General features: G+C 57.3%; 51 protein-coding genes (1 of these 51 running past the window's edge). 15 read left to right on the top strand and 36 right to left on the bottom strand.

Features of this window, described 5'->3' with window-relative positions; all coding sequences use genetic code 11:
- Positions 1-1,320, bottom strand: the 5' portion of a protein-coding gene (ggt, locus tag HCH49_RS19640) for a gamma-glutamyltransferase (protein WP_193743819.1). Its footprint begins 426 nt before the window's first position; 1,320 of the gene's 1,746 nt are visible here — the first part of the coding sequence; the start codon lies at positions 1,318-1,320; its stop codon lies beyond the left edge, outside the window.
- Positions 1,321-1,443: 123 nt separating this feature from the next.
- Between ggt and HCH49_RS19635 the strand changes: the two genes are divergently transcribed.
- A complete protein-coding gene (locus tag HCH49_RS19635) occupies positions 1,444-1,821 on the top strand; it encodes a DUF2756 family protein (protein WP_063440727.1) in 378 nt (125 codons plus the stop codon).
- Here HCH49_RS19635 and ugpQ read toward each other — a convergent pair.
- The 10 genes from ugpQ to livK form a co-directional block, all read right to left on the bottom strand.
- Positions 1,805-2,551, bottom strand: coding sequence for a glycerophosphodiester phosphodiesterase (gene ugpQ, locus HCH49_RS19630; RefSeq protein ID WP_143346395.1), 747 nt, complete (start codon positions 2,549-2,551; stop codon positions 1,805-1,807). The genes HCH49_RS19635 and ugpQ overlap by 17 nt on opposite strands.
- Positions 2,548-3,618, bottom strand: a complete 1,071-nt coding sequence (locus HCH49_RS19625; protein ID WP_221703265.1) for a sn-glycerol-3-phosphate import ATP-binding protein UgpC — start codon at positions 3,616-3,618, stop codon at positions 2,548-2,550. Before HCH49_RS19625 ends, ugpQ begins: the two co-directional genes overlap by 4 nt.
- A gap of 1 nt (position 3,619) precedes the next feature.
- Entirely contained in the window at positions 3,620-4,465 is an 846-nt protein-coding gene (gene ugpE / locus HCH49_RS19620) for a sn-glycerol-3-phosphate ABC transporter permease UgpE (RefSeq protein WP_028015153.1), read from the bottom strand.
- Entirely contained in the window at positions 4,462-5,349 is an 888-nt protein-coding gene (gene ugpA, locus HCH49_RS19615) for a sn-glycerol-3-phosphate ABC transporter permease UgpA (RefSeq protein ID WP_221703264.1), read from the bottom strand. The genes ugpE and ugpA overlap by 4 nt, the downstream gene beginning before the upstream one ends.
- A 125-nt stretch (positions 5,350-5,474) precedes the next feature.
- Positions 5,475-6,791, bottom strand: coding sequence for a sn-glycerol-3-phosphate ABC transporter substrate-binding protein UgpB (gene ugpB / locus HCH49_RS19610; protein ID WP_069303522.1), 1,317 nt, complete (start codon positions 6,789-6,791; stop codon positions 5,475-5,477).
- A 257-nt stretch (positions 6,792-7,048) separates the two neighbouring features.
- Positions 7,049-7,762, bottom strand: coding sequence for a high-affinity branched-chain amino acid ABC transporter ATP-binding protein LivF (gene livF / locus HCH49_RS19605; RefSeq protein ID WP_008500102.1), 714 nt, complete (start codon positions 7,760-7,762; stop codon positions 7,049-7,051).
- Position 7,763: 1 nt separating this feature from the next.
- Entirely contained in the window at positions 7,764-8,531 is a 768-nt protein-coding gene (gene livG, locus HCH49_RS19600) for a high-affinity branched-chain amino acid ABC transporter ATP-binding protein LivG (RefSeq protein ID WP_023310024.1), read from the bottom strand.
- Positions 8,528-9,805 carry a branched chain amino acid ABC transporter permease LivM gene (livM, locus tag HCH49_RS19595; protein WP_023310023.1) on the bottom strand — a complete coding sequence of 426 codons (1,278 nt, stop codon included), beginning with the start codon at positions 9,803-9,805 and terminating at the stop codon, positions 8,528-8,530. The genes livG and livM overlap by 4 nt, the downstream gene beginning before the upstream one ends.
- On the bottom strand, positions 9,802-10,728 hold the full coding sequence (livH, locus tag HCH49_RS19590) for a high-affinity branched-chain amino acid ABC transporter permease LivH (RefSeq protein ID WP_008500099.1): 927 nt from the start codon (positions 10,726-10,728) through the stop codon (positions 9,802-9,804). Before livH ends, livM begins: the two co-directional genes overlap by 4 nt.
- A gap of 46 nt (positions 10,729-10,774) precedes the next feature.
- Positions 10,775-11,884, bottom strand: a complete 1,110-nt coding sequence (gene livK / locus HCH49_RS19585) for a high-affinity branched-chain amino acid ABC transporter substrate-binding protein LivK (RefSeq protein ID WP_039264148.1) — start codon at positions 11,882-11,884, stop codon at positions 10,775-10,777.
- 424 nt (positions 11,885-12,308) lie between these two features.
- On the opposite strand from livK, the gene panM reads away from it, so the two are divergent.
- On the top strand, positions 12,309-12,698 hold the full coding sequence (panM, locus tag HCH49_RS19580; protein WP_221703263.1) for an aspartate 1-decarboxylase autocleavage activator PanM: 390 nt from the start codon (positions 12,309-12,311) through the stop codon (positions 12,696-12,698).
- Between the two features lie 116 nt (positions 12,699-12,814).
- Here the strand turns inward: panM and livJ are convergent, their stop codons facing one another.
- The 6 genes from livJ to ftsY all read right to left on the bottom strand — a co-directional run bounded on the left by livJ (position 12,815) and on the right by ftsY (position 19,800).
- Complete coding sequence (gene livJ / locus HCH49_RS19575) at positions 12,815-13,915, bottom strand: branched chain amino acid ABC transporter substrate-binding protein LivJ (RefSeq protein ID WP_072163886.1); 1,101 nt, start codon at positions 13,913-13,915, stop codon at positions 12,815-12,817.
- A gap of 197 nt (positions 13,916-14,112) precedes the next feature.
- Positions 14,113-15,378 carry a 4-aminobutyrate--2-oxoglutarate transaminase gene (locus HCH49_RS19570; protein WP_029741816.1) on the bottom strand — a complete coding sequence of 422 codons (1,266 nt, stop codon included), beginning with the start codon at positions 15,376-15,378 and terminating at the stop codon, positions 14,113-14,115.
- A 136-nt stretch (positions 15,379-15,514) separates the two neighbouring features.
- Positions 15,515-16,372 (bottom strand): RNA polymerase sigma factor RpoH, encoded by an 858-nt coding sequence (rpoH, locus tag HCH49_RS19565; RefSeq protein WP_033144392.1) that lies wholly within the window; start codon positions 16,370-16,372, stop codon positions 15,515-15,517.
- A gap of 251 nt (positions 16,373-16,623) precedes the next feature.
- A complete protein-coding gene (gene ftsX, locus HCH49_RS19560) occupies positions 16,624-17,679 on the bottom strand; it encodes a permease-like cell division protein FtsX (RefSeq protein ID WP_210867592.1) in 1,056 nt (351 codons plus the stop codon).
- Entirely contained in the window at positions 17,672-18,337 is a 666-nt protein-coding gene (gene ftsE / locus HCH49_RS19555) for a cell division ATP-binding protein FtsE (RefSeq protein ID WP_025758973.1), read from the bottom strand. Before ftsE ends, ftsX begins: the two co-directional genes overlap by 8 nt.
- Positions 18,338-18,339: 2 nt before the next feature.
- A complete protein-coding gene (ftsY, locus tag HCH49_RS19550; RefSeq protein ID WP_221703261.1) occupies positions 18,340-19,800 on the bottom strand; it encodes a signal recognition particle-docking protein FtsY in 1,461 nt (486 codons plus the stop codon).
- Between the two features lie 127 nt (positions 19,801-19,927).
- On the opposite strand from ftsY, the gene rsmD reads away from it, so the two are divergent.
- Positions 19,928-20,530, top strand: coding sequence for a 16S rRNA (guanine(966)-N(2))-methyltransferase (gene rsmD, locus HCH49_RS19545; RefSeq protein WP_221703259.1), 603 nt, complete (start codon positions 19,928-19,930; stop codon positions 20,528-20,530).
- Positions 20,514-20,795, top strand: a complete 282-nt coding sequence (locus tag HCH49_RS19540) for a DUF1145 family protein (protein ID WP_010436509.1) — start codon at positions 20,514-20,516, stop codon at positions 20,793-20,795. Before rsmD ends, HCH49_RS19540 begins: the two co-directional genes overlap by 17 nt.
- A gap of 95 nt (positions 20,796-20,890) precedes the next feature.
- On the opposite strand, the gene HCH49_RS19535 is transcribed toward HCH49_RS19540, so the two are convergent.
- The gene (locus HCH49_RS19535; RefSeq protein WP_087823768.1) at positions 20,891-21,250 is read right to left on the bottom strand and encodes a DUF2500 domain-containing protein; all 360 of its coding nucleotides are present in this window, start codon (positions 21,248-21,250) and stop codon (positions 20,891-20,893) included.
- Positions 21,251-21,379: 129 nt separating this feature from the next.
- On the opposite strand from HCH49_RS19535, the gene HCH49_RS19530 reads away from it, so the two are divergent.
- Together HCH49_RS19530 and zntA are read left to right on the top strand one after the other, a co-directional pair.
- Positions 21,380-22,006 carry a lysoplasmalogenase gene (locus tag HCH49_RS19530; RefSeq protein ID WP_029741976.1) on the top strand — a complete coding sequence of 209 codons (627 nt, stop codon included), beginning with the start codon at positions 21,380-21,382 and terminating at the stop codon, positions 22,004-22,006.
- Positions 22,007-22,082: 76 nt separating this feature from the next.
- Positions 22,083-24,254, top strand: coding sequence for a Zn(II)/Cd(II)/Pb(II) translocating P-type ATPase ZntA (zntA, locus tag HCH49_RS19525; protein ID WP_221703258.1), 2,172 nt, complete (start codon positions 22,083-22,085; stop codon positions 24,252-24,254).
- Positions 24,255-24,341: 87 nt separating this feature from the next.
- On the opposite strand, the gene ubiA is transcribed toward zntA, so the two are convergent.
- The 5 genes from ubiA to malK all read right to left on the bottom strand — a co-directional run bounded on the left by ubiA (position 24,342) and on the right by malK (position 29,487).
- Positions 24,342-25,211 (bottom strand): 4-hydroxybenzoate octaprenyltransferase, encoded by an 870-nt coding sequence (ubiA, locus tag HCH49_RS19520; RefSeq protein ID WP_029741974.1) that lies wholly within the window; start codon positions 25,209-25,211, stop codon positions 24,342-24,344.
- 12 nt (positions 25,212-25,223) lie between these two features.
- Positions 25,224-25,721 carry a chorismate lyase gene (gene ubiC, locus HCH49_RS19515; RefSeq protein ID WP_023334136.1) on the bottom strand — a complete coding sequence of 166 codons (498 nt, stop codon included), beginning with the start codon at positions 25,719-25,721 and terminating at the stop codon, positions 25,224-25,226.
- Positions 25,722-25,901: 180 nt separating this feature from the next.
- Positions 25,902-26,855, bottom strand: a complete 954-nt coding sequence (gene malM / locus HCH49_RS19510; RefSeq protein WP_058842060.1) for a maltose operon protein MalM — start codon at positions 26,853-26,855, stop codon at positions 25,902-25,904.
- A 113-nt stretch (positions 26,856-26,968) separates the two neighbouring features.
- Positions 26,969-28,306 (bottom strand): maltoporin, encoded by a 1,338-nt coding sequence (locus HCH49_RS19505; protein ID WP_072210885.1) that lies wholly within the window; start codon positions 28,304-28,306, stop codon positions 26,969-26,971.
- 71 nt (positions 28,307-28,377) lie between these two features.
- Entirely contained in the window at positions 28,378-29,487 is a 1,110-nt protein-coding gene (gene malK / locus HCH49_RS19500) for a maltose/maltodextrin ABC transporter ATP-binding protein MalK (RefSeq protein WP_023310005.1), read from the bottom strand.
- Positions 29,488-29,857: 370 nt separating this feature from the next.
- On the opposite strand from malK, the gene malE reads away from it, so the two are divergent.
- The 3 genes from malE (at position 29,858) to malG (ending at position 33,623) form a co-directional block, all read left to right on the top strand.
- On the top strand, positions 29,858-31,048 hold the full coding sequence (gene malE, locus HCH49_RS19495; RefSeq protein ID WP_039264157.1) for a maltose/maltodextrin ABC transporter substrate-binding protein MalE: 1,191 nt from the start codon (positions 29,858-29,860) through the stop codon (positions 31,046-31,048).
- 125 nt (positions 31,049-31,173) lie between these two features.
- Positions 31,174-32,718 carry a maltose ABC transporter permease MalF gene (malF, locus tag HCH49_RS19490; protein ID WP_029740622.1) on the top strand — a complete coding sequence of 515 codons (1,545 nt, stop codon included), beginning with the start codon at positions 31,174-31,176 and terminating at the stop codon, positions 32,716-32,718.
- A gap of 14 nt (positions 32,719-32,732) precedes the next feature.
- Positions 32,733-33,623 carry a maltose ABC transporter permease MalG gene (gene malG, locus HCH49_RS19485; RefSeq protein WP_221703256.1) on the top strand — a complete coding sequence of 297 codons (891 nt, stop codon included), beginning with the start codon at positions 32,733-32,735 and terminating at the stop codon, positions 33,621-33,623.
- Positions 33,624-33,845: 222 nt separating this feature from the next.
- Here malG and psiE read toward each other — a convergent pair whose 3' ends face one another.
- The 6 genes from psiE to pgi all read right to left on the bottom strand — a co-directional run bounded on the left by psiE (position 33,846) and on the right by pgi (position 40,226).
- Positions 33,846-34,256 carry a phosphate-starvation-inducible protein PsiE gene (psiE, locus tag HCH49_RS19480; protein ID WP_021242727.1) on the bottom strand — a complete coding sequence of 137 codons (411 nt, stop codon included), beginning with the start codon at positions 34,254-34,256 and terminating at the stop codon, positions 33,846-33,848.
- Positions 34,257-34,434: 178 nt separating this feature from the next.
- A complete protein-coding gene (locus tag HCH49_RS19475) occupies positions 34,435-36,531 on the bottom strand; it encodes a YjbH domain-containing protein (RefSeq protein ID WP_039264160.1) in 2,097 nt (698 codons plus the stop codon).
- A complete protein-coding gene (locus HCH49_RS19470; RefSeq protein ID WP_023334129.1) occupies positions 36,531-37,268 on the bottom strand; it encodes a capsule biosynthesis GfcC D2 domain-containing protein in 738 nt (245 codons plus the stop codon). Before HCH49_RS19470 ends, HCH49_RS19475 begins: the two co-directional genes overlap by 1 nt.
- Positions 37,265-37,903 carry a YjbF family lipoprotein gene (locus tag HCH49_RS19465; protein ID WP_221703255.1) on the bottom strand — a complete coding sequence of 213 codons (639 nt, stop codon included), beginning with the start codon at positions 37,901-37,903 and terminating at the stop codon, positions 37,265-37,267. Before HCH49_RS19465 ends, HCH49_RS19470 begins: the two co-directional genes overlap by 4 nt.
- A 63-nt stretch (positions 37,904-37,966) precedes the next feature.
- Complete coding sequence (yjbE, locus tag HCH49_RS19460) at positions 37,967-38,209, bottom strand: exopolysaccharide production protein YjbE (protein WP_008503423.1); 243 nt, start codon at positions 38,207-38,209, stop codon at positions 37,967-37,969.
- 367 nt (positions 38,210-38,576) lie between these two features.
- Positions 38,577-40,226 carry a glucose-6-phosphate isomerase gene (gene pgi / locus HCH49_RS19455; protein ID WP_221703253.1) on the bottom strand — a complete coding sequence of 550 codons (1,650 nt, stop codon included), beginning with the start codon at positions 40,224-40,226 and terminating at the stop codon, positions 38,577-38,579.
- Positions 40,227-40,600: 374 nt separating this feature from the next.
- Here pgi and lysC point away from each other — a divergent pair, with 374 nt between their 5' ends.
- The 3 genes from lysC (at position 40,601) to HCH49_RS19440 (ending at position 43,311) form a co-directional block, all read left to right on the top strand.
- Positions 40,601-41,950 carry a lysine-sensitive aspartokinase 3 gene (gene lysC, locus HCH49_RS19450; protein ID WP_023309996.1) on the top strand — a complete coding sequence of 450 codons (1,350 nt, stop codon included), beginning with the start codon at positions 40,601-40,603 and terminating at the stop codon, positions 41,948-41,950.
- Between the two features lie 93 nt (positions 41,951-42,043).
- A complete protein-coding gene (gene panS, locus HCH49_RS19445; protein WP_087823758.1) occupies positions 42,044-42,988 on the top strand; it encodes a ketopantoate/pantoate/pantothenate transporter PanS in 945 nt (314 codons plus the stop codon).
- A 50-nt stretch (positions 42,989-43,038) separates the two neighbouring features.
- Complete coding sequence (locus tag HCH49_RS19440; RefSeq protein WP_023309994.1) at positions 43,039-43,311, top strand: DUF3811 domain-containing protein; 273 nt, start codon at positions 43,039-43,041, stop codon at positions 43,309-43,311.
- Here HCH49_RS19440 and rluF read toward each other — a convergent pair whose 3' ends face one another.
- Positions 43,312-44,184 (bottom strand): 23S rRNA pseudouridine(2604) synthase RluF, encoded by an 873-nt coding sequence (rluF, locus tag HCH49_RS19435; RefSeq protein ID WP_023309993.1) that lies wholly within the window; start codon positions 44,182-44,184, stop codon positions 43,312-43,314. It lies immediately after the preceding gene.
- Between the two features lie 197 nt (positions 44,185-44,381).
- Between rluF and HCH49_RS19430 the strand changes: the two genes are divergently transcribed.
- Together HCH49_RS19430 and HCH49_RS19425 are read left to right on the top strand one after the other, a co-directional pair.
- Positions 44,382-44,684: a type II toxin-antitoxin system RelE/ParE family toxin gene (locus HCH49_RS19430; RefSeq protein WP_033144376.1), complete on the top strand. Its 303-nt coding sequence runs from the start codon at positions 44,382-44,384 to the stop codon at positions 44,682-44,684.
- Between the two features lie 2 nt (positions 44,685-44,686).
- Positions 44,687-44,974: an addiction module antidote protein gene (locus HCH49_RS19425; protein ID WP_033144375.1), complete on the top strand. Its 288-nt coding sequence runs from the start codon at positions 44,687-44,689 to the stop codon at positions 44,972-44,974.
- Here HCH49_RS19425 and HCH49_RS19420 read toward each other — a convergent pair.
- Positions 44,971-46,602 (bottom strand): Na/Pi cotransporter family protein, encoded by a 1,632-nt coding sequence (locus HCH49_RS19420; RefSeq protein WP_221703251.1) that lies wholly within the window; start codon positions 46,600-46,602, stop codon positions 44,971-44,973. The two genes, HCH49_RS19425 and HCH49_RS19420, sit on opposite strands and share 4 nt — an antisense overlap.
- A gap of 116 nt (positions 46,603-46,718) precedes the next feature.
- Positions 46,719-50,402: a methionine synthase gene (gene metH, locus HCH49_RS19415; protein ID WP_221703249.1), complete on the bottom strand. Its 3,684-nt coding sequence runs from the start codon at positions 50,400-50,402 to the stop codon at positions 46,719-46,721.
- Between the two features lie 193 nt (positions 50,403-50,595).
- Here metH and iclR point away from each other — a divergent pair, with 193 nt between their 5' ends.
- Positions 50,596-51,426: a glyoxylate bypass operon transcriptional repressor IclR gene (gene iclR / locus HCH49_RS19410; protein ID WP_045888359.1), complete on the top strand. Its 831-nt coding sequence runs from the start codon at positions 50,596-50,598 to the stop codon at positions 51,424-51,426.
- Between the two features lie 68 nt (positions 51,427-51,494).
- Here the strand turns inward: iclR and aceK are convergent, their stop codons facing one another.
- From aceK to metA, 4 genes are all read right to left on the bottom strand, one after another.
- Entirely contained in the window at positions 51,495-53,234 is a 1,740-nt protein-coding gene (aceK, locus tag HCH49_RS19405; RefSeq protein ID WP_221703248.1) for a bifunctional isocitrate dehydrogenase kinase/phosphatase, read from the bottom strand.
- A gap of 51 nt (positions 53,235-53,285) precedes the next feature.
- The gene (gene aceA / locus HCH49_RS19400) at positions 53,286-54,590 is read right to left on the bottom strand and encodes an isocitrate lyase (RefSeq protein ID WP_024906665.1); all 1,305 of its coding nucleotides are present in this window, start codon (positions 54,588-54,590) and stop codon (positions 53,286-53,288) included.
- 31 nt (positions 54,591-54,621) lie between these two features.
- Positions 54,622-56,223 (bottom strand): malate synthase A, encoded by a 1,602-nt coding sequence (gene aceB, locus HCH49_RS19395; RefSeq protein WP_039264171.1) that lies wholly within the window; start codon positions 56,221-56,223, stop codon positions 54,622-54,624.
- Positions 56,224-56,493: 270 nt separating this feature from the next.
- On the bottom strand, positions 56,494-57,423 hold the full coding sequence (gene metA / locus HCH49_RS19390; RefSeq protein WP_064673012.1) for a homoserine O-succinyltransferase: 930 nt from the start codon (positions 57,421-57,423) through the stop codon (positions 56,494-56,496).
- Positions 57,424-57,671: the final 248 nt, after the last annotated feature.

Raw genomic sequence — 57,671 nt, 5'->3', positions numbered from 1 at the left:
GCCCGGTTTGGCAGAGAAGTCATCCATCTCGTTGTTCAGCAGAATACCGCTGTTGCCCGCCACAATCCCGGTGCCGAAGGTGGTGTTGAGCGTGTACGTCACCGCCACCGCGTTACCGTCTTTATCCACCACCGAGAAGTGGGTGGTCTGGTTGCTTTCATACGGCGCCAGCTTGCCGGGGCGGATCTCGCTCGACGGTTTAGCCTTGTTGATGTCGATCTGATCGGCAATGGATTTGGCATACGCCTTGTTGGTCAGCGCCTGCCACGGCACCTTCACGAAGTCCGGATCGCCGAGATATTCCGACCGGTCGGCGTAGGCGCGTTTTTCCGCTTCCGCCATCACCTGCATGGCGTCCGCGCTGCCGAAGCCGAACTTGTGCATATCGAAGTTTTCGAGAATATTGAGGATCTGCACGATGTGGATCCCACCGGAGGACGGCGGCGGCATGGAGAAGACCTCGTATCCGCGATAGGTACCGCTAATCGGCTCGCGCTCCACCGCCTTGTATTCCGCCAGATCCGCTTTGGTGATGAGCCCGCCGTTCTTCTGCATCTCTTCGGCAATCTGGTCGGCAATCGCCCCTTTGTAGAAGGCGTCCGGGCCGTGCTCAGCAATCAGCTCCAGGCTTTTGGCGAGGTTCTTCTGCACCAGCTTATCGCCCTTCTTCAGCGGCTCACCGTCTTTCCAGAAGATGGCCTTGCTGTTTTCGTGATTCGGAATGACTTCGCTGCCGTAGGTCTTGAGATCGTCCGCCAGCGCATCGTTTACCACAAAGCCATCGCGCGCCAGCTTGATGGCAGGCTGCACCACCTTGTTCAGCGGCATCGTGCCGTATTTTTCCAGCGCCAGCGAGAAGCCCGCAACGGTGCCCGGCGTGCCGGTGGCGAGGTGCGAAGTCAGGGATTTTTTGCTGTCAGGGTTACCCTGATCGTCGAGGAACATATCGCGGGACGCCTGAGAAGGCGCCATTTCGCGGAAATCGATAGCGGTGGTTTTGCCGTCTTTGGTGCGCAGCATCATAAAACCGCCGCCGCCCAGGTTCCCCGCCTGCGGATGCGTCACCGCCAGCGCATAGCCGACGGCGACCGCTGCATCCACCGCGTTACCGCCCTGCCTGAGAATATCGACGCCCACTTTTGTTGCCAGCGCATCCACTGACGCCACCATGCCATGGGTTGCCCGCACGGGATGAAAAACATCTTCCTCCACGCCATAAGAGACCGGAGGCGCCGCTGGCGGGTTGGCCGCCACGCTAAATGTACCGCCAGCCATCAGCGCTGCGATGGCGACCCAGCGCAAAAACGTTGGTTTCATCATTATTGTTCTCCAGGTGTTAGGGTCCATATTCCCCGCTTAAGCCTGGTTCACAACTCCTAAAAAATCATCGTCATGGTGAAATCGGGGTAAACTTAAGAGAGACCTCAAAAGGAGGAAATGACAATGAAACGCTTATGGATCCTTACGGCGCTGATCCCGTTTGCCGCGCTCGCACAGCCACTCAACACCATGAATAACCCGAACCAGCAGGGTTATGTCATTCCGAGCCAGCAGCGTATGCAGACGGAGATGATGAGCCAGCAACAGCAGCAGAAAGGGATGCTTAATCAGCAGCTTAAAACGCAGACCCAGATGCAGCAGCAAAGCCTGCAAAATCAGATGAACGCCAACACCCAGCGCGTGCAGCAGGGGCAGATGCGCGAGCAGCCGCTGCCGAATAAAAACGGCGGGATGTTAGGAGGAATGACGTCGTCAGGCAGCGGACAGCAGCACATGCTGCCGCCGCAGTCGAATGGCAGTATGCTTAATCCGCAGAACTAAAGTCCGGGCCGATCAGGTCGATTGCATCGGTACAGATGCTGTCCACGCCCCAGCGCAGCAGTTCGGCTGCGCGCTGGGGTTTGTTAACCGTGTAGACCAGAATATGCAGGCCCGCGTCCTTCAGCATCTTCACCCGCGCCTCATCCAGCAGCCTGTGGTTGAGATGGATAGAAACGCACGCTAAGCGTGTCATCAGCTCGCGCCAGTCCTCGCGCCACTCGTCAAGCAGCAGCCCGCGCGGCAGTTCCGGTACGGCCGCCTGTGCGGCCTCCAGCGCATCGATTTCAAATGATGACAGCAGCGGCGCGGTCATCCCTTCCCACAGCTCGCGCGCGGCCAGGGCAATGACTTTGCCCGTCAGCGGCCCGGTGCCGGTGGTCGGTTTGATTTCGATATTGGCCATCATGCCGTGCTGGCGACAGCGGTCCGCCACTTCCGCCAGCAGCGGCAGCGGTTCGCCTTTGAATTCGCCGCTGTACCAGCTTCCGGCGTCCACCTTCAGCAGATCGCGCCACGGCAGCTCGCCCGCCACGCCCCAGCCGTTGCTGGTGCGTTCGAGGTTATCGTCATGCAGCAGGAAAATTTCGCCGTCTTTCGACAGCTTGGCGTCGAACTCGATCATCGTGTGACCGTAGCGCGCGCCGACGTCAATTGCCGCCAGGGTGTTCTCCGGCGCTAGCTTACCGCCGCCCCGGTGGGCGACGACGTGGGGATAAGGCCAGTTGCTCATACTCGTTGTCCTGTTTCACCGTCAAACAGGTGCAGATGGTTTTCCGGCAGGTGCAGCCACAGCGTGCTGCCTGCTTTCGGACGCTCCTGATGCGCCAGGCGCACCACCATTTTTTGTTCGCCCCAGCGCCCGTGCGCCAGGTTATCTGCACCCAACATCTCCAGCGTGTCCATCACCAGCGGCACGCCGCCGTCCGCCTGAGAGGTTAAAACGATATGCTCGGGGCGGACTCCAAGCGTCATCTTACGCCCGGCGTAGCCACGATAGTACCAGTTGATCGGCAACGCCATCCCGCTTTCCAGCTCAAAATGCGTTCCCGCGCTGCTGATACGCCCTTCCAGCAGGTTCATTGCCGGGCTGCCGATAAAGCTCGCCACAAAGCGGGTGGCCGGTTTCTCGTACACTTCCACCGGAGTGCCAATCTGCTCGGCGATGCCTTTGTTCATCACCATCACGCGCTGGGCGAGGGTCATGGCTTCGACCTGATCGTGGGTCACGTACAGAGAGGTGGTTTTCAGACGACGGTGCAGCTGCTGCAGCTCAAGACGCATCTGTACGCGCAGCTTGGCGTCGAGGTTAGACAGCGGCTCGTCGAACAGGAATACCGCCGGATCGCGCACGATGGCGCGCCCCATAGCCACGCGCTGGCGCTGGCCGCCGGAGAGCTCGCGCGGGCGGCGCTTCAGCAGGCCGTCCAGCTCGAGAATTCGCGCCGCCTCTTTCACCCGCTCGTCGATATGGCCTTTGCCCATGCCGCGGATTTTCAGCCCCCAGGCCATGTTCTCTTCTACGCTCATGTGCGGATAGAGTGCGTAGTTCTGGAACACCATCGCAATGCCTCTGTCTTTAGGCTCCATCTCGGTGACGCGCTGGCGGTCAATCCAGATATCCCCGGAGGTTACGCGCTCCAGCCCCGCCACCATGCGCAGCAGGGTGGATTTGCCGCAGCCGGACGGGCCGACCATCACGATGAATTCTCCGTCCGCCACGTCGAGCGTCAGCGGCTGAATCACCTGGGTTTTGCCATCCCAGCTTTTGGTTACTGCCTGAAGTTTTAAACCTGCCATCTTATTTCTCGCTATCGACCAGGCCGCGGACAAACGCGCGCTGCATGGCTAAAACAATGACTACGGGTGGGATAAGGGTGAGCAGCATCGCCGCCATCACCTGGTTCCAGAGCGTGGTGCCTTCGCCGGTGGCGATCATGCCTTTGATGCCCGCCACGGCGGTACCGAGGTTAACGTCCTGAATAATCAGCAGCGGCCACAGGTACTGGTTCCAGCCGTAGATAAAGGTGATCACAAACAGCGCTGCAAGGTTGGTTTTCGACAGCGGCAGCACGATGTCCCTGAAGAAGCGCATCGGCGACGCGCCGTCGATGCGCGCCGCTTCAATCAGCTCGTCCGGCAGGGTCATAAAGAACTGGCGGAACAGGAAGGTGGCGGTCGCCGAGGCCATCAGCGGCAGGGTTAAGCCCGCGTAGCTGTCGAGCATCTTCAGGTTGGCAATCACTTCTACCGTCGGGAAGATACGCACCTCTACCGGCAGCATCAGGGTGATAAAAATCATCCAGAAGAAGAGGTTACGCAGCGGAAAGCGGAACCAGACGATGGCGAAGGCCGAAAGCATCGACACCGTAATTTTGCCGACCGTAATGCCAAACGCCATGATGAAGCTGTTGAGCATCATCAGCCAGAACGGCGCGCTGTTGGCGCCCACGCCCTGAGTCCAGATGGTCTTCATGTTCTCGAACAGATGCCCGCCGGGGATCAGCGTCATCGGCGTGTCGAACACCGCTTTGGTGTCCAGCGTGGCGGCGACAAACGCCACGTACAGCGGGAAGAGGATGACGATAATCCCTAAAATCAGCATGGTATGGCTGAAAATCGTCAGCCCGCGACGGTTCTCAATCATTGGTAGCGCACCTTACTTTCGACATAGCGGAACTGCACCACCGTGAGGATGATGACGAGGAACATCAGCACGACCGACTGCGCGGCGGAGGCGGAGAGATCCAGCCCCGCAAAGCCTTCGCGGTAGATTTTGTAAATCAGCGTGGTGGTCGCCTGCACCGGGCCGCCTGCGGTCGCCGCGTCGATCACCGGGAAGGTGTCGAAGAAGGCGTACACGAGGTTAACCACCAGCAGGAAGAAACTCACCGGGGCGATCAGCGGCAGCGACAGCCTGAAGAAACGATGAATGGGCCCTGCGCCGTCAATCGCCGCGGCTTCCACCAGCGAGCGCGGAATGGACTGCAGCGCGGCAAAGAAGAACAGGAAGTTGTAGCTGATCTGCTTCCACACCGAGGCGAACACCACCAGGAACATGGCCTGACCGCTGTTCTGGGCGTGGTTCCAGTCGTAGCCGAACTCGGCCAGGAAGTGGGTAATCAACCCGCGACCGGGGTTAAACAGGAAGATCCACAGTACGGCGGCGACGGCGGGAGCCACGGCGTAAGGCAGCAGCATCAGGGTTTGATAAATACGGCTGCCGCGCACCACGTAGTCCACCAGCGCGGCGAAAAACAGCGAGGCAACCAGACCGCTGACGGTCACCAGCGCGCTGAACTTCATCGTCGTCCAGAAGGAGTCCAGGTAGTAGCTGTCGTGGAACAGTGCGGTAAAGTTGTCCAGGCCAACAAACTGGCTGGAAAGCCCGAACGGGTCGACGCTTTGTACCGAGTACCACAGCGCTTCGCCCGCAGGCCAGATAAAGAAGATAACGGTGATGACCAGCTGCGGCGCGACCAGAAGATAGGGCAGCCAGCGGGAACGGAACACCGGACGGGATGATGACATAGGTTTGCTCTGTAGGTATTCCCCCTCACCCCGGCCCTCTCCCCAAAGGGGCGAGGGAGAAAAGACGGCTCCGCGCAGTCCCCTCTCCCCTATGGGAGAGGGTTAGGGTGAGGGGCAGGTTTGAATTACGATTTGGTCGACTGCTCAAAGCGGCGCAGCAGCTGATTCCCGCGCTCTACCGCAGAGTCCAGCGCCTGCTGTGGCGTTTTCTTACCGGTCCACACGCTTTCCAGCTCTTCATCCACGATGGTGCGGATCTGCGGCATGTTGCCCAGACGCAGGCCTTTGGTGAACGGCAACGGCGGCTTGTTCAGCATCTGACGCGTCGCGATGTCCGCGCCCGGGTTCTTGCTGTAGAAGCCCTGCTCGCGGGTCAGGTCGTACGCGGCTTTGGTGATCGGCAGGTACCCGGTCTTCTGGTGCCATTCGGCGGCGTTTTCAGGCTTCGCCAGGAAGTCGAGGAATTCGGCTACGCCTTTGTAGGTGCCCTTGTCTTTACCCTGCATCACCCACAGGCTCGCCCCGCCGATGATGGCGTTCTGCGGCGCGCCCTTCACGTCAGCGTCGTACGGCATCATGCCCACGCCGTAGTTGAATTTGGCGTAGTGGCGGATATCCGCCAGCGAGCCGGAAGAGGCGGTGGTAATGGCGCAGTCGCCGTTGTAGAACTTCTCGGTGGATTCGTCTTTACGTCCGAAGTAGCTGAAGTCGCCCTTCTTGTTCAGATCGGCAAGCAGCGCGATATGCTTCACCTGCTCAGGCTTGTTGAACTCCAGGACCGCGTCGGTGCCGTCGAAGCCGTTGTTTTTGGTCGCAACCGGCAGGCCGTGCCAGGCGCTGAAGTTTTCAATCTGGATCCAGCCCTGCCAGCCGCTGGCGTAGCCGCACTTCATCCCCGCCGCCTTCAGCTTCGCGGTGTACTCCGCCAGGTCCTGCCAGGTTTTTGGCGGCTGCTCCGGGTCTAAACCGGCTTTTTTGAAGGCGTCTTTGTTGTAGTACAGCACCGGCGTGGAGCTGTTAAACGGCTGAGACAGCAGGTGGCCGGTTTTGGAATCGGTGTAGTAACCCGCTACGGTCGGCACGAACTGCGACTCGTCGAAGTTGAGGCCCGCTTCTTTGAACACTTCATAGACCGGTTTGATGGCTTTGGAGGCCATCATGGTGGCGGTACCCACTTCATAAACCTGCAACAGCGCAGGTGCGTTACCGGTACGGAAGGCGGCGATGCCCGCGCTCAGGCTCTGCTCGTAGTTGCCTTTGTACACCGGCACAATTTTGTAATCCGGATGGGTGTCGTTGAAACGCTGCGCCAGGGAGTCAACTTCTTTACCCAACTCCCCTTCCATGGAATGCCAGAACGGAATGGTGGTGACAGCCATTGCGTTCGTCGCAAAAGCCAGACCAAGTGCCAGACCCAAAGCTGTGTGTCGTAACGATGTCATTGTCATCTCTCTTATTGTGCCGGATGCGCGATATCACGCGTTTTATGCTCGCGAGGTAACATGACATGCTCGAATGACAGAAAAATAACTGTTTGTTTACAGATAAGTGACAGCCAGGCGTCAGGGGGATGATGGTTGTGTGAAAGGGGCTGGGGGGGTGGTTTAGGTGCGGTCTGGTGCCCTCACCCCGACCCTCTCCCACGGGGAGAGGGAGAAAACATTAAAAAAGGCAACTTGCGTTGCCTTTTTGCTTTTACCTATCCGCCCAGATACGCGCTCCGCACCGCTTCGTTCGCCAGCAGCGCGTCGCCGGTATCCTCCAGCACCACGCGGCCGTTCTCCAGCACGTAGCCACGATCGGCGAGCTTCAGCGCCTGGTTGGCGTTCTGCTCGACGAGGAAGATGGTCATCCCCTCTTTGCGCAGCTGCTCGATGGTGTCGAAGATCTGCTGAATGATGATCGGCGCCAGACCGAGCGACGGTTCGTCCAGCAGCAGCAGGCGCGGCTGGCTCATCAGCGCGCGGCCAATCGCCAGCATCTGCTGTTCACCGCCGGACATGGTGCCCGCACGCTGGATGCGGCGCTCCCACAGGCGCGGGAAGAGTTCATATACCCACTTGATGCGGGTCTGGTATTCATCACGGTGAGCGAAGAACCCGCCCATCGCCAGGTTCTCTTCCACCGTCATGCGGGAGAAGACGCGGCGCCCTTCCGGAACAATCGCCACCGCCTCGCGCATGATTCTGGCGGTCTGCCAGTCGGTAATGTCTTTACCATCGAACACAATCCGCCCGCTGGTGGCGCGCGGGTCGCCGCACAGGGTGCCGAGCAGCGTGGTTTTGCCCGCGCCGTTGGCGCCAATCAGGGTCACGATTTCACCCTGATTGATGTGCAGGCTGACGTCGTGCAGCGCCTGGATCTTGCCGTAGTGCGCGTTGACCTTGTCGAACGTTAACATCGCTTTTTCCATCTTATGCCTCACCAAGGTATGCGCGGATCACGTCCGGGTTGTTGCGGATCTCTTCCGGCGTGCCGTTTGCCAGCGGCGTGCCCTGGTTTACCACGTAGATACGGTCCGAAATGCCCATCACCAGCTTCATGTCGTGCTCAATCAGCAGGATGGTGGTGTCGTGACTGTCGCGCAGCTCGGCAATCAGCTCGTCCAGCTCTTTGGTCTCTTTCGGGTTGAGCCCTGCCGCCGGTTCGTCGAGCATCAGGATTTCCGGCTGCGTCACCATGCAGCGCACGATCTCCAGACGACGCTGGTCACCGTAGGCCAGGTTGCTCGCCTGACGGTTGGCGTGCTGCAGCAGGCCAATTCGGTCGAGCCAGGTGGCGGCGCGGTCAAGCGCTTCATCCTGCGCGCGGCGGAAGGCCGGGGTTTTCAGCAGGCCGGAGAACAGCCCGGTTTTCAGCTGCTGATGCTGTGCCACCAGCAGGTTCTCAATTACCGTCATCTCGCGGAACAGACGCACGTGCTGGAAGGTACGCACCACGCCCATGCGGGCAATCTGCTGGCCCGGCAGCCCTTCCAGGTGCTGATCGCGCAGCATGATGGTGCCGCCCGTTGGCTTGTAGAAGCCGGTCAGGCAGTTAAAGACCGTGGTTTTCCCTGCGCCGTTCGGACCAATCAGGGAGACAATCTCTTTCTTGTGCAAATCCAGATTCACGTTGTTGACCGCCAGCAGGCCGCCAAAACGCATCATCAGACCGTTAACGGATAATAATGGCTGACTCATGCCTGCTCTCCTTTCGCTTGCCCGTTCTTCAGCTTCAGCTGTGGACGGGTCATCGGCAGCAGACCCTGCGGACGCCAGATCATCATCAGCACCATCAAACCACCCAGCATCAGCATGCTGTATTCGTTAAAGTCGCGCATCAGCTCGCGCGAGACCACCAGCAGGATGGCCGCGAGGATAACGGCGAACTGCGAGCCCATCCCGCCGAGCACCACAATCGCCAGCACAAAGGCGGATTCGGCGAAGGTGAACGATTCCGGGCTAACGAAGCCCTGACGCGCGGCAAACAGCGTTCCGGCGAAACCGGCAAACGCGGCGCTGATGGTGAACGCGGTCAGCTTGATGCGGGTCGGGTTCAGGCCCAGGGAGCGGCAGGCGATCTCATCTTCACGCAGCGCTTCCCACGCGCGGCCCAGCGGCATGCGCAGCAGGCGGTTGATCACGAACAGGGTAATCACCACCAGCAGCAGCGCCACCAGATAGAGCCAGATCACGCGGTCGGACGGGTCATACTTCACGCCGAAGAAGTTGCTGAAGGTATCCCAGCCGCCTTCGCGGGCGGTACGGCTGAACTCCAGCCCGAAGAAGGTCGGTTTCGGGATCTGGCTGATGCCGTTCGGGCCGCCGGTCACTTCGGTGTTGTTGAGCAGCAGGATACGGACGATTTCGCCGAAGCCCAGGGTCACAATCGCCAGGTAGTCACCGCGCAGGCGCAGCACCGGGAAGCCAAGCAGGAAGCCAGCAGCGGCAGAGACCAGCCCCGCCAGCGGCAGGCAGGTCCAGAAGCCGAGACCGTAATAGTGGTTCAGCAATGCGAAGGTATAGGCGCCGATGGCGTAGAAGCCGCCGTAGCCCAGCACCAGCAGGCCCGAGAGCCCCACGACCACGTTCAGACCGAGGCCGAGAATCACGTAGATCATGGTCAGAGTGGCGATATCCACGGTGCCACGAGACACCACAAACGGCCACGCCACGGCGGCCACCAGCAGCGCCACGAGGAACAGCTTCTGCTTAACGGTAGAACCGTCGATTGCCGGCAGGACGAATTTCGGCCCGGAGACGTTTTTCAGCGTCTTCTGGAACAGCGGCCGCAGCAGCTGGAACAGGAACACCACGGCCGTACCGATAAATACCCACTGCCAGCGGATGTCAGCTGCGGTATCGACAACCAGTTTGGTGCCATTCAGCTCAAGCTGGACGCCCATAAAGACGCTGGCCAGCACGAAGAACATGGCGGCAGAGAGCAGCGCCATTGCAAAATGCATCGGTTTCATACTTTCTCTACCTCCGGACGGCCCAGAATACCGGTAGGCATCACCAGCAGAACCAGAATCAGCAGGGCAAACGACACCACGTCTTTATACTCCGTGCTCAGGTACGCCGAGGAGAGCGCTTCGGCCACGCCCAGGATCAGGCCGCCGATCATCGCGCCCGGAATACTGCCGATACCGCCCAGAACCGCCGCGGTGAAGGCTTTCATCCCGGCCATAAAGCCGATGTACGGGTTGATCACGCCGTAGAACTGGCCGAGCAGGACGCCCGCCACCGCCGCCATCGCGGCGCCAATCACGAAGGTCAGGGCAATCACGCGGTCGGTGTTGATGCCGAGCAGGCTCGCCATCTTCAGGTCTTCCGCGCAGGCGCGGCAGGCGCGTCCCATACGCGAGTAGCGGATGAACAGCGTCAGGGCGAGCATCGCAATAAAGGTCACGACCCAGATAACCAGCTGCATGGTGGTGATAGAGGCCGCGAAGTTTTCGCTGGCCCCCACAATCCACTGGCCGTTAAACAGGCTTGGCAGCGCCACGTCGCGCGAGCCTTCGGTCAGGCTGACGTAGTTTTGCAGGAAGATCGACATCCCGATCGCGGAAATAAGCGCAATCAGGCGCTTGGAGCTGCGCACCGGCCGGTAGGCCACGCGCTCAATGCTCCAGCCGTAGGCGCTGGCAATCACGATCGCGCCGACAAACCCGGCGGCGACCAGCAGCCAGCTGCTGTCGATGCCCATCATCATCAGGGCGGCGATAATCATAAAGGAGACGTAGCTACCGATCATGTACACCTCGCCGTGGGCGAAGTTGATCATGCCGATAATGCCGTAAACCATCGTATAGCCGATGGCGATCAGCGCGTAGGTGCTTCCCAGCGTAACGCCGTTAAACATCTGCTGCAGGAAATAGAGAAACTGCTCGGACATATGCAAACCTTTTTATACCCGCCCGTCATGCCGGGCGGTGGGATAATTATTTGGCGGCCGAGGATGAACCGTCGGCGTGCCACTTAAAGACACCAAACTCAAATCCCTTCAGATCGCCTTTCTCATCCCAGTTCAGCGGCCCAATCACGGTGTTCGCCCCGTGTGCTTTTAAATCTTTCACCAGATCCAGCGGTTCTTTGCTGCCGGAGCGATCCAGCGCGGTGGCCAGAGACTGTACGGCCGCGTAGGTGATCCAGACGTACGGACCACTCGGATCTTTCTTCTGCGCCTTGAGCGCATCCACGATAGCCTTGTTGGCCGGATCCTGGTCATAGCGTTTTGGCATCGTCACCAGCATGCCTTCGGCAGAATCCCCCGCGATGTTTGACAGGGAGGCATTGCCCACGCCCTCTGGCCCCATAAACTGGGTTTTCAGACCGGTGGCGCGCGCCTGACGCAGCATCTGCCCCATCTCCGGGTAGTAGCCGCCGTAGTAAACGAAGTCGATATTCTCTTTTTGCAGGCGAGCAATCAGCGCGGAGAAGTCTTTCTCACCGGCGGTAATGCCGTCGAAGAAGACGATGTTCGCGCCGCCTTTTTTCAGGCCGTCCTGCACGGAGCGCGCCAGGCCTTCGCCGTACTGCTGTTTGTCATGAATAATGGCAATGCGCTGTGGCTTAACGGTCTCGAGGATGTATTTTGCGGCGGTGGGGCCCTGCGAGGAGTCCAGACCGGCGGTACGCATAATGTGCTGGTAGCCGCGCTGGGTCAGTTCCGGGTTCGTTGCGCCTGGGGTGATCATCAGAATGCCTTCGTCTTCGTAGATATCAGACGCCGGCTGCGTGGAGGATGAGCACAGGTGGCCGATCACATACTGAATACCGTCGTTGACGATTTTGTTGGCGACCGCGACGGCCTGTTTCGGATCGCAGGCGTCGTCATATTCCACGCCCACCAGCTTGTCGCCTTTGATGCCGCCCTTGGCGTTGATGTCTTTGATGGCCTGGCGCGCGCCGTTGAACTCCATGTCACCCCACTGGGCAACAGGGCCGGACATCGCGCCCACTACCGCAACTTTAATGTCGTCTGCCATAGCGGCATGCGAGATCGACAGTGCGACCATCCCCGCGATTAACGTCTTCGCGTTCCTTTTCATCTCTGAATCCCCATTCGTGATGTCGTGTTTATATTTTGTTTTATTATGGTTAAAAAGCATTCTGTACTTTTAATGAACAACGCTATTTTTACCAGTGCCTTTAATGGTTTAGCGCAGTTTTTTGTCAAAAACCAGACTAAAATCTCTATTTTTCAGGCGATTAAGCAAAGATAATATTCTGAAATCAGGCAGAGATAAACAAATAAAAGTGCAGTTTGCAGCATAAAATAACGGTACAAAGCGCCGAATAAATCACTACCGTTCAGGTTAAAATTCTGCTTATTTTTCGATCCATGTGTTTTCAAACTGCCCATCGCGTTGCCAAAAAACTAATCACCTGGTTAATGAGAATAAAAAGAGGAAGCCGCTGAGTGAATAAATTGAGTACACTGCCCCTACTCAATCTGATTTGGACAAGTGGCTAATGAAACTGACTATCGTGCGTCTGGTGACCTTTAGCGACCAGGATCATATCGACCTGGGCAAGATCTGGCCGGAATATTCCCCTTCGTCGCTGCACGTTGATGAGACCCACCGCATTTATGCCGCGCGTTTTAACGAACGCCTGCTGGCAGCGGTTCGCGTAACCCTGAGCGGTACGGAAGGGGCGCTGGACTCGCTGCGCGTGCGTGACGTCACCCGTCGTCGCGGTGTGGGACAGTATTTAATTGAAGAAGTGATCCGCGAAAACCCGAGCGTGACCTCATGGTGGATGGCTGATGTGGGCGTGGAAGACCGCGGCGTGATGGCGGCGTTTATGCAGGCGTTAGGGTTTACGGCGCAGGAAAGCGGGTGGGAGAAGCGCCAGGGCTGATTTGTGCGGCCTGATGCCCTCACCCCGGCCCTCTCCCACGGGGAGAGGGAGAACACCGAGCGGTCCCCTCTCCCTGTGGGAGAGGGTTAGGGTGAGGGCATCAACCCGCACCAGTCTTATTTGGCGTCGGTCGCCGTGCCGTTAGCATGCCAGTCAAACACGCCGAACTCGAAGCCCTTCAGGTCGCCCTTCGCGTCCCAGGAGAGTGGCCCCATGACGGTCTCGACGGTATTCGCTTTCAGCCAGGTGGCAATCTCAGCCGGATCGGCTGACTGGTTCAGGCCCGCCTGCAGAGACTGCAGCGCCGCGTAGGTGGTCCAGACGAACGCGCCGCTTGGATCCTGTTTCTTCGCCTTGATGGCATCTACGATAGGTTTGTTCGCAGGGACCTGGTCGTAGTTCTTCGGTTTGGTTACCAGCAGGCCTTCGGCTGATTCACCCGCAATGTTAGACAGGGAAACGTTCGCCACGCCTTCCGGGCCCATAAACTGGGTTTTCAGGCCCGCAGCGCGCGCCTGGCGCAGGATCTGGCCCATTTCCGGGTGGTAGCCACCGTAGTAAACGAAATCAATATTCTCTTTCTTCAGGCGCGCCACCAGGGTGGAGAAGTCTTTCTCACCGGCGGTGATCCCGTCGAAGAACACCACGTCGGCATTCGCTTTCTTGAGGTTATCCTGCACTGAACGCGCCAGACCTTCACCGTACTGCTGCTTGTCATGAACGATGGCAATGCGCTTCGGCTTCACTTTTTCAACGATGTATTTCGCCGCGGTTGGGCCCTGGTCAGAGTCCAGACCGGTGGTGCGCAGGGTCAACTTGTAGCCACGCGCGGTCAGCTCCGGTGCGGTCGCTGCCGGGGTGATCATCAGAATACCTTCGTCTTCGTAGATGTCAGACGCAGGCTGAGTCGAGGAAGAGCACAGGTGACCGATAACGTATTTGATCCCGTCGTTCACCACTTTGTTCGCGACCGCGACCGCTTGTTTCGGGTCACAGGCATCATCATATTTTACGATCTGCAGTTTTTCGCCCTTGATACCGCCCTTAGCATTAATGTCTGCAACCGCCTGTTCAGCGCCGGTAAATTCCTGGTCGCCGTACTGTGCTACCGGACCGGACATTGCGCCAACCACAGCCACCTTGATGTCTGCCTGTGCCATGGTGCTGAATGCCAACGCGATACATCCTGCCAGTAACGCTTTACCCTTCATGTTCATCCTGAGATTCCCCATTATTATGGTTATTACGATTGTTGTGATGTTGTTGTGCAGCGCTTTATGTCAGTTATAGGTGTGCTGTTCGCGCTTTTTCAGCATACTCTGCTAAAACATACCCGATTTTTATGATTTTGGAATAGCTAATTTGAAATGAATATATGATAAGCCCGGCAGGGATTTTCGCCGGGCATATGGCTTTAACGTGTCAGCGACGCGGAGATAATGTCCAGCGCTTTACGGAACTGCGCTTCAGGGATAGTCAGCGGATACAGGAAACGAATGACGTTGCCGTAGACGCCGCAGCTCAGAAGAAGCAGCCCTTCCTGCAACGCGCGCTCCTGCACCTGGCGGGTAAATTCCGGCGAAGGCTGGCCCGTTTGCGGGTCGTTAAACTCCACCGCCACCATCGATCCCTGCGCGCGAATATCAGCGATATACGGGCAGTGTTCTTTCGCCTTGTTCAGCACTTCCACCAGGTGATGGCCAAGATGCGCCGAGCGCGTGCAGAGATCCTCTTCATCAATCACGTCGAGCACGGCATGCGCCGCCGCAATCGCCAGCGGGTTCCCGGCGTAGGTACCGCCCAGCCCGCCCGGTGCAGGGGCGTCCATGACCTCCGCACGGCCCGATACCGCTGAGAGCGGCATCCCGCCCGCCAGGCTTTTCGCCATGGTGATCAGATCGGGCTTCACGCAGTGGTGTTCCATCGAGAACAGCTTGCCGGTACGGGCGAAGCCGCTTTGCACCTCGTCGGCAATCAGCAAAATACCGTGGGTGTCGCACAGGGCGCGCAGCGCCTGCATAAAATCAGCTGGCGCAATGTTGAAACCGCCCTCTCCCTGAACCGGTTCGAGAATAATGGCCGCGACCTGATCGGGTGCGATATCCGCCTTAAAGATGCGTTCCAGGCTTTTCAACGCTTCCGCCGTGCTGACGCCGTGCAGTTCATTCGGATACTGCGCGTGATACACCGAACCGGGGAACGGGCCAAAGCCGAGCTTGTACGGCGCAACTTTGCCGGTCAGCGCCATGGTCATAAAGGTGCGGCCGTGGAACGCGCCGCCGAAGGTGATAAGGCCGGGACGTTTAGTGTACGCCCGGGCAATTTTGACCGCGTTTTCGACCGCCTCTGCCCCCGTGGAGAAGAACGCGGTTTTGGCCGGACCGTCAACGGGCACGCGCTGGTTGATGCGCTCGGCAAGCGCCACATAGCCTTCGTACGGCACAATCTGGTACGCCGTATGGGTAAACGCGTGGAGCTGTTTTTCAATCGCGGAAATGACTTTTGGATGGCGATGGCCGGTATTCAGCACCGCGATCCCGGCGGCGAAGTCGATGTACTCGTTACCTTCCACGTCCCACACCGTGGCGTTTTCAGCTTTATCAGCATAGAAGTTACACATCACGCCGATGCCGCGCGGCGTCGCCTGTAAACGCCGGTCGTTCAGTTCGTTATTTTTCACCCTGTCCCCCTGAGAAAGTCGCCTGCTTAGCGCATCAGTAAGTGTTTGCCAGGGGGAGGGAATTCGCCAGAGCGGGCGCTAAAAAAACAAAACCCCCGGACTTTCATCCAGGGGTTCTCGGTGTACTTCGCGGAAATTACGCTTCGATAGCGGCGCGAAGTTTTTTCATGGCGTTCTTTTCAAGCTGACGGACACGTTCCGCAGAAACGCCGTAGCGGTCGGCCAGCTCCTGCAGCGTGGACTTGTTGTCTTCGTCCAGCCAGCGGGCGCGGATAATATCCTGGCTACGCTCGTCGAGGCCTTCCATCGCATGGGTCAGCTTGTTCGCGGCCTGATCTTCCCAGTTATCCTCTTCGATGCCGTCAGCAAAGTTAGAGGTTTTATCCTGCAGATACAGAACCGGCGCCATCGGCTGGCTGTCAGATGCGTCGTCGTCGGAGGACATATCAAAGGTCATGTCCTGCGCGGCCATACGGGATTCCATCTCACGCACGTCTTTGCTGGATACGCCCAGCTCGCGCGCCACCATTTCCACTTCATCCTGGTTGAACCAGCCCAGACGCTGCTTGGCTTTACGCAGGTTGAAGAACAGTTTGCGTTGCGCTTTTGTCGTGGCGACTTTCACGATACGCCAGTTGCGCAGCACGTATTCATGAATTTCTGCTTTGATCCAGTGCACAGCGAAGGAGACGAGTCGCACACCCACTTCCGGGTTAAAGCGACGCACAGCCTTCATCAGGCCGATGTTGCCTTCCTGAATCAAGTCCGCCTGCGGCAGGCCATAGCCCGCATAGTTACGAGCAATGTGAACAACAAAGCGCAGGTGAGACAGGATCAGCTTTTTCGCTGCTTCCAGATCGCCCTGGTAATGCAGCTTTTCAGCAAGCTCCTTTTCTTCCTCGGCCGTTAACATCGGCCAGGTGTTCGCAGCCCGGATATAAGATTCCAGGTTACCAACAGGGGCTAAAGCTAAAGTTTGCATTTCTTTGGTCATTCATTCCTCTCAATGTTTCTTCTGGTCCTGGTCGTCCCCGTCAGGCAACAACCATGCCAAAGCGTTTGAGCAACGAGATTAGCATTCACTCTTTTATCAGACAGTGATTTTATCCACAAGTTCCAGGTGCAACGGTGAATAAATTACGCACAAATTGTGACATGAAGATGATAACAGGGGAAGCGACAACAGGGACGCTTTCCCTGCAGAGCGAGCATCTCGGTGCAGGGAAAGATTATATCACGCTTTTATTAGTCGGGAGTAAAGTGACGTAAATGTTGAACGGTTGCCAGCCAGGCTGCCACCCACCCAATCATCGAACAAACCAGCAGCAGCAACAGACACTCATCGAAGCCTAAGCCACTGATATCAAACTTCGTTCCGAAAACCTGCGCCACTTCAGTCACGGCAGAAGAGAGCCGCATCACCAAAATTTCTGACAATATCAGTGAAAGAAATGCACCGGAAAAACCGAGCAATGCGCCACCGTAAAGGAATGGTCGGAGGATGAAACCATCCGTCGCACCAATCAGTTTCTGCACGTTAATGGTATCGCGACGGGCAAAGATGCTCAGGCGCACGCTGTTACCGATGACGAGGAAGACCGCCGCCACCATCAGCACGCCAATCATCGCCGCGACGCGTCCTACCAGCCCGGTCAGGGCAGCAAGGCGCGCAAACCAGCTGTCGTCCATGCGTACTTCATCAATGCCCCTAATGCGCGTGATGCGATCGCGCAGGGTGTTAAGCGAATCGGTCCCCTGGAAATCCAGCTTCGGGATCACCACCGCCACGGCGGGCAGCGGGTTCTCTTCGAGCATATCCAGCGCGCCGCCAAAGCCAGACCAGTTACGGAACTCGCCCAGCGCGTCTTCACGTGAGAGATAGTTGACCTTCTCCACGCCCTGCTCGGCCTGGATTTGCCCAACCACCTGCGCCGCGGCGTTATCGTCGAGCGCTTTATCCATATAGACCGTGATCTGTGGCGACGGATAATACTGTGAGGCCGCCTGGTTGACGTTTTTATAGACCATATAGCAGACGCTTGGCAGCGTCAGGGAGATGGCGATCACCATCACCGTCAGGAACGTCGCCAGCGGTTTGCTTTTCAGGTCCTGCAGCGCGCCGTGGAACGCGTAGCGCACCTGCTCGTTAAACACGTTGGTTTTACGGGAGGCCGGTTTTGGCGCGGCCTTCTGGCGCTTCGGCGCATTACGATTGCCGTCACCACCGCCCTGCGGCTTACGGAAACGGTCAAACCGGTTTCCGAACTGCCGAATCTGGTTTATTGCATCACGCTTATTCACCGTGGCCTCCGTGCAAATGCCCGTCGCTCAGGGTCAGCATGCGGTACGAACGACGGGAAATGAGCCCGATGTCGTGCGTCGCCATCAATACGGTGACTCCTACGCGGTTAAATTCCTCAAACAGACGCAAAATCCCTTCGGACAGGGCATCGTCCAGGTTACCGGTTGGTTCATCCGCCAGCAGTACGGCAGGCTTGTTCACCACCGCGCGGGCGATGCCCACGCGCTGCTGTTCACCGCCGGAGAGCTGGATCGGGAAGTTCTTCGCTTTGTCCAGCAGCCCGACCTTATCCAGCGCCGCAGAGACGCGACGGCGGATATCGTCATAGCTGGCGCCGGCAATAATCAGCGGAATGGCCACGTTATCGAAAACGGTGCGATCCATCAGCAGGTGGTGATCCTGGAAAATCATGCCGATCTGACGACGCAGGAACGGCACTTCGCGGTTTTTCAGGCGGCTGATCTCATGGCCGCCAAAAAAGATTTTCCCGGCGCTTGGCCGCTCGATCCCACAGATAAGCTTGAGCAGGGTACTTTTCCCCGCGCCGGAATGGCCGGTCAGGAATGCCATCTCGCCCGGCTGCAGGTGGAATGTCACCCCCTGCAGCGCTTGTCTCCCACCGAGATAGGCCTTGCTGACGTGTTCAAAGCGAATCATTGTTAGTCCTCTCGGGCAAATAATGCCTCAATAAAGTCGTCCGCCTTAAACGGACGCAAATCCTCAATACGCTCGCCCACACCGATGTAGCGGATAGGAATACCGAACTGATCGGCCACGGAGAAGATCACCCCGCCTTTCGCGGTGCCGTCCAGCTTGGTCAGCGCGATCCCCGTCAGTCCTACCGCTTCATTGAACAGCTTCGCCTGGCTGATGGCGTTCTGTCCGGTGCTGGCATCAATGGTCAGCATAATTTCATGCGGTGCGTCTTCGTCCAGCTTCTTCATGACGCGGACGATTTTCTTCAACTCTTCCATCAGGTGCGATTTGTTCTGCAAACGCCCTGCGGTATCGGCAATCAGCACGTCCACGTTGCGCGCCTTCGCCGCCTGGATGGCGTCGAAGATCACGGACGCAGAATCCGCGCCGGTATGCTGGGCAATCACCGGAATGTTGTTGCGCTGGCCCCAAACCTGCAGCTGCTCAACCGCTGCCGCGCGGAAGGTATCGCCCGCCGCCAGCATCACCGATTTGCCCTGCTGCTCGAACTGACGCGCCAGCTTGCCGATGGTGGTAGTTTTACCCACGCCGTTCACGCCGACCATCAGAATAACAAATGGCGTTTTGCCTTCAATATTAAGCGGTTCGTCAACTTTTGCGAGAATTTCACCCATCTCGTCTTTCAGCAAACCGTACAGCGCTTCGGCGTCGCGCAGCTGTTTGCGGCTCGCCCCTTCGGTCAGATTGGCGATGATCTTACGGGTGGTTTCCACGCCGACGTCCGCAATCAGCAGCTGTTCTTCCAGCTCTTCAAAGAGATCGTCGTCGATCTTCTTGCCGCGGAACAGACTGATAAATCCGGAACCTAAGTTTTCTTTGGTTTTGAGCAGGCTGCGCTTCAGGCGCGCGAAGAAACCTTCTTTGGTCGGTTTTTCCTGCTCCTGGACGCTCTCTTCTTCGGCCTGCTCTTCTACCGGCACGACGATAATCGCCTCTTCCGCGGCTTCTGCCGCCAGCGCCTGGGCTTCCAGCTCTTCATCGGTCAGCTCTGGCTCGAGTGCCGCTTCTTCTTCCACCGCCTCAACAATTTCAACGGTTTCCGCTTCGGCCTGCCACTCTTCGGCAGAAACCTCTTCGGCTTTCACCTCTTCCGGCAGCGGCAGCTCTTCGTGTTCGATAACGGCCTGCGGCGCTTCGGCAAGGGCCTCAATGACAACCGGCTCTGGCTTCTCGCTCTCCTGAACCTGTTCCGTGACCTCAACAACCTCTTGTGCAAAGGTTTCAATCTCTTCTTTGCTGTGCGCCGTTTCTTCCGCTTCGACAACCGCGGCGGTTTCTACAGGCGTTTCAGGCTGTGACTGCTCTTCAACGGCTTGTTGCTCTTCGGTTTTCTGTTCTGTTTCTTGCTCTTTTTCACCGAAGCCCAGCCAGGAAAAGAAGCCACGTTTTTTTTGTTTTGCCATCTGCGACTACACTCCTCGCGGCGCTATATACATGGAAGCTAAAAAAATGATGAAATAGTCTAACACTTTACTTAATTGACATCACCGCCCGCAATCGCAGGCCAATTGTTAACAGAGCTTTCCAGAGATGAAGAAACCCAACCGCGCCCCGGCCGGTCAAATTCGTATTATCGGCGGTCAGTGGCGAGGCCGGAAATTACCGGTGCCGGACAGCCCCGGTTTACGCCCTACTACCGACCGCGTGCGCGAGACGCTGTTTAACTGGCTGGCCCCGTCAATGGTAGACGCCCACTGCCTGGACTGCTTCGCCGGAAGCGGCGCGCTCGGCCTGGAAGCGCTGTCGCGCTATGCCGCCAGCGCCACGCTGCTGGAGATGGAGCGCGGCGTGGCGCAGACGCTGCAGCAAAATCTGGCGACGCTGAAGGCGGGCAACGCCAAAGTCGTGAACACCAACACGCTGAGTTTTCTTGCGCAGAAAGGCACGCCGCATAACGTGGTGTTTGTCGATCCGCCGTTCCGCAAGGGGCTGCTGGAAGAGACGTTATCCCTGCTTGAGCAAAACGGCTGGCTGGCGGATGACGCGCTAATTTACGTTGAAAGCGAAGTGGAAAACGGTTTACCGCCGGTTCCCGCGTACTGGGATCTGCACCGCGAAAAGGTCGCCGGCCAGGTCGCTTATCGTCTTTATCACCGTCAGGCACAAGGAGGCTCCGATGCCGGTACTGATTAACCTGGGACGTTTGCTGATGCTGGGCGTCTGGGCGTTTTTAATTCTCAACCTGGTACACCCCTTCCCGCGTCCGATGAATATTTTCGTTAACGTCGCGCTGATTTTCACGTCGTTTATGCACGCCCTGCAGATGGTGATGCTGAAAAACGGCCTGCCGAAAGACGGCCCGCAGATGACGGGCTGGCAGCAGCTGCGCGTGTTTATTTTCGGCGTGTTTGAACTGCTGGTGTGGATGAAGAAGTTTAAGGCGCAGGTGAAGAAGTAAGGCGCGGCCTGATGCCCTCACCCTAACCCTCTCCCACAGGGAGAGGGAACGATTACACCCTCTCCCTGTGGGAGAGGGCCGGGGTGAGGGGAAAATTACCGCTCCGGTTCAAACCCTTCAAACCGCGTCCCTTTGTAGTTCAGCGTTCCTTTCTCACCCACCGTCAGCTGATGGTACTGCTGCGCCTCCAGGCGGAAGGTCATCTCCAGGCCGCCCGTTTCCGGTCTAAAGCTCGCTTCATAGCGCATTGCTGTGCCCGCAGGCGTCACCTGCTGCTGGCGCGAGCGGCGGTCGTTGAGCGGTTTCTCGCGTTTGTTGGTCACCACCACGCGCTTTTGCATCAGCGGTGCGGCATCGTTATCCGCCTTCTCGCGGCGCTGCTGCACGAAACGGAACGAGGCGGCAATGACGATAATCGCCACCACGATAATGAAAAAAAGCGGCATCTTGCTCATTCGACAATCCCATCAGATTTTGCGGAATTCAGGATACCTTGCCTCCCCCGCCATTGCCAAACGCCCACCCGCGTCACTACACTGGATCAGAAACTGATTATTCAGACTTAACAGATACAGGGAGTTAATATGCTTTGGTCATTTATCGCTGTCTGTTTTTCCGCATGGCTTTATGTCGATGCGTCGTACCGCGGTCCCACCTGGCAGCGCTGGTTGTTTAAACCGGTCACGCTGTTGCTCCTGCTGCTGCTGGCCTGGCAAGCGCCGATGTTCAACGCCGTCAGCTATCTGGTGCTCGCCGGGCTGTGTGCATCCCTGATAGGCGATGCCTTAACCCTGCTGCCGCGACAGCGCCTGCTGTACGCCGTTGGGGCGTTCTTCCTCTCCCATCTGCTGTATACCATCTACTTTGCCAGCCAGATGACGCTCTCCTTCTTCTGGCCGCTGCCGCTGGTGCTGCTGGTGATTGGCGCCCTGCTGATTGCGGTGATCTGGTCGCGTCTGGAAGAGATGCGTTTGCCGGTCTGTACGTTTATCGCCATGACGCTGGTGATGGTGTGGCTGGCAGGTGAACTGTGGTTCTTCCGCCCGACCGCTCCGGCGATGTCCGCGTTCTTCGGCGCCGCGCTGCTGCTGATCGGGAATGTCGTCTGGCTGGGCAGCCACTATCGCCGCCGCTTCCGGGCGGATAACGCGATAGCCTCCGCGTGTTACTTTGCCGGGCATTTCCTGATTGTGCGTTCGCTGTATATCTAAATAGCGCTTGACTCTGGAGTCGACTCCAGAGTGTATGCTGCGGTTAATGAGAAAATTATCATTGCCGGAGACTGCCATGTCGACTCCAGAAATACCTAAAAAAGTTCCTCAATTCTCGGCACTTAAGCTCAGCCCGGTGCGGTCGAAAGACGACTGCTGCTGCGAAGGCGCGTGCGAAACGCAAGCTCAACCTCTTCCTGAAAGCGGCAACCGCTACAGCTGGGTCGTCAACGGCATGGACTGCGCGGCCTGCGCCCGCAAGGTGGAAAACGCCGTCAAGCAGGTGCCGGGCGTGAGTCACGTTCAGGTGCTGTTCGCCACCGAAAAGCTGCTGGTTAGCGCCGATAGCGACGTCAGCAAACAGGTTGAAGCCGCCGTCAGCAAGGCGGGCTATACCCTGCGTAGCGAAACGGCGCCCGTTGAAAAAGCCTCCTCCCTGAAAGAAAACCTGTCGCTCATTACCCTCATCATCATGATGGCCCTGAGCTGGGGTCTGGAGCAGATTAACCATCCGTTCGGCAATCTGGCGTTTATCGCCACCACGCTGGTCGGCCTGTTCCCGATTGCCCGTCAGGCGCTGCGCCTGATGAAAAGCGGCAGCTGGTTTGCCATCGAAACGCTGATGAGCGTGGCGGCAATCGGCGCGCTGTTCATTGGCGCGACGGCAGAAGCGGCGATGGTGCTGCTGCTGTTCTTAATCGGCGAACGCCTTGAGGGCTGGGCGGCGAGCCGGGCGCGTAAAGGGGTCAGCGCGCTGATGGCGCTGAAGCCGGAAACCGCCACTCGCGTCATAAACGGCACGCGTGAAACGATCGCCATCAACACGCTGCGCCCGGGCGACGTGATTGAAGTGGCCGCAGGGGGGCGTCTGCCCGCAGACGGCGCGCTGCTTGGCGCCACCGCGAGCTTTGATGAAAGCGCCCTGACCGGGGAATCCATTCCGGTAGAGCGCGCCGAGGGTGAAAAAGTACCTGCTGGCGCCACCAGCGTCGACCGTCTGGTGCAGCTCACCGTGCTTTCCGAGCCGGGCGACAGCGCCATCGACCGTATCCTGAAGCTGATTGAAGAGGCGGAGGAGCGCCGCGCGCCGGTCGAACGCTTTATCGATCGCTTCAGCCGGATTTATACCCCTGCCATCATGCTGGTTGCCCTGCTGGTCACCGTCGTCCCGCCGCTGTTCTTTGGCACGCCGTGGGAGGGCTGGATTTATAAAGGGCTGACGCTGCTGCTGATTGGCTGCCCGTGCGCGCTGGTGATTTCCACCCCGGCGGCAATTACCTCAGGTCTGGCGGCGGCGGCGCGTCGCGGCGCGCTGATTAAGGGCGGCGCGGCGCTGGAACAGCTGAGCCAGGTTCAGCATATCGCCTTCGATAAAACCGGCACGCTGACCGTGGGTAAGCCGCAGGTAACCGGTGTCTATCCGCAGGACATCAGTGAAGATGGGCTGCTTACACTGGCCGCCGCCGTTGAGCAGGGGTCCACTCACCCGCTGGCGCAGGCGATTGTGCGAGAAGCGCAGTCGCGCGGGCTGAATATCCCTCCGGCAACCGCCCAGCGGGCGCTGGTCGGGTCAGGGATTGAGGCCACCGTTGACGGTAAAAATGTGCTGATTGTCGCGGCGAGCAAGTCTTCCAGTCCAGAGGTTGAGGCGTTAGAACAGACCGGACAAACCGTCGTGACCGTCCTGCAGGACGGTGTCGCGAAAGGGATGCTGGCGCTGCGCGATACTCTGCGCGATGACGCGAAAGAAGCCGTGGCGGCGCTGCACAAGCTGGGCGTGCAGGGCATTATTCTTACCGGCGATAACCCTCGCGCGGCGGCAGCGATTGCCGGTGAGCTGGGGCTGGAGTTTAAAGCCGGACTGTTGCCTGCGGATAAGGTCAGCGCCGTGACGGCGCTGAACGCCCGCGCGCCGCTGGCGATGGTCGGTGACGGGATTAACGATGCCCCGGCGATGAAAGCGTCCACCATCGGTATAGCGATGGGCAGCGGAACCGACGTGGCGCTGGAAACGGCCGACGCGGCATTGACGCACAACCGCCTGACCGGGCTGGCGCAGACGATCGCCCTGGCGCGCGCGACGCGGGCCAATATCCGTCAGAACATCGGCATTGCGCTCGGGCTGAAAGGGATTTTCCTGGTGACGACCCTGCTCGGCATGACCGGACTGTGGCTGGCGGTGCTGGCGGATACCGGAGCAACGGTGCTGGTGACGGCGAACGCGCTTCGGCTGCTGCGTCGCCGGTAAAAAAAGCCCGGTGGCGCTAACGCTTACCGGGCCTCCATGTCCTGCTAACTCGTAGGTCGGGTAAGGCGAAGCCGCCACCCGACTTTTTTATAAGAAATAGCTCATCGCCAGGCCTAAAAACAGCACCAGACCAACGTAGTTGTTGTTCATAAACGCTTTAAAACAGGCGTCACGCTCACGCTTCGCAATCAGCTTTTGCTGGTACGCAAACAGCAGTCCCGCCACCAGCACGGACCAGTAAAACTCCCAGTTCAGCCCGTTCAGGCGACCGATCGCAACCATCAGCGCCAGTACCGCGACCTGTAGGATACCGATAATCAGCTTGTCCTGACGACCAAAGAGGATGGCGGTGGATTTGATGCCAATTTTCAGGTCATCGTCGCGATCTACCATCGCGTATTGCGTGTCATACGCCACCGCCCAGAGAATGTTCGCCAGGAACATCAGCCAGCAGCTTAGCGGTAAGGACTCACTAACCGCCGCAAACGCCATCGGAATCGACCAGCCAAACGCCGCGCCCAGCACCACCTGAGGCAGGTGGGTATAGCGCTTCATAAACGGATACACCCAGGCCAACGCCAGCGCCGCAACGGAAAGCAGAATGGTCATGGTGTTGAGGGTCAGCACCAGCATGAAAGAGAGCAGCACCAGAACAATGAACAGCACGCGGGCTTCTTTCCCGGTGACCTGCCCGCTGGGTAACGGACGTCCGGCAGTACGCTTAACATGACCGTCGAATTTACGATCGGCATAGTCATTCACCACGCAGCCCGCCGCGCGCATCAGCCAGACGCCGGCAACGAACACGGCCAGGATCCACAGCGGCGGCACGCCCGGCGTGGCGAGCCACAGCGCCCACAGGGTCGGCCACAGCAGCAGTAACGCGCCAATGGGTTTATCGGTACGCATTAAGCGGTGATACGCCAACAGCTTATTCTGCGTCAGGCTCCACTCCATTTTTTCTTCCTCTTAGTACAACGGTGATGCCGGTAAAAAAAGCTCCGTCAGAATTAACGGTTTACCGCTCAGGCGAAGGCGGGAACGACGCCCCCAGAGTTCGGCATCACGACCAATCTCAATAAAATCCCGGGTAAGCTCAGACGAGGTGAAAAGGTAACGCCCCAGCGGCGTTTTCCCCAGACGTTGCAGCGCGAGCTCTGGCCCGGAAAGGGTGGACTCGGGGACCACCGTCCGCCCGGCAAGCCACGGCTCACCATCAGCACAGAGTAAAATTTCGCGCAGCCAGTAGCGTGGCTCTTGCGGCAGCAGCGGCAGCTCGCTGGCGATCTCATCGCCCGAGACAAACCCTTCCTGAATCAGGGTCACCGTGACCGTTTTACCCTGTTGCTCAAAACGTTTCGTCATGGAATCTTCCAGCAACAGCCAGTCCAGTTGCTGCGGATCAAGCGCAGGTATTTGGTCGAAATAGCGCAGCGCACGCAGTTGCGTTAGCGCAGGGTGTGACATGCCAGACTCTCCGATACATAACGTAATGGCATTGTATCGCAGAAACACGGATTGAGGGGGGCCAAACGTTATTTAACGATCACGATCGCAACATGGGCGCAACAGCCTGGCGGATACGAAAAAAAGTGCGCCCACTCAGGCGCACCAAACTACTAACAAATCAGCACTGTGGGGAAACGGTTACCCCTTGCCTTTTACACTGCTGATAAAGGTGGAACGGGCAGTGGTTGAACCTAAACGTTCGGCTTCATCAAGCAGTTTCAGCGCTTTATCGACATCGCCGCGCTTCACCGCCTGCTTAATGGCGTTGTTGAAGTACTCTTCGGTGTCGTTCAGTACCGGCTCGGCTTTCTTCGCCGGGGCAGGCGCTGCGGTCGCTACCGGTGCGGCTGCCGTGGCAGCTGGCGCGGTATAGGCAGGAGCAGCTGTGTTACCTACAGTGACAGGGCCGGAACCGGAAGAGCCAAACAGCGGGCCGACCAGCACGCTTGAACCGCTGTTCGTTTTCACCTTCAGCTTTAACGTTCCGTCGGTGACGTGACGAGCAATCGGGTCTGGAATATCAGGAATCGCGTTACCGGTACCTTTTGCGTAGGCTTTAGCCGGATCGAGCAACGTGGTGGTCTTCTGAAGATCTTGCTCAGTGGTAAAGACCAGAACGTAGAGTTTTTGCTGACCCAGCGCTGGCGTAAGGCGCATGACGCCTTCCAGACGGTCGGCGCTCATCACGCCGGGCTCCTGATACGTAAAGTATTCACCTGGGAAAAAGGCAGATGGCGTCATGTTCTGATCGAGAATTAACACGTTTGGTGCAAATACACTCGTCTGCTTATTAACTTCACTGGTCAAGGTAATGGCCAGTTCACCAATATTGGCGGGTACGCTATACGCAGCGACAGGGCCGGTAATACCCGGAACATTAAGTGACTGACCAGCCGTTGAGAGCTGGGTGGTCTGGGTTTTAGACTGATCGACAGGGGTCCAGACAAGCTGTTGCAATGCCGCTGTCGGAATGGCTGGCGCGGATGTTGTGTTTTGCGGAACGAAATTGACGTTAGCGAGCGTTACAGCAGGCGCGCTTGCCAGCAGCCCTGCGGTTAAACAAAGGGCAAGGAGAGTTTTGTTCATTTTCATTGTTATCACCTCAAAATGCACAGGTTCAGCGGTAGCCAGGCAATAGCGCGCCGTCCCAAGGATTGAGGGGCTTGCGCCCCTCAGTTTGGTCATTACGTCAGGTTAAGACGGGATTACCACCAGATTTCCATCTGGGCGCCGAAGGACCACTCATCGTTGTCGCCGCGGCTGAAGCTTTTCGCAGTGGTATCGCTATAGGCCATGCCTGGGGTGTAACCCGCAACGGAGTTTTTACCTGAAGGCGCATAACCCCATTTCTCATCCCACTTGGCATAGGTGGCGAAGACGCGGATTGCTGGACGTGACCAGATGCTGTCGCCAGCCTGCCACTGTTGTGCCAGGGTGATTTTATACTGGTTGTTGGTTTCGCCAGTTTCCTGAGATTTGACGTTGTCGTAGCCCACTTCAAGCAGAGTGCTCATGATAGGCGTCCATTTGTACATAGGACGAACGCCTACGGTCCACCATTTCGTACCGTTGTTGTTATCCCAGTTGATATCCTGGTACATACCGACGTACATCAGATCCCAGCTATCGCCCAGCGAGATAGCACCGTGGTCAAGTACGCGCCACAGGTGCCCGTTGTTGTTGATGCCGTAGTTGATATCGTCAGTGGTGCCAATGTTCGAACCTTGCGACAGACCTTTACCCTGAGAGGTCATAGAGTCAGTTGCATATTGCAGAACGAATTTGTTGTAGCCTTTCAGCATGCTCTGCGTGTGTTCAGCGGTGAACATCCAGCCATCTTTAGATGCGCCGTCGATCAGGTGATAATCATCACGTGGGTTTGCACGGCCGTAATCAGCCCCCAGCTCCAGGGTACCGCCCGGGTTAATTTCCATCTGGGCTAAACGCACGTCAAAGACATCATTCGCCGTGCGAGTGGTGTAGTCATAAACGCTGTTGCTGGCGAAGGATGAAGAACCGCCGGCTTCAGAAGAACGGGTTGCAGCCAGAGAGAGCTTACCAAAACCTACGTCGATGTTTTCAAGACCTGCACCAGGACCTGAAATATCCCAGTAGTAGAAGTCGATCATGTGGACGTCATGACGCTGATAGAAGCGCTTACCGGCCCAGATAGTCGAACCTGGCAGCCACTCAATCAGGTTTTTACCCTGCACGTTGGCTTCACGGAACGCCGGGTCAGTGGCCTCCCAGTCGTTCTGTTGCGCCACGGAATACGCGACGTTGGTGTCGAAGTAGAAGCTCTTATCGCCTTCTTTCCACACTTCCTGGCCCAGTTTCAGTTCCGCATAGGTTTCACATTCGTTACCCAGACGGTATTTACTTTGAGCACCGGTTGCCTGGAAGCACTGTTGTTCGCCGCCACTACCCGTCCAGCCGATACCGGAACGAGCATAACCATGGAAATCCACGGCCATTGCCTGAGCAGACATTACGCCCGCTGCGACGGCAACTGCCAGAGGAAGTTTGCGCAGAGTAATCATCATTCTATCTCCTGAGATCATTGCTTTTCTTTGAACACTTCACCTGTCGGTTTCGTGTCTTCTTTTGGGATTGCTTAAACGCCTGGCTCTTTGTGCAACCGACGACATGCAGTGCCATCCTCACGGAACAGATGGCAACGCTCTGGCGGCAAGCCGATAGCGAATGTGGCACCCTCTTCTACCAACACCACGTCGTTCTGGCGGTAGACCAGGTTCTGACGGATGGCGGGGATCTGGATATGAATCTGTGTTTCGTGACCAAGCTGTTCGACGACCTGAACGTCACCTTCCAGGGTCACATCAGCGATGTGGCTCGGCAGCAGGTGCTCAGGACGAATACCGAGGGACATGTTTGCCCCGACCTGTACGTTGGCGCTGTCGACCGGCAGCCAGACCTGCTGGCGGTTTGGCAGCTCCACCTGTACCTGTTCAATGGCTGTCGCGGTCACTTTGACGGGCAGGAAGTTCATCTTTGGCGAGCCAATAAAGCCCGCAACAAAGCGGTCTGCCGGGTAGTGGTACAGCTCCAGCGGTTTACCCACCTGCGCCACGCGGCCGGCATCCAGCACCACGATTTTGTCGGCGAGGGTCATCGCTTCCACCTGATCGTGGGTGACGTAAATCATCGTGCGGCCAAGACGCTTATGCAGACGGGAGATTTCAATACGCATCTGGACGCGCAGGGCGGCATCCAGGTTAGAAAGAGGTTCATCGAGCAGGAACACGCGCGGTTCGGCCACCAGCGTACGGCCAATCGCCACACGCTGACGCTGACCACCGGAAAGCGCTTTTGGTTTACGCTCCAGCAGGTGGGCCAGCTGTAACACTTCCGCCACCTGCGTCACGCGCTGGTTAATGACCTCTTTCTTCGCGCCGGCCAGCTTCAGGCCGAAGGACATATTTTCGGCAACGGAAAGGTGTGGATAGAGTGCATAAGACTGGAACACCATACCGACGCCACGTTCGGCAGGCGGGATGTCGTTCATTCGGGTATCACCAATCAGCAGGTCGCCGCTGGTAATCGTTTCAAGACCGGCAATCATACGCAGCAGAGTAGATTTACCGCAGCCTGATGGGCCAACAAACACCACGAATTCTCCTTCGTTGATGTCCAGATTGATGTCTTTCGACACCACAACGTCACCCCAGGCTTTCGTTACATTACGCAGCTGTACGCTCGCCATGCCCTTCTCCCTTCGTTACAACCTGTCACCGACAGAAACATTCAAGATAAGTTCACTATGGGGTATCCATTACTTTCCCGAATCCTCCACCCCCCGCCTTTTTTATGGGGGAGGAGGCGGGAGGATGAGGGAGCAGGCTCTGCGACCGCCATGGGCGGGCTGAGGCAAAATTCGTGAAGCCGCCTGCAAAATTCGGTGGGTTTTTATGTGCGCCAGCACTCATAACTTAAATTTATGCAACGGAGATCACACAAACGGGGGGTGGGGCGTAGGGGTTGGGAGGATGGAAAGAGGATGTCAAATAAGGAGACTGAGACACGTTGAACCACTGAAGTCATACCATGAGACATCACCAAAAAGGATGGCAGCTATGAATATCAAGACTGGCGCACGCGTTTTCGCATTGTCCGCCCTCGCAGCAATGATGATTTCCGCACCGGCGCTCGCCAAAATTGAAGAAGGCAAACTGGTTATCTGGATTAACGGCGACAAGGGCTATAACGGCCTGGCCGAAGTGGGCAAAAAATTCGAAAAAGATACCGGCATCAAAGTTACCGTAGAACACCCTGACAAGCTGGAAGAGAAGTTCCCGCAGGTTGCAGCAACCGGCGACGGCCCGGACATCATCTTCTGGGCGCATGACCGTTTCGGGGGTTACGCGCAGTCAGGCCTGCTGGCAGAAGTGACGCCAGATAAAGCCTTCCAGGACAAACTGTTCCCGTTCACCTGGGATGCCGTTCGCTATAACGGCAAGCTGATCGCTTACCCTATCGCGGTTGAAGCCCTGTCTCTGATTTACAACAAAGACCTGGTACCAAACCCACCTAAAACCTGGGAAGAGATCCCGAAACTGGATAAAGAGCTGAAGGCGAAAGGTAAATCCGCGCTGATGTTCAACCTGCAAGAGCCGTACTTCACCTGGCCGCTGATCGCTGCCGACGGCGGTTACGCGTTCAAGTTTGAAAACGGCAAATATGACGTGAAAGACGTGGGCGTGGACAACGCTGGCGCGAAAGCGGGTCTGACCTTCCTGGTGGATCTGATCAAGAACAAACACATGAACGCGGATACCGACTACTCCATCGCGGAAGCGGCGTTCAACAAAGGCGAAACCGCGATGACCATCAACGGTCCGTGGGCCTGGACCAACATCGACAAGAGCAAAGTCAACTACGGCGTGACGCTGCTGCCAACCTTCAAAGGCAAGCCGTCTAAACCGTTCGTTGGCGTGCTGAGCGCGGGCATCAACGCCGCCAGCCCGAACAAAGAGCTGGCGAAAGAGTTCCTGGAAAACTACCTGCTGACCGATCAGGGACTGGATGAAGTGAACAAGGACAAACCGCTGGGCGCCGTCGCGCTGAAATCCTTCCAGGATCAGCTGGCGAAAGACCCACGTATCGCGGCCACCATGGATAACGCCCAGAAAGGCGAAATCATGCCGAACATCCCACAGATGGCTGCGTTCTGGTACGCCACGCGTACCGCGGTCATCAACGCTGCAAGCGGTCGTCAGACTGTCGATGCCGCGCTGAAAGATGCTCAGGGTCGTATTACTAAGTAATGACGTAGTCCCCTCTCCCTTCGGGAGAGGGTTAGGGTGAGGGTTGGCGCTATCCGCACGCCCTCACCCCGGCCCTCTCCTCCAAGAGAGGGAGAAAAGATCAAACGTTGTAGAGGAAAAACCCCATGGATGTCATTAAAAAGAAACGCTGGTGGCAAAGCGACGCGCTGAAGTGGTCAGCGATCGGTCTGCTGTGCCTGCTGGTGGGTTACCTTGTTGTTTTAATGTACGTACAAGGGGAATATCTGTTTGCCATCATGACGCTGATTTTAAGCTCTGCTGGCCTGTATATTTTCGCTAATCGTAAAGCCTATGCCTGGCGCTATGTTTATCCGGGCGTGGCCGGGATGGGACTGTTTGTCCTGTTCCCGCTGATTTGTACCATCGCCATTGCGTTTACCAACTACAGCAGCACCAACCAGCTTGCGCAGGAACGCGCGCAGCAGGTCCTGCTGGATCGCTCATATCAGGCAGGCAAGACCTTTAACTTCGGCCTGTATCCTGCCGGTAACGAGTGGAAGTTAGCGCTTACTGACGAAGCAAGCAGCAAATACTATGTCTCCGACGCGTTCAAATTTGGCGGCGAGCAGAAGCTGGCCTTAAAAGAGGCACAGGCCCTGCCGGAAGGTGAACGTGCCAACCTGCGCGTCATTACCCAGAACCGTCAGGCGCTGACCCAGCTCACCGCCGTGCTGCCAGACGAAAGCAAGGTGACCATGAGCTCGCTGCGCCAGTTCTCCGGCACGCAGCCGCTGTATACCCTGGCGGACGACGGCACGCTGACCAACAACCAGAGCGGCGTGAAATATCGTCCGAATAACGACATTGGTTTCTATCAGTCCATTACTGCCGACGGCAAATGGGGTGATGACAAGCTCAGCCCGGGCTATACCGTCACCATCGGCTGGGACAACTTTACCCGCGTGTTTACCGATGAAGGCATTCAGAAACCGTTCTTCGCCATCTTCGTCTGGACGGTGGTCTTCTCGGTGCTGACGGTGATCCTGACCGTGGCCGTGGGCATGGTTCTGGCCTGTCTGGTCCAGTGGGAATCCCTGAAAGGCAAAGCGATTTACCGCGTGCTGCTGATCCTGCCGTATGCCGTACCGTCGTTTATCTCGATTCTGATTTTCAAAGGGCTGTTTAACCAGAGCTTCGGTGAAATCAACATGATGCTGAGCGCCCTGTTCGGCATCAAACCGGCCTGGTTCAGCGACCCGACCACCGCTCGCTCGATGATTATCATCGTGAACACCTGGCTCGGTTATCCGTACATGATGATCCTGTGCATGGGCCTGCTGAAGGCTATCCCGGACGATCTGTACGAAGCCTCGGCGATGGACGGCGCGGGCCCATTCCAGAACTTCTTTAAAATTACGCTGCCGCTGCTCATTAAGCCGCTGACGCCGCTGATGATTGCCAGCTTCGCCTTTAACTTTAACAACTTCGTGCTGATTCAGCTGTTGACCAACGGCGGCCCGGACCGCCTTGGCACCACGACGCCAGCAGGCTATACCGACCTGCTCGTGAGCTACACCTACCGTATCGCCTTCGAAGGCGGCGGCGGCCAGGACTTCGGTCTGGCGGCAGCGATTGCCACCCTGATCTTCCTGCTGGTAGGCGCTCTGGCGATTGTGAACCTGAAAGCCACACGTATGAAATTTGATTAAGGAGGGCATCAATCATGGCAATGGTACAACCCAAATCTCAAAAGTTGCGCCTCCTGGCGACGCACTTAGGCCTGCTGATTTTCATCGCGGCGATCATGTTCCCGCTGCTGATGGTTATCGCCATCTCCCTGCGTTCGGGTAACTTCGCGACAGGAAGCCTGATCCCGGACGAAATCTCCTGGGAGCACTGGAAGCTCGCGCTGGGCTTCAGCGTGGAACACGCGGATGGCCGCGTCACGCCGCCGCCGTTCCCGGTCCTGCTGTGGCTGTGGAACTCGGTGAAAATCGCAGGCATTACCGCCATTGGTATCGTGGCGCTTTCCACTACCTGTGCTTATGCCTTCGCCCGCATGCGTTTCCCGGGCAAAGCGACGCTGCTGAAAGGGATGCTGATTTTCCAGATGTTCCCGGCCGTACTGTCGCTGGTGGCGTTGTATGCCCTGTTTGACCGTCTGGGCCAGTACGTACCGTTTATCGGCCTGAACACCCACAGCGGCGTGATCTTCGCCTATCTTGGCGGTATCGCACTGCATGTATGGACCATTAAAGGCTATTTCGAAACCATCGACGGCTCGCTGGAAGAAGCGGCCGCGCTGGATGGCGCAACCCCGTGGCAGGCGTTCCGCCTGGTGCTGCTACCGCTGTCGGTGCCGATTCTGGCGGTAGTGTTTATCCTGTCGTTTATCGCTGCGATCACCGAAGTACCGGTTGCCTCACTGTTACTGCGTGATGTGAACAGCTACACCCTGGCCGTAGGTATGCAGCAATACCTCAACCCGCAAAACTACCTGTGGGGCGACTTTGCCGCGGCGGCCGTACTTTCCGCCATCCCGATTACCGTGGTGTTCCTGCTGGCGCAGCGCTGGCTGGTCAACGGCCTGACGGCGGGCGGTGTGAAAGGTTAAGTTTCATTTTGTTATGCCACTGCAACCCTCAACTTTAGACGTATTGTATTGACCCAATACTCAAAATATTTTGCGGTGCTGGAAGGCGGCAAGTGAGTGAATCCCCAGGAGCTTACTAAAGTAAGTGACTGGGGTGAGCGAACGCAGACAACGCATCAGCAGCGTAAAATATGAAGAGTAAACTTGTGACTGTTGTTAGGCGGCCTCCGGGCCGCCATTTTTTTACTCGCGTTTCAGCCGCTTCGAATTACACAGCCAGAGGGTGATCACCAGCAGCAGGATCGCCGCCGAGTAGATCAGCACGTCGAGCGGGGATTTATGATCGACGATGATCAGCCGCACTATCGCAGTGATCCCAATGTAGACAAAATAACGCAGCGGGAAGTGAAAGCCGGACTGAAAGTACTTCACAATCAGGGCGATAAATTCAAAGTAGAGAAAGTAGACCACCAGGCCTTCCACCAGCGCATATTTGCTGGTTTGTTCAGGGGCGAACAGTACATCCGCAAGATGCACCGTCTCTTTACCCAAAAAGACGACCAGTATCAGGCCAAGGCTCAACAGACCGAGGTTCAGCACGGTCTGGAGGACTGTTGAGATAAACTCAACGCGCGGGCGAGTCAGGGATGTCATACAGCACCTCATTCTCCAGGGCGAGGTTCCTGTATAACGCAAAAATGTGACGGGGATCTATATTTTTTGTTTATGTTTTGTCCGCATGAGCATTCTTGCCGGGCGGCACTGCGTTTGCCCGGCCTACAAAAACACTAACGTAGGCCCGGTAAGCGCAGCGCCACCGGGCAAAGAAGCATCAGCGGAAGTTAATGTTCTTATCGCTCGTCATGTCATACAGCTGGAACTTACGTCCAAGCTGCTGACCCCCGTCACGCGTCAGCGGCGTCCAGCCCACTGCCGCACGGCTGCGGGTTGGGCCTGACGAGAACAGATCCAGCGGAATCGACACGTAGACCCCTTTGGTGAAGTCCCCTTCCCCGTACTCGTCCGGCGAAACGTTGGTGATGGTGGCATAGCCACCCACCACGACGCCGCTGTCGAAGTGTTTAGAGATGTCCAGCGTACCGCCCTTATCGCCCGCCAGGTACTGGCCGACGCTGGCTTTCACCAGCACGTCAGGTGCGAACGACGGCGTCCAGTAAGCGGTCAGATGGCCCGTTTTGACGCTGTAGTCGGTGAATTTCATCATGTCCTGCGCGCTGCGCCAGTCACGCTGTTTGACGTAGTTGGCATCAACCCCGAACGCCCAGTTACTGTCGACAGGACGATAAAGCACTTCCGCCCCCGCGCCGCCATACATGGTTTCCAGATACCCGCCGTACACCTGGCCGTAGAAGCCGTTGCCAAAGTACTGGAAGTAGTTGGCCTGCAGGTTATTCACGTAGGCATCGTTTTGTACGTACTCACGCACGCGGGTACGCACGCGCGGCAGCGCCGAGTCTTTTGGCGGGTTGGTGTAGTTGAACTTGTCGTAGTTGTTGGCGATGTTGCCGAACAGGCTGCCGGTGGTGAGCAGGTGGTCGGTGAGCCACAGATCCGCCGTCGCCATGACGCCCAGCTGATACATGTAGAAGTTTTCAGGCCCGCCGACGGACTGGTTCAGCACCGGATCGATATGGAAATCGAAGCGCGATTTGTCGATATACCAGCCCTGCTCGGTGGTTTCCGGCACGATAGGCTCTACGCGTTTTTGCACCAGCTCGGTTTCATGCCCGAGCGGCTCACCTTCCAGATGGCGCTTGAGGCTGGCAACGTCCGTTTCGGTTGTGACCTGCGGCAGGTTGAGACGGTTCTCCGTCACGCGGATCGTGCGGATCCCTTCCGGCAGATCGTTCATAACGATCCGGTTAGCGCGTTCGATCCCTTCGCGCGAGTCGCGGTATTTCACCTGCTCGCCGGTCACGTACAGCGTATCGCCTTTCACCTGAATTTTCGGATCCGCCAGGCCGGCATTGTATTTCAGCAGCGTCAGCTGGTTTGCCACCACGGAGTGCTGCAGAATCGCATCCTGCGGCTCCGGCTGGTATGCAGGGCGCGCGTTATCATTGTAGTGCGGCCGCATGTCGTTAAAGTTGGTGCGCAGCGTGAAGCCAAACATCACCGTATTGCCGCGCTCGTAGCTGAGGTTAACGTCGGCCCAGTCGGTGACGCGATAAATGGCGCCGACGTTAAACTTGCTCTTCTGCTCAATCTTTCCGGCGAAGTCCTGCGAGTAGTCATTCCCCTCATATTCCAGCTTCAGGCGTAATGGCTGCCAGGGCGTTTGATACTCCACGCCGCCAAACAGCGACGCCGGACCGTGGAACATCTGGTCTCCGTTAATGGAGCCCGCTTTCTTATAGCTGTTATCACGGTAGCAGTATTTATCGCTGTAGGAGCAAAACGGGTTTTTCACGTTTCCGCTGGTGCCGAGATAGCCCCATCCCAGGCCGAGCGAGAAGTCGAACGGCCCCCAGGCTTTACTGGCCACGATGTATTCCGCATCAAACAGACCGGTACCACCGATATCTTTGGCGCCCACGGACACCTGCGGCATCCAGTAGCTCTCTTCCCACAGGCGCAGCTTGACGTCGAAGGCTTTATCTTTGTAGGTCTGATCGCCGGAGAACGCCTCTACGCTGCTGTATTGTTTCGTACGCACGTCGGTATAGCGCAGCGTGGTTTCAAGCCACGGGAACAGCTGCACCGAGGCGGAGTAGTAGCGATACTGGTCGTTATCACGGTAGTTAAGGCTAATTTCGCCTTCGCGCGCCATACGCGCGGTGGGCGTTTGCAGTAAACCGACGCCGCCGAAGTCTGACTGAGACGGGCCAATGGGTGCCGGATACGTTTCTGCATGGCAGGCGGCACTCACGCAGAGCGCCAGCATGCTGTAAAGATAGGTTCTTTTCATTATTCCGGTATCCGCTGAATCAGGGAGTGAAGGATATCGGCGTTAAGCCCGTCATACGCCTTCGTCCAGAAATGGTCGGCAAAACCGACAAAAATGATGCTGCCCGGCATAGGTTCGATATGCCGTTTATTCCAGTAAGCGACGGGGGCTTTTTGTGTGTGCCCGTCAGGGTAAACCACCCAGGCGTAGCTGTTATCGGCACCGCTCAGCAGGCTCTGCTCGTCGAGGTAGCTCGCCACGTCACGACCGGGCGTGAAGGGCTTTTTACCCGGGCTGCTGATAAGCCCCATTACGGTCACCGTCGTCGGCTTCTCCGGCAGCCAGAGCGTATACTCCCCTTCAAGCGTGGGATTGCCCTTTTCCGTGACGCGCACTTCGTCGGGATCAAGGTTCACGTTCTGACGGCCCGTCACCTTCAGCGCCTGCAGCTGCTGGCGAACGCTGTTAATCGCCGCCGCGTCGTCGCCATCTTCCTGCTCCGCTAATCCCGTCAGCCTGGCAAGAAGCGCCTTGTGCTGTTGTTCCGCTTCAGCCGTCTTCTGCCGCTCAGCGATCACTGCCCCCGGCCACCAGCTGTTGGCGAGCCTTGGCTGTCCGACGAGATCGAGCAGATGCTCAGCGTGGGTTAAGGTTTTGGGTTTTTCACTGTCCGGCGTGTAGACCTTCACCGTCCCTGCGGACCATGCCAGCGGTGCGGCAAGGCTGGCGAGAAGCGCAACGTGGATGAGCGTTTTCATGATTTCGCCGCCTTGATCAGGGTGGTTTTCACCGGGAAGAATCCGGCACCAAGATACTGCAGGGACTGGCGGATCTGCCCTTCCTCGCCGATCCAGAAGCGGTTGTGCCAGGTGGCCTGGTCGGTAGTGACTTCTTCATCCAGCACGCGAACCTGCGTTTCGTCGCTGCCGACTTTCACGCTGTCCGTGCCGTCCCAGCGGAAGGTCGAGCGTGCCGTGGCGTAACGCACCTGCTTATGTTCGGTCCAGCCCATCGTGCGCGTCCAGCTTGCGCCGTCGGCGATCTGGTTCGGCTTGATCAGCGGATCGGCAGCGATGTTATTCACCTCCAGCAGGTTGTCGCCGCCCAACAGGGTTTTCACGATACGACCATGCTGCGTCACGATGGTGGCCTGATCCTGCGTCACCCATTTCTGCTGCCCGTTTTCATCGAAAGCGAGCACCACAAACAGCTGCGGGCCATCGTTAAGCTGCATGTACTGACTGGCATAGGGCATGTTTTGAAGTTCGTCATCGGTCAAATGCACGCCCGGTGTGCCGAACATGCTTTCCCACAGTGAGTTTCCCAGCCCTTTGGTGGTGGCCGAGCACGCCTGCAGCAGCAGGCAAATCAGAATGATTGCAGGTCGCTTCACGACTCTTCTCCGAAGGGGCGAAATAACCACACCGAAGTGTGGTTATGATTAAAACACCCGCTATTACTGGGTGCTGGTTGTCGTGGTGGTCGTGGTTCCGGTATTGGAGCCATCACCGCCACCGGTTGCCGCCAGCGCGACACCCACGGCTGAACTTACGGTGCTGGCGCTGGCTGCGGTAGAACTTCCCGCAGACGCAGACGTCGCAGCCGAACCTGCCGCTTCCCCGACCTGAACCGGAGCTGCATAGACAGATGTCGCCGCAAGCGCAGATATGGCAAAAATGCCATACAGTACTTTCTTCATAACAATTTCCCTTCAATGAATGAATGGAGATTTGCCCGAAAAGAATTTCAGGCGGAATCGAGTATACACAACTACTGCCGTGGGTTTGCCGTAAGGGGAAATAGGGATGGAGTTTTCGGACTAATGGTTAAAATGGAAATGAAAGACAAATAACATAAATATATAAATGCTATAAATCAATAACTTATAATATGAGCATATTAATGAACCACTACGTATTTTCTTAAAATAAACCGCAGCAATTAACGGGTTAAGCGTCTTTTTCGGATTAAACTCAGATTCAGAATTTGAGTTAACTAACAGACATCAGGAATTATCCGATAAAAAAATGCCGGCATTAAGCCGGCACGTTTTCATGACGTTTTAATTACGCACGCCAGGCTTTATAACGGTTGATCAAACCATTTGTCGAGCTGTCATGGCTGGCAATCGCTTTATCGTCACCCAGCTCTGGCAGAATACGGTTTGCCAGCTGTTTGCCCAGCTCAACGCCCCACTGGTCAAAGGTGAAGATGTTCAGGATGGCGCCCTGCGTGAAGATCTTGTGCTCGTACAGGGCAATCAGCGCGCCCAGGCTGAACGGCGTGATTTCGCGCAGCAGGATGGAGTTGGTTGGGCGGTTGCCTTCGAACACTTTGAACGGCACAACGTGGTCCAGGGTTGCCGGATCTTTACCCTGGTCACGGTATTCCTGCTCAACCACTTCGCGGGATTTACCGAACGCCAGCGCTTCGGTCTGCGCAAAGAAGTTGGACAGCAGCTTCGGATGGTGGTCGGACAGCTGGTTATGGGTGATAGCCGGGGCGATGAAATCGCACGGGACCATTTTGGTGCCCTGGTGGATCAGCTGGTAGAAGGCATGCTGGCCGTTGGTGCCCGGCTCGCCCCAGATGATTGGGCCAGTCTGGTAATCCACCGCGTTGCCGTTACGGTCAACGTACTTACCGTTGGATTCCATGTTGCCCTGCTGGAAGTAAGCAGCAAAGCGGTGCATGTACTGGTCGTACGGCAGGATCGCTTCGGTTTCAGCGCCGAAGAAGTTGTTGTACCAGATACCGATCAGCGCCAGCAGTACCGGCAGGTTTTTCTCTGGTGCGGTGGTGGAGAAGTGTTTGTCCATCGCGTGCGCGCCGGAGAGCAGCTCGACGAAGTTGTCGAAGCCCACGGACAGGATGATGGACAGACCGATCGCAGACCACAGGGAGTAGCGGCCGCCAACCCAGTCCCAGAACTCGAACATGTTCGCGGTATCAATGCCGAACTCGCTGACCGCTTTGCCGTTGGTAGACAGCGCCGCGAAGTGTTTCGCCACGTGCTTGTTGTCGCCCGCGGTTTTCAGGAACCAGTCGCGCGCGCTGTGGGCGTTGGTCATGGTTTCCTGAGTGGTGAAGGTTTTGGACGCAACCAGGAACAGGGTCGTTTCCGGGTTCACGTTCTTCAGCACTTCGGCGATGTGGGTACCATCGACGTTAGACACAAAGTGCATATTGAGGTGGTTTTTGTACGGGCGCAGCGCTTCGGTCACCATGAACGGACCGAGGTCAGAACCGCCGATACCGATGTTAACCACGTCGGTGATCGCTTTGCCGGTGTAGCCTTTCCAGCTACCGGAGATGATCGCTTCGGAGAAGGTTTTCATCTTTTCCAGCACCGCGTTCACTTCCGGCATGACGTCTTTGCCGTCAACGATGATTGGCGTATTGCTACGGTTACGCAGGGCCACGTGCAGCACGGCACGGTCTTCGGTACGGTTGATCTTCTCGCCGGAGAACATGGATTTGATGGCGTCGGGCAGCTCAGTTTCTTTCGCCAGATCCTGCAGTTTTGCCAGCGTCTCTTCGGTAATGCGGTTTTTGGAGAAATCCACCAGCATCAGGTCGTCGAAGGTCGCGGAGAACTTAGAGAAACGATCGGCATCCTTCGCGAACAGGTCCGCGATGGTGACGTCTTTCATTTCATCAAAATGTTTCTGGAGTGCCTGCCAGGCAGCGGTCTGCGTTGGGTTGATGTTTTTCATTAGCAATACTCTTCTGATTTGAGAATTGTGACTGCGGTCGATTGTAGCGCCTGCAAATAAAAATTGTGATGGTTTTTATGCCATTGCCCTGGCCTGCATCAAACACAGGTGAAAAGACCCGAAAAGTATAGCTGCTGAAGCGCCCTCCCGGGGCGGCGAAATGTCGCCCAAAACAGGCTAAAATGGAGCATAAAATATGGCCCTGTTATAAGTCCTGTTTCTCAGGGGTACCCCCCCATAAAAAATCCGCATAATCCCAGCATTGACAGGACCTCCCCCGCATTTTATTTATAGGGCCGTATTTTGCGCCTGCACCTGTTTTCGTTTCACTCTTGTGCCAAGGTCGCTTATTCATTCCCTGACACGAGGTTGTTATGACGAGTTTTGTGGTCGCCAAATTTGGCGGCACCAGTGTGGCCGATTACGATGCCATGAACCGCAGCGCCGATGTGGTGCTGGCCGATCCGAATACCCGCCTGGTGGTGCTGTCTGCCTCCGCCGGCGTGACGAACCTGCTGGTTTCTCTGTCTGAAGGACTGGAAGCGACAGAACGTTTCGTGAAGCTGGATGCACTGCGCAAAATTCAGTTCGACATTCTTGAGCGTCTGCAGAACCCGAACGTCATCCGCGAGGAAGTGGAACGTCTGCTGGAAAATATCACCACTCTGGCAGAAGCGGCGTCTCTGGCTACCTCCACCGCCCTGACCGACGAACTGGTCAGCCACGGTGAGCTGATGTCCACCCTGCTGTTTGTTGAAATCATGCGCGAGCGTAACGTTCAGGCGCAGTGGTTTGACGTGCGTAAAGTGATGCGTACCAGCGATCGCTTTGGCCGCGCCGAGCCGGACGTTGAGGCGCTGGCGGAGCTGACCAATCAGCAGCTGGCACCACGCCTGGCAGACGGTATCGTGATCACCCAGGGCTTTATCGGCAGTGAAGCGAAAGGCCGCACCACCACGCTTGGCCGCGGCGGCAGCGACTACACCGCCGCGCTGCTGGGCGAAGCCCTGCATGCAACGCGCGTGGATATCTGGACTGACGTTCCGGGAATTTACACCACCGACCCGCGCGTCGTTTCTGCGGCTAAACGTATTGATGTAATCGCCTTTGAAGAAGCGGCTGAAATGGCCACCTTCGGCGCGAAAGTGCTGCACCCGGCAACGCTGCTGCCGGCCGTACGCAGCGATATTCCGGTCTTCGTCGGCTCCAGCAAAGATCCGAAAGCGGGCGGGACGCTGGTCTGCAAAAAAACGGAAAACCCACCTCTGTTCCGCGCCCTGGCCCTGCGCCGTCGCCAGACGCTGGTGACGCTCCACAGCCACAATATGCTGCATTCACGCGGTTTCCTGGCGGAAGTGTTTGGCATTCTGGCGCGCCACAATATCTCGGTGGATCTGATCACCACCTCTGAAGTGAGCATTGCGCTAACGCTGGACACCACCGGCTCGACCTCCACCGGCGACACGCTGCTGACGCAGTCGCTGCTGATTGAGCTGTCTGAGCTGTGCCGCGTGGAAGTAGAAGAAGACCTGGCGCTGGTTGCCATCATCGGCAACAAGCTGTCGCGCGCCTGCGGCGTGGGTAAAGAGGTGTTCGGCGTGCTCGACCCGTTCAGCATCCGCATGATCTGCTACGGCGCATCCAGCTACAACCTCTGCTTCCTGGTGCCTGCCGATCAGGCCGAGCAGGTCGTGCAGAAACTTCATCAAAATTTGTTTGAATAAAATTCGTTAGCAGGATAAACAATACCTATAAGCCGGGCACAGACCCGGCTTTTTCATAACTAAACAACACGACAATACTGCAAGGAATCCACTATGTTATCCGCCGTTACGCGGCTGTTCCCGTTATGGGCGCTGCTGCTCTCCGTACTCGCGTATTACACCCCCGCCACGTTCACGGGCATTGGTCCGTGGGTCGCCACGCTGCTGATGCTGATCATGTTCGGTATGGGCGTGCATCTGAAAATCGACGACTTTAAACGCGTGCTGTCTCGCCCTGCGCCCGTCGCGGCAGGGATCTTCCTGCACTATCTGGTGATGCCGCTTGCGGCGTGGCTGCTGGCGATGGCTTTTAAGATGCCGCCCGATCTTTCCGCCGGGATGGTGCTGGTGGGCAGCGTGGCCAGCGGCACGGCCTCCAACGTCATGATCTACCTGGCAAAAGGAGATGTGGCGCTCTCCGTCACCGTCTCTTCCGTTTCAACGCTGGTTGGCGTCGTTGCCACGCCGCTGTTAACTCGCCTGTACGTGGACGCGCATATTCAGGTGGACGTGACGGGCATGCTGCTCAGTATTCTGCAGATTGTGGTGATCCCGATTGCGCTGGGGCTGGTCATTCACCATCTTTTCCCGCGCGTTGTGAAGGCCGTTGAGCCCTACCTGCCCGCGTTTTCGATGGTCTGCATTCTGGCGATCATCAGCGCTGTGGTGGCGGGTTCCGCATCGCACATTGCTTCCGTGGGCTTTATCGTGATCATCGCCGTGGTGCTGCATAACACTATTGGCCTGCTGGGCGGCTACTGGGGCGGGAAGCTGTTTGGTTTTGACGAATCTACCTGCCGCACGCTGGCAATCGAGGTAGGCATGCAGAACTCCGGCCTGGCGGCGGCGCTCGGTAAAATTTACTTCTCCCCGCTGGCGGCCCTGCCCGGCGCGCTGTTCTCCGTCTGGCATAACCTCTCCGGCTCGCTGCTGGCGGGCTACTGGTCCGGCAAACCGATTGATGAACAAACGAAAAAAGATGCGGTGAAGCAGGGTTAATTTACGCAGCTTGCTTTACACTGAAGCCTCTCTATCAGGAGGCTTCAGCAATGGCTACACCACGTTTGACCCAGAAAGACATGACGGAAGCCGAGCAGCGCGAACTGAAAACGCTTCTCGACCGCGCCCGAATCGCACATGGCCGCACGCTGACGAACGCCGAAACCAATCAGGTGAAAAAAGAGTACATCGATAAGCTGATGGCGCAGCGTGACGCCGCGGCGAAAAAAGCCCGCAAGCTGAAAAAAGAGCAGGCTTATAAACCCGATGCAGAGGCGACCTTTTCCTGGTCCGCCACAACGTCTACCCGTGGAAGGCGCTAATCAGCGCCCTTTCTTTTTGCGCCCCGGCTGGGTAAAGCGTTTTCCATTACCCGGCTTGCCTCGCCCCTTATCTTCCGCCTGAGGCGCCTTCACCACCGGGCGCTTAATCGCCTGGGTTTTCGGTTTGGCTTTGGCCTTCGGCTTCGCTTCGGACGAGGAATTCTCGATAAGCTTGAAGAGTTCAATCAGCTCGTCATCCGTTAAATCGCGCCATTCGCCCAGCGGGATGCCGGACAGGCTGACGTTCATGATGCGCGTGCGTTCCAGCTTCGTCACTTCATAACCGAAGTGCTCGCACATACGGCGGATCTGGCGGTTTAAGCCCTGCACCAGCGTAATGCGGAACGCGAACGGTGCTTCTTTCTTCACCTTACACTTTTTCGTGACGGTACCGAGGATCGGCACCCCGGCGCCCATGCCACGAATAAATTCGTCCGTAACCGGCTTATTTACCGTCACAATGTACTCTTTCTCGTGATCGTTACCGGCACGCAGAATTTTGTTGACCAGATCGCCGTGGTTGGTGAGGAAAATCAGCCCCTGAGAGTCTTTATCCAGACGGCCAATCGGGAAGATACGGCTGCTGTGGTTCACGAAATCAACGATGTTGTCCCGCTCACCGTCTTCCGTGGTGCTGACAATACCAACCGGTTTGTTCAACGCGATAAACACCAGGTCTTCAGCATCACGCGGTTCGATGACCTGACCATTCACTTTAACCACATCGCCAGGGACCACCTGGTCGCCGATGGTGGCGCGTTTGCCGTTAAGAAACACGTTACCCTGTTCAATGTAACGGTCAGCCTCGCGACGTGAGCAGATCCCGCTCTCGCTAATGTATTTGTTTAATCGGGTTGATTGAGTTGGCAGCATAGTTTCTCCTGTGAAGGGCGAAATATACCTTAGGTATGGGCTGGAAAAAAAGATTAGCCGACGGTTACTGAGACGGGTTTTTTATTTTGCGAGACGCTTTCAGGATTTAGCGTCAGGCCATTTATCCTTGAGCTAACTCCTTTTAGCTTTACTCTACAGAGACAATTATTTGTAGTTTATAAATCACATGGAGTAATATGAAGGAGATCGTTCAGACAGAATCCTTCCAACGCTGGGAGCAAAACTTAAAAGATCGGCGAGCGAAAACCATTATCGCTTCCCGCCTCTTTCGGTTGGCAAATGGTTTAGCGGGCGACATTAAACCCGTGGGCGAAGGTATAAGTGAGCTGAGGATCCACTATGGTCCGGGCTACAGAATCTATTTTAAAGACCAGGGCAATTGCATCATCGTGCTGTTGTGTGGTGGTGACAAAAGCAGCCAGGCCAGAGACATACTTATGGCAAAAATGCTGAGCAATCCCAATGGCAGGAGTGAATGAGCATGCATAAATTAACACCCTACGATCCAGCCAATGCGCTGGTGGATGACGAGGAAATCGCCGTGTTTATGGCTGATGCCTTAGAAACGGGCGATTCAGCGTATATTGCTAAAGCTCTGGGCGTCATCGCGCGAGCGAAAGGAATGTCGACCATTTCACAGCAAACTGGCCTATCACGAGAGCAACTGTATCGATCGTTCAGTGATAAAGGAAACCCAACGCTTAAAACCACTCTGGCGGTCATGAAAGCATTGGGTCTTGGGCTAACAATCAAACACGCTGGAGATTAATACTCATCCCGCTCGTCGTCTTCATCCGGCTGTTCCATCACGCTGTAAGCCACCGCGCAGAACAACGAGTTGAGACGCTTCATATCCCCCAGCAGCCCCAAGTGCAGCGAACTGGTTTCGATACTCTGCACGTTCTGCTGGTGCAGACGCTCAACGTGGGCGTGCGAGTAGCGACGGTTCAGAATACGGAAACGATGCTTGTTGCGGCGCAGGCGGCGCGCGCTCGGCACGTCGCTGGAGAAGAAGACCAGCATCGCCAGCTTGAGGTTGCTGACCAGCTGTTCGTGCAGCGCTTCCAGCTCCTTCAGGCCTTCACCTGAAAACGCACGACGCGCGGCAAGGGATTTGTCGGCGATCTCGCTGCCCATACGCTCCACGATATCCGAGGCCTGCTCAAGGTTAAGCGACATCTCGATGATTTCCGCCCAGCGGCGGGACTCCTCTTCCGCCAGCTCGTCCTGCGGCATACGCGCCAGGTAAAGCTTAATGGCGGTATAGAGCACGTTGATATCGTCCGCCAGTCTGCGCAGTTCTTTCTCTTCACGCGGCTCGCCGTGCATCACCTTTTGCAGGCCTTCGAGCATGGTTTCCATTGCGTCGCCCATACGCAGCGTCTCGCGCGCGGCATTCGCCAGCGCCAGCGCCGGAGTATCCAGCGCGGACGTATCCAGGTGCTTCGGCTTCAGGCGCGCATCCAGCTCAGGCTCGTCCTGAATGAGACGCTCGCAGAAGCGGGCCATCGGCCCGGCAAAAGGCACCATCGCCAGGCAGCGCACCAGGTTGTAGAACACGTGGAAGTAGATCACCAGCTCCGCCTTCGGCAGCGGGAGATTGTCCATCAGGTTCGCCAGCGGGTGGATAAAGGGCAGGATAATCAGGCTGCCCACCAGCTTAAACAGCAGGCTGCCCAGCGCCACGCGGCGGGCGGCAGCATTGGCCGCGCTGTTGTTAAGCATCGCCAGCAGGCCGGAGCCGAGGTTGGCCCCGATCACCAGACACAGCGCTACCGGGAAAGAGATCGCCCCTGCGGCGGTAAGCGTGGCCGTCAGCAGGACCGCCGCCAGGCTGGAGTAGCTGACGATAGCAAACACCGCGCCAATGAGCGCGTCCAGCATGATGTCCCCGGTCAGGGAGGCGAAGACGACCTGAACGCCATTGGCCTCGGTGATTGGCGTGACCGCCTGCACAATCAGCTCCAGCGCCAGCAGGATCAGCCCGAGGCCAATTCCTACGCGCCCGAGCTGCCCGGCGCGCGTCTGTTTGCGGCCGAGGAAGAAGATGACGCCGAGAAAAATCAGCAGCGGCGACAGCCAGGAGAGATCGAAGGTCAGAACACGCGCCATCAGCGCGGTACCTACATCCGCACCCAGCACAATCACCAGCGCCGGGGCCAGCGCCACCAGATCCTGCGCCACAAAGGAGGTGACAAGCAGGGTCGTGGCGTTACTGCTCTGAACCAGTGCCGTTACGCCAATGCCCGCGCAGAAAGCGAGCGGCTTCTTCTCAACGCTGCTGCTGAGAACGGTACGTAAGCGCGCGCCAAATACGCGCATCACGCCGGTACGGACGATATGAGTGCCCCATACGAGCAGTGCGACTGCAGAGAGCAGGTGTAACAACGTCAGCACGGAAGGTTTTCCTCCTTATCGTTATTCGTTTTCCATAGGTTCAGTATAAGGGTTTAAACGTAAGAAAGAGACAGGGCGCCCAATGAGCGCCCTGTTTGTTGTAAGGAAAAGTGATTTTAGTCGGCGTCGTAGCCGAGATTAGGCGCCAGCCAGCGCTCCACTTCAGACACGCTCATGCCTTTGCGCAGGGCATAATCTTCAATCTGATCCCGCTGCAGCTGCGCCACGGCAAAGTACTTGCTGTCCGGATGGCTGAAGTACCAGCCGGAAACGGACGCGCCTGGCCACATGGCGAACGACTCGGTGAGCTTCATCCCGGTATGGGTTTCCACGTCCAGCAGCTTCCAGATGGTGCCTTTTTCGGTGTGCTCCGGACAGGCCGGATAGCCCGGCGCCGGGCGAATGCCCTGGTAGTTTTCGCGGATAAGATCCTCATTGCTGAGGTTTTCATTCGCCGCGTAGCCCCAGTGCACCTTACGCACGCGCTCGTGGAGGTACTCGGCGAAGGCTTCCGCCAGGCGGTCGGCAATCGCTTTCACCATGATTTTATTGTAATCATCGTGCTGCGCTTCGAACGCGTCCGCCAGCGCGTCTTCCTCCAGACCGCCGGTCACCGCAAAGGCGCCGATATAGTCGGCTTTACCACTCAGCTTCGGCGCGACGAAATCGGCCAGGCAGTAGTTGGCAAAGCCCACTTTCTCGGTTTGCTGGCGCAGATGGCGGCTGACCGCCAGCACGTGGGTGCGGGTTTCATCGCGATAGATTTCGATGTCGTCGCCCACGCGGTTCGCCGGGAACAGGCCCACCACGCCGCGCGGGTTGAGGCTTTTCTCTGCGCTCAGCGTGTCGAGCATATCGTTGGCATCTTTAAACAGGCGCTTCGCCTCCTCGCCAACCACCTCGTCTTCCAGGATGCGCGGATATTTGCCCGCCAGCGACCAGGTCATAAAGAACGGCGTCCAGTCGATGTAGTTGCGCAGCGTCTCGATGCTGGCCGTCACGTCCTGCACGCCCAGACGGTGTGCGACCGGCGGCGTGTAGCTGGACCAGTCGAAGGCCAGATCGTTGTCGCGCGCCGCCTGCAGCGAAACAGGCGGGGTGCGCGGCTTCTTACGGCCGTGCTGGATGCGAACGGTTTCGTACTCTTTGCGGGTGCGCGTCACAAAGTCATCGCGCTGGGTGTCGGAGAGCAGCGCGGAGACCACGCCCACCGTACGCGAGGCGTTCTGCACGTAGACCGTCGGGCCGCTGTAGTTCTGCTCGATTTTCACCGCCGTGTGCGCTTTCGAGGTGGTCGCCCCGCCAATCAATAGCGGAATGGTGAAGCCCTGTCGCTCCATCTCTTTTGCCACGTTGACCATTTCGTCGAGCGACGGCGTAATCAGGCCGGAGAGGCCAATCAGGTCGGCATTCACTTCGCGCGCGGTCTTGAGGATTTTGTCCGCCGGGACCATCACGCCGAGGTCGATAATCTCGTAGTTATTACACTGCAGCACTACGCCAACGATGTTCTTGCCGATGTCGTGCACGTCGCCCTTCACGGTGGCGATAACCATCTTGCCGTTGCTGGAGCCTTTCTCTTTGCTGGCTTCGATGTAGGGCTCCAGATAGGCCACTGCCTGCTTCATCACGCGGGCGGATTTCACCACCTGCGGCAGGAACATTTTGCCCTCACCGAACAGATCGCCGACTACGTTCATGCCGTCCATCAACGGGCCTTCGATCACCTCAATCGGGCGGGCTGCCTGCTGGCGCGCCTCTTCGGTATCGAGCTCGATAAATTCGGTGATGCCTTTGACCAGCGAGTATTCCAGGCGCTTTTTCACGTCCCAGGAACGCCACTCGGCCTGCTGAACGTTTGCCGCCTCATCCGATTTGCTGCCGCGGTATTTCTCCGCCAGGTCCAGCATGCGCTCGGTGGCGTCGTCGCGGCGGTTAAGGATCACGTCCTCGACGGCGTCGCGCAGCTCGGCAGGAAGGTCGTCGTAAATCGCCAGCTGGCCGGCGTTAACGATCCCCATGTCCATGCCGTTGCGGATGGCGTAGTAGAGGAACACAGCGTGGATCGCCTCACGCACCGGGTCGTTGCCGCGGAACGAGAACGACACGTTCGATACGCCGCCGGAGATCAGCGCATGCGGCAGCTCGCGCTTGATGTCTTCACATGCGCCGATAAAGTCCTGGGCGTAGTTGTTGTGCTCTTCAATCCCGGTCGCAACGGCGAAGATATTCGGGTCAAAGATAATGTCTTCCGGCGGGAAGCCCACCTCTTCGGTCAAAATCTTGTACGCGCGGCGGCAAATCTCGATTTTGCGCTCGCGGGTATCGGCCTGACCCACTTCGTCAAAGGCCATCACCACCACGGCGGCACCGTAGCGGCGGACCATCTTCGCGTGGTGGATAAAGATATCGACACCCTCTTTCATCGAGATGGAGTTGACGATGCCTTTACCCTGGATGCACTTCAGCCCTTTTTCGATGACTTCCCACTTGGAGGAGTCAATCATGATCGGCACGCGGGCAATGTCCGGCTCACCGGCAATCAGGTTGAGGAAACGCACCATCGCCGCTTCGGCGTCGAGCATCCCCTCATCCATGTTGATATCGATAATCTGCGCGCCGCTTTCTACCTGCTGGCGGGCAACGTCCAGCGCTTCGCTGTACTTCTCTTCTTTAATCAGGCGTTTGAACTTTGCGGAACCGGTGACGTTAGTACGCTCACCCACGTTCACAAACAGGCTGTCGTCGCCGATGGTCAACGGCTCCAGGCCGGACAGACGACAGGCAACCGGAAGCTCGGGCAGCTTGCGCGGCGGCAGTCCGGCCACGGCGTTGCTCATAGCCGCGATATGCTCCGGCGTGGTGCCGCAGCAGCCGCCGACGATGTTCAGGAAGCCAGACTCGGCCCACTCGCGGATTTGCGCCGCCATGGTGTCGGCATCGAGATCGTATTCACCAAACGCGTTTGGCAGACCGGCGTTCGGGTGGGCGGTGACATAGCATTCCGCGATACGGGAAAGCTCCTGCACGTACTGGCGCAGTTCATCCGGCCCCAGCGCGCAGTTCAGGCCAAAGGAGAGCGCTTCGGCGTGGCGCAGGGAGTTATAAAACGCTTCGGTTGTCTGGCCGGACAGGGTACGGCCGGAGGCGTCGGTGATGGTGCCGGAAATCATGATCGGCAGGTCAACGCCGAGCGCTTCAAACTCCTCTTTCACCGCGTAAATCGCGGCTTTGGCATTGAGGGTGTCGAATACGGTTTCAATCAGGATCAGATCGGAACCGCCTTCCACCAGCGCTTTGGTCGATTCACGGTAGGCCGCGACCAGCTGATCGAAGGTGATATTACGAAACGCCGGGTCGTTGACGTCCGGTGAAATCGACGCGGTGCGGTTCGTCGGGCCAAGCACCCCGGCAACGTAGCGAGGCTTATCCGGCGTGCGGGCCGTCCACTCGTCGGCGCAGGCGCGCGCCAGCTTCGCGGCTTCCAGGTTGATTTCCGCCGACAGGGATTCCATCTGGTAATCCGCCATGGCGATGGTTGTCGAGTTGAATGTGTTGGTTTCAACGATATCCGCACCCGCTTCGAAGTAGGCGTTGTGGATATCTTTAATCACGGACGGTTTGCTGAGCACCAGCAGGTCGTTGTTCCCTTTCAGGTCGCAGGGCCAGTCGGCAAAGCGTTCGCCGCGGAAATCGTCTTCACTCAGACGATACCCCTGGATCATGGTGCCCATGCCGCCGTCCAGTACCAGAATTCGTTCATTTAACTGCGCACGCAGTTGCTCTACTTTGCTGCTCACACTTGCTCCCGACAACGCTCAACAAGGCCAAAAGGCTGCGTTCCATACTGGCACAATCTCGCAGGGTGGAAAAGCCGCACAGCGGTAACATGAGACATGTTCACCATCACTCCTCCGATCAGTCAGGATAACGGTTGCAAATTCACCAAATAAAACGAAAATGATTTCCACGATACAGAAAAAGGAGATCGTCATGGTCGCGACCGTTCCCGCTAAACGCGGCAGAAAACCTGCTGCCACCACCGCCGCCGCACAACAGGGCGGACAGGTTCAATCGCTCACGCGCGGTTTGAAGCTGCTGGAGTGGATAGCCGAGTCGCACAGCAGCGTGGCCCTGACGGAGCTGGCCCAGCAGGCTGGCCTGCCAAACTCCACGACGCACCGCCTGCTGACCACCATGCAGCAGCTGGGCTTTGTCCGCCAGGTCGGCGAGCTGGGGCACTGGGCGGTGGGCGCGCATGCGTTTATCGTCGGCAGCAGCTTCCTGCAGAGCCGCAACCTGCTGGCGATTGTGCACCCGATTCTGCGCAAGCTGATGGAGGAGTCCGGCGAGACCGTAAACCTGGCGGTGCTGGACCAGAGCGACCACCAGGCGATTATCATCGACCAGGTGCAGTGCACGCAGCTGATGCGCATGTCCGCACCGATTGGCGGCAAGCTGCCGATGCATGCCTCCGGGGCGGGGAAAGCGTTTCTTTCGCAGCTGAGCGAAGAGCAGGTGACGGGACTGCTGCACCGTAAAGGGCTGCACGCCTATACCCACGCCACGCTGGTGTCGCCCGTGCATCTGAAAGAAGATCTGGCCCTGACCCGCAAGCGCGGCTATTCGTTTGATGATGAAGAACATGCTCTGGGCCTGCGCTGCCTTGCGGCCTGTATTTTTGACGAGCACCGCGAGCCGTTTGCCGCCATCTCCATCTCCGGCCCCATTTCGCGGATGACCGACGACCGCGTGACCGAGCTGGGCGCGCTGGTGATTAAGGCGGCGAAAGAGGTGACGCTGGCGTACGGTGGGATTCGTTGAGATTGAGTGCGGCCTGATGCCCTCACCCCGGCCCTCTCCCGCAGGGAGAGGGAGAAAATCTGATGCCCTCACCCTGCTAGAGAGGGTGCAAACCTAATGCAAAACCTCTGCTTGCGGCGGTAAGCGTACACATCTTCGACATGCCCGTTTTTGATCCGCGTTTGCAGCCCGCGCCAGTAGCTGGCGCGGAATAGATCCTCATGCATCTCTTCGAATAGCGGCCCGATGCGCGGGTCGGCGCACAGCCAGTGGCGAAACTCCTCCGGAAACACATCGCCCGGCGAGACGCTGTACCACGGCTCGCCGGAAAGCTCGTCTTCCGGGTAGCGGGGCTGTGGTATATCGCGGAAATTCACTTCGGTCATGTAGCAAATTTCGTCGTAATCGTAGAACACCACGCGCCCGTGACGGGTGACGCCGAAGTTTTTAAACAGCATGTCGCCCGGGAAAATATTGGCGGCGGCAAGCTGGCGAATCGCGTTGCCGTATTCTTCAATGGCATCCCGCAGCGCCTGACCTTCGGACTGCTCAAGCCAGATATTCAGCGGCACCATGCGGCGTTCGATGTAGAGATGGCTAATGGCAATTTTGTCGCCAAGATCGGTGATTTTCGCAGGTGCTTCCTGCAGTAACAGCGCCATGAGCGCGGGGTCGATCTGCTGTTTATCCAGCACAAAGTTTTCGAACTCCTGGGTATCCGCCATGCGCCCGACGCGGTCGTGCTCTTTAACCAGCTGATAGCAGGCGCGAACGTGCGCGGCGGTCATCTCTTTCTGCGGTGCGAATCTGTCTTTAATCACCTTAAAAACCCGGTCGAAACCCGGCAGCGTAAAGACCAGCATCACCATACCGCGAATGCCGGGCGCTTCGATAAACTGCTCATCGGCCGCGGTGACATAGCGCAGGTACTCCCGGTAGCTTTCCGTTTTGGCGTGCTTCTGGCAGCCAATGGCCATATACAGTTCGGCGGTGGTTTTGCCCGGCAGGATCTCACGCAGCCACTCCACCAGCGCGGCAGGCAGCGGGGCGTACACCATGAAATAGGAGCGGGCGAAGCCAAACACGATGCTGGCCTCGGCGCTGGTGGTCAGGCAGGTATCGACAAACAGTTCCCCGTCGTCGGTACGGTGGACCGGCAGCAGAAACGGCACAATGGCGGTCGGCGTAACCAGTTTGCCCACCAGCCAGGCGGCTTTATTGCGGTAGAAAAGCTCGTTGGCCACCTGCAAATGGCTGCGGCTGAGCACCTCCGCGCCGAAGGTTTCGTTGAGATGGGCGTGGATATAGCCGATATCCCGAGTTTTATTCTCCCAGGGCAGGCGCAGCGGCAGATCCGTTAGCACGCGGTGCAGGAGCTTTTCCCATCCGCGATCGGGAAAGAAATCTTTCGCCAGCGGACGGGGAATGGTTCGAAAGCGTCGCTCGGGCTGGGAGCTGAAGATAAATAACCGCTCAGGAGATAGTGAGCGGTGGTCAAATAACCGGCAATAGACGGAGTTGAAAAAGCTCTCCGCAATCTCGAAGCGCGGGTAATCGGGTAACAAATGGGTGTAGTGCTCTTTCACGCGCAGTAAAAATTCCGCGTCCGGGCTTTTACCGTCGGTAATACAGCGCAGCTGCTCCACCACCAGACCCACGTGGTGGTCATAGAGATGGATACGTTGCTTCATAGCCTGCTGAACCGCATGCCAGTCTGCATGTTCGAAGCGCTGCTGCGCGCCGGATGTCACTTCAAGAAAACGACCATACTGGGCATCGAAGCCCTGCAAAATAGTTTGGGCAATCAGCAATTCCAGGCCACGCGACATATATTCCCCCTCACCCCAACCCTCTCCCCGAGAGGGGAGAGGGGGAAAAGTTTAGAACTGTGCTTCTTCCGTTGAACCCGTTAAGGCGGTGACGGAGGAGGTTCCGCCCTGGATAATCGTGGTCACATTGTCAAAGTAGCCGGTTCCCACCTCCTGCTGGTGAGACACGAAGGTGTAACCGTCTTTGCCCGCCGCAAACTCCGGCTGCTGCACCTTCTCAACGTAGTGCTTCATGCCCTCACCCTGCGCATAGGCGTGCGCCAGGTCGAACATGTTGAACCACATGCTGTGGATACCGGCCAGGGTAATGAACTGGTATTTGTAGCCCATGTCGGACAGCTGCTGCTGGAAGCTGGCGATGGTTTTGTCATCCAGCTTTTTCTGCCAGTTGAAGGACGGCGAGCAGTTATAGGCCAGCAGTTTGCCCGGATACTTCGCGTGGATGGCGTCGGCAAAGCGTTTTGCCAGCGCCAGATCCGGCGTGGAGGTTTCACACCAGACCAGGTCCGCATAAGGCGCGTACGCCAGGCCGCGGCTGATCGCCTGTTCAATGCCGGCATGGGTGCGGTAGAAGCCTTCACTGGTACGCTCGCCGGTGATGAACTCGCTGTCGTACGGGTCGCAGTCAGAGGTGATCAGGTCCGCCGCATCGGCATCGGTACGGGCAATCACCAGCGTCGGCACGCCGAGCACGTCCGCGGCCAGACGCGCGGCAACCAGCTTCTGTACGGCTTCCTGTGTAGGAACCAGCACCTTACCGCCCATGTGTCCGCATTTTTTCACTGACGCCAGCTGGTCTTCGAAGTGAACGGCCGCTGCACCGGCCTCAATCATCGACTTCATCAGCTCGAAGGCGTTCAGCACGCCGCCGAAGCCCGCTTCCGCATCCGCGACGATCGGCAGGAAGTAGTCAATAAAGCGCGGATCTCCAGGTTCGATTCCAGCGGCCCATTGGATCTGATCTGCACGGCGGAAGGTATTGTTGATCCGATCCACCACCGACGGCACGGAGTTAGCCGGATAGAGCGACTGATCCGGGTACATGCTGGAGGCCAGGTTGGCGTCCGCCGCGACCTGCCAGCCGGAGAGATAAATCGCCTCAATACCCGCCTTCGCCTGCTGCAGCGCCTGACCGCCGGTCAGCGCGCCGAGGCTGTTGATGTAGCCCTTTTTAGAGCCACCGTGCAGCAGCTTCCACATTTTCGCCGCACCGTTCTGTGCCAGCGTGCATTCCGGATTGACCGAGCCGCGTAATTTCACCACTTCCTCCGCGCTGTAAGGACGGCGGATGCCTTCCCAGCGAGGCTGTGTCCACTCTTTCTTCAACTCTTCGATTTGTTGGGTACGGGTTTTCATGTGCAGATGCTCCATATTGTTATGTGGTGAGTTACGCCAGGAAGCGGTAGCCCGGCAGGGTCAGGAAGTCGATTAAGTCATCTGATGTGGTGATTTGCTCCATCAGGCGCGCGGCGTCGTCAAAACGTCCGCTGCTGAAGCGGTGCTCGCCCAGCTCGTCCTGGATCACCCGCATCTCTTCGGCCAGCATCTGGCGGAACAGGGTCTTGGTCACCGGTTTGCCGTTGCTGAGCGTTTTTTGATGGTGGATCCACTGCCAGATGGAGGTACGTGAGATCTCCGCCGTCGCGGCATCTTCCATCAGGCCGTAGATAGGTACGCAGCCGTTGCCGGAGATCCATGCTTCGATGTACTGGACCGCGACGCGGATATTGGCACGCATGCCCTCTTCCGTACGCTCGCCCGCGCACGGTGCCAGCAGCTGTTCTTCAGCCGTTGGGGCATCGTCTTCGCGCGTGACAAACAGCTGGTTTTTGTTGTCGCCGAGAACGCGGTTAAAGACCTCCATCGCCGTATCGGCCAGGCCGGGATGGGCAATCCACGTGCCGTCGTGACCGTTACGGGCTTCAAGCTCTTTGTCGGCTTTAACCTTGTTGAGCACCTGATTGTTGCGTTCTGCGTCTTTGCTCGGGATAAATGCCGCCATGCCGCCCATCGCAAAGGCGCCGCGCTTGTGGCAGGTTTTGATCAGCAGGCGCGAGTAAGCGCTCAGGAACGGTTTATCCATGGTCACGACCTGGCGATCCGGCAACACGCGGTCGGGATAGTTTTTCAGGGTTTTGATGTAGCTGAAAATATAGTCCCAGCGTCCGCAGTTCAGGCCGACAATGTGGTCGCGCAGGGCGTGCAGAATTTCATTCATCTGGAACACGGCAGGCAGCGTTTCAATCAGCAGCGTGGCTTTGATGGTGCCGCGCGGCAGGTTGAAACGATCTTCCGCATAGCTGAAGACCTCGCTCCACCAGGCCGCTTCTTGCCAGGCCTGCGTTTTTGGCAGATAGAAATAAGGGCCGCTGCCTTTTGCCAGCAGGTTCTTGTAGTTGTGGAAGAAATAGAGCGCGAAATCAAACAGGCTGCCCGGAATGGCTTCCCCACGCCAGGTGACATGTTTTTCAGGCAGGTGCAGGCCGCGTACGCGACAGATCAGCACCGCAGGGTTCGGTTTGAGCTGGTAAATTTTGCCGGCTTCGTTGGTATAGCTGATGGTGCCGTTCACGGCGTCGCGCAGGTTAATCTGCCCCTCGATGACCTTACGCCAGTCCGGCGCCAGTGAGTCTTCAAAATCGGCCATAAAGACTTTAACGTTGGCGTTCATGGCGTTGATCACCATTTTGCGCTCTACCGGACCGGTGATCTCAACGCGACGATCCTGTAAATCTTCAGGGATACCGCGGATTTTCCACTCACCGCGACGAATGGAAGCGGTTTCCGAAATGAATCCAGGCAACTTGCCATCGTCAATTTCCTGCTGCTGATGAATGCGTGCCGCCAGCAGCTTATTACGCTGCGGCGTAAAGCGGGTCACCAGTTCAGTGAGAAATTCTACCGCTTCCGCCGTCAAAACCTGCTGTTCTTGCTCACCATACGGCTGGGTAAAGGCCAGTTCATCGACCGTCGTTGCCTGTTGAGTCATTACTCTGCTCCTCATCAAAGATCCAAAATCACGCCCCCGATGCGAACGAAAGATCGTTGGGTAGTTTTCGCTCAGCAGAATTAAGACTATCTATATTTTTTCTAAAATCAAAAACAATTTCCATTTTAATTGTTAATTGAAATTAATTATATGATTTTATTGGAATTAAATTTTTATTGAATGGTGAGCAGCATTTCGGAAATAAAAAAGGCACCCGAAGGTGCCTGATTTGAATAGCTGAAACGCTTTAGGATCGTTTAGTGCAGAAGATTACTCCAGCGTCGGATTCATGTGACGCAGATCGTATGGCGTTATCTGGTAGACGTAATAGTTGAGCCAGTTAGTGAAAAGCAAATTTCCGTGGCTGCGCCAGGTTGCTCTCGGTTTGTTTTGCGGATCGTCTTTCGGGAAATAGTTGTACGGTACATCCGGATTAAGACCCGCTTCGACATCACGGTAATACTCTGATGCGAGGGTATGCGGATCGTACTCAGGATGTCCGGTCACAAAAGCAATGCGTTTATCCTTGCTGGCAAACAGGTAAGCATCTCCGTCTTCCGTTTCGGCCAGGATCTCCAGATCGGTGTAATCACGAATCAGCTGGGCCGGGAAATCGGCGTAGCGAGAATGCGGGGCCAGGAAAGAGTCATCGAAACCGCGCGTCAGCAACGCATGTGGATGAAGAATATGGTGTTCGTATACGCCGGAGAGCTTTTCAGTGCGGGTTTGCTTGGGGATGCCATAAAGAATATTCAGTGCGGCTTGTACCGCCCAACAGACAAACAAGGTAGACGTGACGTGATCTTTTGCCCACTCCAGAACCTGTTTGATCTGCGGCCAGTAGGCGACATCGTTAAATTCAACCAGGCCAAGCGGCGCGCCGGTCACGATCAGTCCGTCGAAGTTTTCCCCCTGAATGTCATCGAAGTTACAGTAGAAGTTGTTCAGATGCTCAGATGGCGTGTTACGTGATTCACGGGCATCGATTCGCAGCAGCTGGATATCCACCTGCAGCGGAGAGTTCGACAGAAGACGCAGGAACTGGTTTTCTGTTTCGATCTTTTTTGGCATCAGATTGAGAATAAGCACCTTCAGCGGGCGAATTTCCTGACCTGTCGCACGCGAAGCCGTCATGACGAAGACGTTTTCTTCACGCAAGAAATTGACGGCTGGTAGCTCGTCCTGCACCCGAATCGGCATAACTTAATATCCTCACAGCATACGTATAAACGTTTAGACATCCAGATAGCTAACGATACCCAGAAACGGGCATAATGTCGAGTCTGCAAGAAGAAGGTGAGAAAGTTTCAAGAAGGGGGAGAGGGAAAAACAAAAGCAAAAAACCCCGCACCTTGCGGTACGGGGTTCTTTTAATTGATGCCTGGCAGTTCCCTACTCTCACATGGGGAGACCCCACACTACCATCGGCGCTACGGCGTTTCACTTCT

Origin of the sequence: Enterobacter sp. Y17 (assembly GCF_019730495.1) — a bacterium.
GTDB lineage: Bacteria > Pseudomonadota > Gammaproteobacteria > Enterobacterales > Enterobacteriaceae > Enterobacter > Enterobacter asburiae_B.
This window is presented reverse-complemented; position numbering and strand designations above follow the sequence as displayed.

Bases quoted from the DNA above. Each gene is read 5' to 3' on its own strand.
- rsmD (WP_221703259.1), top strand. From the start codon at position 19,928: ATGAAGAAACCCAACCGCGCCCCGGCCGGTCAAATTCGTATTATCGGC.
- pgi (WP_221703253.1), bottom strand. From the start codon at position 40,226: ATGAAAAACATCAACCCAACGCAGACCGCTGCCTGGCAGGCACTCCAG.
- HCH49_RS19505 (WP_072210885.1), bottom strand. From the start codon at position 28,306: ATGATGATTACTCTGCGCAAACTTCCTCTGGCAGTTGCCGTCGCAGCG.
- ubiA (WP_029741974.1), bottom strand. From the start codon at position 25,211: ATGGAGTGGAGCCTGACGCAGAATAAGCTGTTGGCGTATCACCGCTTA.
- HCH49_RS19425 (WP_033144375.1), top strand. From the start codon at position 44,687: ATGCATAAATTAACACCCTACGATCCAGCCAATGCGCTGGTGGATGAC.
- HCH49_RS19475 (WP_039264160.1), bottom strand. From the start codon at position 36,531: ATGAAAAGAACCTATCTTTACAGCATGCTGGCGCTCTGCGTGAGTGCC.
- livJ (WP_072163886.1), bottom strand. From the start codon at position 13,915: ATGAACATGAAGGGTAAAGCGTTACTGGCAGGATGTATCGCGTTGGCA.
- metA (WP_064673012.1), bottom strand. From the start codon at position 57,423: ATGCCGATTCGGGTGCAGGACGAGCTACCAGCCGTCAATTTCTTGCGT.
- livF (WP_008500102.1), bottom strand. From the start codon at position 7,762: ATGGAAAAAGCGATGTTAACGTTCGACAAGGTCAACGCGCACTACGGC.
- ugpA (WP_221703264.1), bottom strand. From the start codon at position 5,349: ATGTCATCATCCCGTCCGGTGTTCCGTTCCCGCTGGCTGCCCTATCTT.
- ubiC (WP_023334136.1), bottom strand. From the start codon at position 25,721: ATGTCACACCCTGCGCTAACGCAACTGCGTGCGCTGCGCTATTTCGAC.
- malG (WP_221703256.1), top strand. From the start codon at position 32,733: ATGGCAATGGTACAACCCAAATCTCAAAAGTTGCGCCTCCTGGCGACG.
- HCH49_RS19625 (WP_221703265.1), bottom strand. From the start codon at position 3,618: ATGGCAGGTTTAAAACTTCAGGCAGTAACCAAAAGCTGGGATGGCAAA.
- livG (WP_023310024.1), bottom strand. From the start codon at position 8,531: ATGAGTCAGCCATTATTATCCGTTAACGGTCTGATGATGCGTTTTGGC.
- HCH49_RS19430 (WP_033144376.1), top strand. From the start codon at position 44,382: ATGAAGGAGATCGTTCAGACAGAATCCTTCCAACGCTGGGAGCAAAAC.
- livK (WP_039264148.1), bottom strand. From the start codon at position 11,884: ATGAAAAGGAACGCGAAGACGTTAATCGCGGGGATGGTCGCACTGTCG.
- malF (WP_029740622.1), top strand. From the start codon at position 31,174: ATGGATGTCATTAAAAAGAAACGCTGGTGGCAAAGCGACGCGCTGAAG.
- HCH49_RS19535 (WP_087823768.1), bottom strand. From the start codon at position 21,250: ATGAGCAAGATGCCGCTTTTTTTCATTATCGTGGTGGCGATTATCGTC.
- livM (WP_023310023.1), bottom strand. From the start codon at position 9,805: ATGAAACCGATGCATTTTGCAATGGCGCTGCTCTCTGCCGCCATGTTC.
- ugpE (WP_028015153.1), bottom strand. From the start codon at position 4,465: ATGATTGAGAACCGTCGCGGGCTGACGATTTTCAGCCATACCATGCTG.
- panM (WP_221703263.1), top strand. From the start codon at position 12,309: ATGAAACTGACTATCGTGCGTCTGGTGACCTTTAGCGACCAGGATCAT.
- ugpB (WP_069303522.1), bottom strand. From the start codon at position 6,791: ATGACATCGTTACGACACACAGCTTTGGGTCTGGCACTTGGTCTGGCT.
- ftsY (WP_221703261.1), bottom strand. From the start codon at position 19,800: ATGGCAAAACAAAAAAAACGTGGCTTCTTTTCCTGGCTGGGCTTCGGT.
- yjbE (WP_008503423.1), bottom strand. From the start codon at position 38,209: ATGAAGAAAGTACTGTATGGCATTTTTGCCATATCTGCGCTTGCGGCG.
- malE (WP_039264157.1), top strand. From the start codon at position 29,858: ATGAATATCAAGACTGGCGCACGCGTTTTCGCATTGTCCGCCCTCGCA.
- livH (WP_008500099.1), bottom strand. From the start codon at position 10,728: ATGTCCGAGCAGTTTCTCTATTTCCTGCAGCAGATGTTTAACGGCGTT.
- panS (WP_087823758.1), top strand. From the start codon at position 42,044: ATGTTATCCGCCGTTACGCGGCTGTTCCCGTTATGGGCGCTGCTGCTC.
- HCH49_RS19635 (WP_063440727.1), top strand. From the start codon at position 1,444: ATGAAACGCTTATGGATCCTTACGGCGCTGATCCCGTTTGCCGCGCTC.
- rpoH (WP_033144392.1), bottom strand. From the start codon at position 16,372: ATGACCAAAGAAATGCAAACTTTAGCTTTAGCCCCTGTTGGTAACCTG.
- aceA (WP_024906665.1), bottom strand. From the start codon at position 54,590: ATGAAAACCCGTACCCAACAAATCGAAGAGTTGAAGAAAGAGTGGACA.
- HCH49_RS19470 (WP_023334129.1), bottom strand. From the start codon at position 37,268: ATGAAAACGCTCATCCACGTTGCGCTTCTCGCCAGCCTTGCCGCACCG.
- iclR (WP_045888359.1), top strand. From the start codon at position 50,596: ATGGTCGCGACCGTTCCCGCTAAACGCGGCAGAAAACCTGCTGCCACC.
- rluF (WP_023309993.1), bottom strand. From the start codon at position 44,184: ATGCTGCCAACTCAATCAACCCGATTAAACAAATACATTAGCGAGAGC.
- aceK (WP_221703248.1), bottom strand. From the start codon at position 53,234: ATGTCGCGTGGCCTGGAATTGCTGATTGCCCAAACTATTTTGCAGGGC.
- lysC (WP_023309996.1), top strand. From the start codon at position 40,601: ATGACGAGTTTTGTGGTCGCCAAATTTGGCGGCACCAGTGTGGCCGAT.
- HCH49_RS19540 (WP_010436509.1), top strand. From the start codon at position 20,514: ATGCCGGTACTGATTAACCTGGGACGTTTGCTGATGCTGGGCGTCTGG.
- ugpQ (WP_143346395.1), bottom strand. From the start codon at position 2,551: ATGAGCAACTGGCCTTATCCCCACGTCGTCGCCCACCGGGGCGGCGGT.
- malM (WP_058842060.1), bottom strand. From the start codon at position 26,855: ATGAAAATGAACAAAACTCTCCTTGCCCTTTGTTTAACCGCAGGGCTG.
- ftsE (WP_025758973.1), bottom strand. From the start codon at position 18,337: ATGATTCGCTTTGAACACGTCAGCAAGGCCTATCTCGGTGGGAGACAA.
- psiE (WP_021242727.1), bottom strand. From the start codon at position 34,256: ATGACATCCCTGACTCGCCCGCGCGTTGAGTTTATCTCAACAGTCCTC.
- aceB (WP_039264171.1), bottom strand. From the start codon at position 56,223: ATGACTCAACAGGCAACGACGGTCGATGAACTGGCCTTTACCCAGCCG.
- HCH49_RS19440 (WP_023309994.1), top strand. From the start codon at position 43,039: ATGGCTACACCACGTTTGACCCAGAAAGACATGACGGAAGCCGAGCAG.
- HCH49_RS19530 (WP_029741976.1), top strand. From the start codon at position 21,380: ATGCTTTGGTCATTTATCGCTGTCTGTTTTTCCGCATGGCTTTATGTC.
- malK (WP_023310005.1), bottom strand. From the start codon at position 29,487: ATGGCGAGCGTACAGCTGCGTAATGTAACGAAAGCCTGGGGTGACGTT.
- zntA (WP_221703258.1), top strand. From the start codon at position 22,083: ATGTCGACTCCAGAAATACCTAAAAAAGTTCCTCAATTCTCGGCACTT.